This window comes from Flaviflagellibacter deserti (genome assembly GCF_042652085.1).
In the GTDB taxonomy this organism is placed as follows: Bacteria; Pseudomonadota; Alphaproteobacteria; order Rhizobiales; family Methylopilaceae; genus Flaviflagellibacter; species Flaviflagellibacter deserti.
This window is the reverse complement of record NZ_JBHSJF010000006.1, coordinates 844274-898300: the sequence shown is the minus strand read 5'-3', so window position 1 is coordinate 898300 and position 54027 is coordinate 844274. Positions and strand designations below refer to the sequence as shown.

General features: G+C 65.1%; 61 protein-coding genes and 1 tRNA gene (2 of these 62 only partly in view). 31 read left to right on the top strand and 31 right to left on the bottom strand.

Going from position 1 to position 54027, the window contains the following annotated elements; translation table 11 throughout:
* The 5 genes from ACFPFW_RS11395 to ACFPFW_RS11375 all read right to left on the bottom strand — a co-directional run.
* Positions 1–59 carry the 5' end (the start) of a fumarylacetoacetate hydrolase family protein gene (locus ACFPFW_RS11395; RefSeq protein WP_114957899.1) on the bottom strand. The gene continues 715 nt to the left of window position 1, outside the view, so 59 of the gene's 774 nt are visible here — the first part of the coding sequence; its start codon is at positions 57–59; its stop codon lies beyond the left edge, outside the window.
* Between the two features lie 27 nt (positions 60–86).
* Entirely contained in the window at positions 87–1505 is a 1419-nt protein-coding gene (gene pyk / locus ACFPFW_RS11390; RefSeq protein WP_114957900.1) for a pyruvate kinase, read from the bottom strand.
* A gap of 35 nt (positions 1506–1540) precedes the next feature.
* Positions 1541–2839, bottom strand: coding sequence for a glycerate kinase type-2 family protein (locus ACFPFW_RS11385; protein ID WP_114957901.1), 1299 nt, complete (start codon positions 2837–2839; stop codon positions 1541–1543).
* Positions 2840–2939: 100 nt separating this feature from the next.
* On the bottom strand, positions 2940–3401 hold the full coding sequence (gene queF, locus ACFPFW_RS11380) for a preQ(1) synthase (protein WP_114957902.1): 462 nt from the start codon (positions 3399–3401) through the stop codon (positions 2940–2942).
* 134 nt (positions 3402–3535) lie between these two features.
* Complete coding sequence (locus ACFPFW_RS11375; RefSeq protein ID WP_162799739.1) at positions 3536–3709, bottom strand: ribosome modulation factor; 174 nt, start codon at positions 3707–3709, stop codon at positions 3536–3538.
* Positions 3710–3964: 255 nt separating this feature from the next.
* On the opposite strand from ACFPFW_RS11375, the gene ACFPFW_RS11370 reads away from it, so the two are divergent.
* Positions 3965–5638, top strand: coding sequence for a methyl-accepting chemotaxis protein (locus ACFPFW_RS11370; RefSeq protein WP_162799740.1), 1674 nt, complete (start codon positions 3965–3967; stop codon positions 5636–5638).
* Between the two features lie 62 nt (positions 5639–5700).
* Here ACFPFW_RS11370 and ACFPFW_RS11365 read toward each other — a convergent pair whose 3' ends face one another.
* Entirely contained in the window at positions 5701–5904 is a 204-nt protein-coding gene (locus tag ACFPFW_RS11365; RefSeq protein WP_114957905.1) for a hypothetical protein, read from the bottom strand.
* 363 nt (positions 5905–6267) lie between these two features.
* Here ACFPFW_RS11365 and adh point away from each other — a divergent pair, with 363 nt between their 5' ends.
* The 4 genes from adh to ACFPFW_RS11345 all read left to right on the top strand — a co-directional run bounded on the left by adh (position 6268) and on the right by ACFPFW_RS11345 (position 9965).
* Positions 6268–7785, top strand: a complete 1518-nt coding sequence (gene adh, locus ACFPFW_RS11360) for an aldehyde dehydrogenase (RefSeq protein WP_114957906.1) — start codon at positions 6268–6270, stop codon at positions 7783–7785.
* Between the two features lie 60 nt (positions 7786–7845).
* Complete coding sequence (locus tag ACFPFW_RS11355; RefSeq protein ID WP_114957907.1) at positions 7846–8199, top strand: DUF779 domain-containing protein; 354 nt, start codon at positions 7846–7848, stop codon at positions 8197–8199.
* A 281-nt stretch (positions 8200–8480) separates the two neighbouring features.
* The gene (locus tag ACFPFW_RS11350; protein WP_114957908.1) at positions 8481–8858 is read left to right on the top strand and encodes a hypothetical protein; all 378 of its coding nucleotides are present in this window, start codon (positions 8481–8483) and stop codon (positions 8856–8858) included.
* 267 nt (positions 8859–9125) lie between these two features.
* Complete coding sequence (locus ACFPFW_RS11345) at positions 9126–9965, top strand: hypothetical protein (RefSeq protein ID WP_162799741.1); 840 nt, start codon at positions 9126–9128, stop codon at positions 9963–9965.
* A 165-nt stretch (positions 9966–10130) separates the two neighbouring features.
* Here ACFPFW_RS11345 and ACFPFW_RS11340 read toward each other — a convergent pair whose 3' ends face one another.
* The 3 genes from ACFPFW_RS11340 to gloB form a co-directional block, all read right to left on the bottom strand.
* Complete coding sequence (locus tag ACFPFW_RS11340; protein ID WP_379770758.1) at positions 10131–10652, bottom strand: DUF6481 family protein; 522 nt, start codon at positions 10650–10652, stop codon at positions 10131–10133.
* Positions 10653–10752: 100 nt separating this feature from the next.
* A tRNA-Gly gene (locus ACFPFW_RS11335) sits at positions 10753–10827 on the bottom strand.
* Positions 10828–10910: 83 nt separating this feature from the next.
* A complete protein-coding gene (gene gloB, locus ACFPFW_RS11330; protein ID WP_114957911.1) occupies positions 10911–11669 on the bottom strand; it encodes a hydroxyacylglutathione hydrolase in 759 nt (252 codons plus the stop codon).
* 182 nt (positions 11670–11851) lie between these two features.
* Between gloB and ACFPFW_RS11325 the strand changes: the two genes are divergently transcribed.
* Positions 11852–12118: a hypothetical protein gene (locus ACFPFW_RS11325; RefSeq protein ID WP_114957912.1), complete on the top strand. Its 267-nt coding sequence runs from the start codon at positions 11852–11854 to the stop codon at positions 12116–12118.
* 55 nt (positions 12119–12173) lie between these two features.
* On the opposite strand, the gene ACFPFW_RS11320 is transcribed toward ACFPFW_RS11325, so the two are convergent.
* The gene (locus tag ACFPFW_RS11320) at positions 12174–13235 is read right to left on the bottom strand and encodes a class I SAM-dependent methyltransferase (protein ID WP_114957913.1); all 1062 of its coding nucleotides are present in this window, start codon (positions 13233–13235) and stop codon (positions 12174–12176) included.
* A 341-nt stretch (positions 13236–13576) separates the two neighbouring features.
* Between ACFPFW_RS11320 and ACFPFW_RS11315 the strand changes: the two genes are divergently transcribed.
* Together ACFPFW_RS11315 and ACFPFW_RS11310 are read left to right on the top strand one after the other, a co-directional pair.
* Complete coding sequence (locus tag ACFPFW_RS11315) at positions 13577–13873, top strand: hypothetical protein (RefSeq protein ID WP_162799742.1); 297 nt, start codon at positions 13577–13579, stop codon at positions 13871–13873.
* A 9-nt stretch (positions 13874–13882) separates the two neighbouring features.
* Positions 13883–14641: a methyltransferase domain-containing protein gene (locus ACFPFW_RS11310; protein WP_114957915.1), complete on the top strand. Its 759-nt coding sequence runs from the start codon at positions 13883–13885 to the stop codon at positions 14639–14641.
* Positions 14642–14662: 21 nt separating this feature from the next.
* Here ACFPFW_RS11310 and metW read toward each other — a convergent pair whose 3' ends face one another.
* Together metW and metX are read right to left on the bottom strand one after the other, a co-directional pair.
* A complete protein-coding gene (metW, locus tag ACFPFW_RS11305) occupies positions 14663–15316 on the bottom strand; it encodes a methionine biosynthesis protein MetW (protein ID WP_114957916.1) in 654 nt (217 codons plus the stop codon).
* A 14-nt stretch (positions 15317–15330) separates the two neighbouring features.
* Positions 15331–16524, bottom strand: coding sequence for a homoserine O-acetyltransferase MetX (metX, locus tag ACFPFW_RS11300; RefSeq protein WP_114957917.1), 1194 nt, complete (start codon positions 16522–16524; stop codon positions 15331–15333).
* Positions 16525–16649: 125 nt separating this feature from the next.
* Here metX and ACFPFW_RS11295 point away from each other — a divergent pair, with 125 nt between their 5' ends.
* The 4 genes from ACFPFW_RS11295 (at position 16650) to ACFPFW_RS11280 (ending at position 20247) form a co-directional block, all read left to right on the top strand.
* Positions 16650–17435, top strand: a complete 786-nt coding sequence (locus ACFPFW_RS11295; protein ID WP_114957918.1) for a chorismate mutase — start codon at positions 16650–16652, stop codon at positions 17433–17435.
* The gene (hisC, locus tag ACFPFW_RS11290; protein WP_379770751.1) at positions 17432–18556 is read left to right on the top strand and encodes a histidinol-phosphate transaminase; all 1125 of its coding nucleotides are present in this window, start codon (positions 17432–17434) and stop codon (positions 18554–18556) included. Before ACFPFW_RS11295 ends, hisC begins: the two co-directional genes overlap by 4 nt.
* The gene (locus ACFPFW_RS11285; RefSeq protein ID WP_114957920.1) at positions 18549–19487 is read left to right on the top strand and encodes a prephenate/arogenate dehydrogenase family protein; all 939 of its coding nucleotides are present in this window, start codon (positions 18549–18551) and stop codon (positions 19485–19487) included. Before hisC ends, ACFPFW_RS11285 begins: the two co-directional genes overlap by 8 nt.
* A gap of 193 nt (positions 19488–19680) precedes the next feature.
* Entirely contained in the window at positions 19681–20247 is a 567-nt protein-coding gene (locus ACFPFW_RS11280; RefSeq protein WP_114957921.1) for a gamma-glutamylcyclotransferase, read from the top strand.
* Here ACFPFW_RS11280 and ACFPFW_RS11275 read toward each other — a convergent pair.
* The 4 genes from ACFPFW_RS11275 to ftsE are packed head-to-tail and all read right to left on the bottom strand — an operon-like array spanning position 20236 to position 23259.
* Positions 20236–21006 carry a lysophospholipid acyltransferase family protein gene (locus ACFPFW_RS11275; protein ID WP_114957922.1) on the bottom strand — a complete coding sequence of 257 codons (771 nt, stop codon included), beginning with the start codon at positions 21004–21006 and terminating at the stop codon, positions 20236–20238. The genes ACFPFW_RS11280 and ACFPFW_RS11275 overlap by 12 nt on opposite strands.
* Complete coding sequence (locus tag ACFPFW_RS11270; RefSeq protein ID WP_114957923.1) at positions 21003–21665, bottom strand: YdcF family protein; 663 nt, start codon at positions 21663–21665, stop codon at positions 21003–21005. The genes ACFPFW_RS11275 and ACFPFW_RS11270 overlap by 4 nt, the downstream gene beginning before the upstream one ends.
* Complete coding sequence (locus tag ACFPFW_RS11265; protein WP_114957924.1) at positions 21662–22600, bottom strand: cell division protein FtsX; 939 nt, start codon at positions 22598–22600, stop codon at positions 21662–21664. The genes ACFPFW_RS11270 and ACFPFW_RS11265 overlap by 4 nt, the downstream gene beginning before the upstream one ends.
* Positions 22600–23259: a cell division ATP-binding protein FtsE gene (gene ftsE / locus ACFPFW_RS11260; RefSeq protein ID WP_114957925.1), complete on the bottom strand. Its 660-nt coding sequence runs from the start codon at positions 23257–23259 to the stop codon at positions 22600–22602. The genes ACFPFW_RS11265 and ftsE overlap by 1 nt, the downstream gene beginning before the upstream one ends.
* A 155-nt stretch (positions 23260–23414) precedes the next feature.
* Here ftsE and ACFPFW_RS11255 point away from each other — a divergent pair, with 155 nt between their 5' ends.
* From ACFPFW_RS11255 to ACFPFW_RS11245, 3 genes are read left to right on the top strand one after another with little or no spacing between them, the layout of a single operon-like run.
* Positions 23415–24182, top strand: a complete 768-nt coding sequence (locus ACFPFW_RS11255; RefSeq protein ID WP_114957926.1) for a zinc-ribbon domain-containing protein — start codon at positions 23415–23417, stop codon at positions 24180–24182.
* Positions 24179–24733, top strand: coding sequence for a hypoxanthine phosphoribosyltransferase (gene hpt / locus ACFPFW_RS11250; protein WP_114957927.1), 555 nt, complete (start codon positions 24179–24181; stop codon positions 24731–24733). Before ACFPFW_RS11255 ends, hpt begins: the two co-directional genes overlap by 4 nt.
* A 2-nt stretch (positions 24734–24735) precedes the next feature.
* Complete coding sequence (locus tag ACFPFW_RS11245) at positions 24736–25113, top strand: response regulator (RefSeq protein WP_114957928.1); 378 nt, start codon at positions 24736–24738, stop codon at positions 25111–25113.
* A gap of 199 nt (positions 25114–25312) precedes the next feature.
* Here the strand turns inward: ACFPFW_RS11245 and ACFPFW_RS11240 are convergent, their stop codons facing one another.
* The 4 genes from ACFPFW_RS11240 to argH form a co-directional block, all read right to left on the bottom strand.
* A complete protein-coding gene (locus ACFPFW_RS11240; protein ID WP_379770743.1) occupies positions 25313–28018 on the bottom strand; it encodes a TIGR02302 family protein in 2706 nt (901 codons plus the stop codon).
* Between the two features lie 114 nt (positions 28019–28132).
* The gene (gene lysA, locus ACFPFW_RS11235; protein ID WP_114957929.1) at positions 28133–29401 is read right to left on the bottom strand and encodes a diaminopimelate decarboxylase; all 1269 of its coding nucleotides are present in this window, start codon (positions 29399–29401) and stop codon (positions 28133–28135) included.
* Between the two features lie 18 nt (positions 29402–29419).
* Entirely contained in the window at positions 29420–29815 is a 396-nt protein-coding gene (locus ACFPFW_RS11230; protein ID WP_114957930.1) for an LptM family lipoprotein, read from the bottom strand.
* 97 nt (positions 29816–29912) lie between these two features.
* The gene (argH, locus tag ACFPFW_RS11225; protein WP_114957931.1) at positions 29913–31310 is read right to left on the bottom strand and encodes an argininosuccinate lyase; all 1398 of its coding nucleotides are present in this window, start codon (positions 31308–31310) and stop codon (positions 29913–29915) included.
* On the opposite strand from argH, the gene tlpA reads away from it, so the two are divergent.
* A complete protein-coding gene (tlpA, locus tag ACFPFW_RS11220; RefSeq protein WP_379771470.1) occupies positions 31191–32000 on the top strand; it encodes a thiol:disulfide interchange protein TlpA in 810 nt (269 codons plus the stop codon). The genes argH and tlpA overlap by 120 nt on opposite strands.
* 2 nt (positions 32001–32002) lie before the next feature.
* Here tlpA and ACFPFW_RS11215 read toward each other — a convergent pair whose 3' ends face one another.
* From ACFPFW_RS11215 to ACFPFW_RS11205, 3 genes are read right to left on the bottom strand one after another with little or no spacing between them, the layout of a single operon-like run.
* Positions 32003–32275, bottom strand: a complete 273-nt coding sequence (locus ACFPFW_RS11215) for a hypothetical protein (RefSeq protein WP_114957933.1) — start codon at positions 32273–32275, stop codon at positions 32003–32005.
* 1 nt (position 32276) lies between these two features.
* The gene (locus ACFPFW_RS11210) at positions 32277–32471 is read right to left on the bottom strand and encodes a hypothetical protein (protein ID WP_162799743.1); all 195 of its coding nucleotides are present in this window, start codon (positions 32469–32471) and stop codon (positions 32277–32279) included.
* Positions 32472–32525: 54 nt separating this feature from the next.
* A complete protein-coding gene (locus ACFPFW_RS11205; protein WP_114957934.1) occupies positions 32526–32729 on the bottom strand; it encodes a hypothetical protein in 204 nt (67 codons plus the stop codon).
* Positions 32730–32881: 152 nt separating this feature from the next.
* On the opposite strand from ACFPFW_RS11205, the gene ACFPFW_RS11200 reads away from it, so the two are divergent.
* Positions 32882–33142 (top strand): BrnA antitoxin family protein, encoded by a 261-nt coding sequence (locus ACFPFW_RS11200; protein ID WP_114957935.1) that lies wholly within the window; start codon positions 32882–32884, stop codon positions 33140–33142.
* Here ACFPFW_RS11200 and ACFPFW_RS11195 read toward each other — a convergent pair whose 3' ends face one another.
* The 4 genes from ACFPFW_RS11195 to ACFPFW_RS11180 all read right to left on the bottom strand — a co-directional run bounded on the left by ACFPFW_RS11195 (position 33143) and on the right by ACFPFW_RS11180 (position 35694).
* Positions 33143–34024, bottom strand: coding sequence for a 3-hydroxybutyryl-CoA dehydrogenase (locus tag ACFPFW_RS11195; protein WP_114957936.1), 882 nt, complete (start codon positions 34022–34024; stop codon positions 33143–33145).
* A 131-nt stretch (positions 34025–34155) separates the two neighbouring features.
* Complete coding sequence (locus ACFPFW_RS11190) at positions 34156–34845, bottom strand: rhomboid family intramembrane serine protease (protein ID WP_379771467.1); 690 nt, start codon at positions 34843–34845, stop codon at positions 34156–34158.
* 137 nt (positions 34846–34982) lie between these two features.
* Positions 34983–35180, bottom strand: coding sequence for a twin transmembrane helix small protein (locus tag ACFPFW_RS11185; RefSeq protein WP_114957938.1), 198 nt, complete (start codon positions 35178–35180; stop codon positions 34983–34985).
* A gap of 16 nt (positions 35181–35196) precedes the next feature.
* Positions 35197–35694, bottom strand: coding sequence for a TspO/MBR family protein (locus tag ACFPFW_RS11180; RefSeq protein ID WP_379770735.1), 498 nt, complete (start codon positions 35692–35694; stop codon positions 35197–35199).
* Positions 35695–35868: 174 nt separating this feature from the next.
* Here ACFPFW_RS11180 and ACFPFW_RS11175 point away from each other — a divergent pair, with 174 nt between their 5' ends.
* Positions 35869–37899 (top strand): methyl-accepting chemotaxis protein, encoded by a 2031-nt coding sequence (locus ACFPFW_RS11175; protein WP_114957939.1) that lies wholly within the window; start codon positions 35869–35871, stop codon positions 37897–37899.
* Between the two features lie 127 nt (positions 37900–38026).
* A complete protein-coding gene (locus tag ACFPFW_RS11170) occupies positions 38027–39193 on the top strand; it encodes a YihY/virulence factor BrkB family protein (RefSeq protein ID WP_114957940.1) in 1167 nt (388 codons plus the stop codon).
* Here the strand turns inward: ACFPFW_RS11170 and ACFPFW_RS11165 are convergent, their stop codons facing one another.
* Entirely contained in the window at positions 39194–39475 is a 282-nt protein-coding gene (locus ACFPFW_RS11165) for a hypothetical protein (RefSeq protein ID WP_114957941.1), read from the bottom strand.
* 104 nt (positions 39476–39579) lie between these two features.
* Between ACFPFW_RS11165 and ACFPFW_RS11160 the strand changes: the two genes are divergently transcribed.
* Positions 39580–39849 (top strand): KTSC domain-containing protein, encoded by a 270-nt coding sequence (locus ACFPFW_RS11160; protein ID WP_114957942.1) that lies wholly within the window; start codon positions 39580–39582, stop codon positions 39847–39849.
* Here the strand turns inward: ACFPFW_RS11160 and ACFPFW_RS11155 are convergent.
* Positions 39779–40042 carry a BolA family protein gene (locus ACFPFW_RS11155; RefSeq protein ID WP_114957943.1) on the bottom strand — a complete coding sequence of 88 codons (264 nt, stop codon included), beginning with the start codon at positions 40040–40042 and terminating at the stop codon, positions 39779–39781. The two genes, ACFPFW_RS11160 and ACFPFW_RS11155, sit on opposite strands and share 71 nt — an antisense overlap.
* 142 nt (positions 40043–40184) lie before the next feature.
* Here ACFPFW_RS11155 and ACFPFW_RS11150 point away from each other — a divergent pair, with 142 nt between their 5' ends.
* The 4 genes from ACFPFW_RS11150 to ACFPFW_RS11135 are packed head-to-tail and all read left to right on the top strand — an operon-like array spanning position 40185 to position 44759.
* Positions 40185–40820 (top strand): J domain-containing protein, encoded by a 636-nt coding sequence (locus ACFPFW_RS11150; protein ID WP_114957944.1) that lies wholly within the window; start codon positions 40185–40187, stop codon positions 40818–40820.
* Between the two features lie 60 nt (positions 40821–40880).
* A complete protein-coding gene (cobS, locus tag ACFPFW_RS11145) occupies positions 40881–41870 on the top strand; it encodes a cobaltochelatase subunit CobS (protein WP_114957945.1) in 990 nt (329 codons plus the stop codon).
* 13 nt (positions 41871–41883) lie between these two features.
* Entirely contained in the window at positions 41884–43779 is a 1896-nt protein-coding gene (cobT, locus tag ACFPFW_RS11140) for a cobaltochelatase subunit CobT (RefSeq protein WP_114957946.1), read from the top strand.
* A 29-nt stretch (positions 43780–43808) separates the two neighbouring features.
* Positions 43809–44759 carry an esterase-like activity of phytase family protein gene (locus ACFPFW_RS11135; protein ID WP_379770727.1) on the top strand — a complete coding sequence of 317 codons (951 nt, stop codon included), beginning with the start codon at positions 43809–43811 and terminating at the stop codon, positions 44757–44759.
* Between the two features lie 157 nt (positions 44760–44916).
* Here the strand turns inward: ACFPFW_RS11135 and ACFPFW_RS11130 are convergent, their stop codons facing one another.
* Together ACFPFW_RS11130 and rpmB are read right to left on the bottom strand one after the other, a co-directional pair.
* Positions 44917–45525, bottom strand: a complete 609-nt coding sequence (locus tag ACFPFW_RS11130) for a queuosine precursor transporter (protein WP_114957948.1) — start codon at positions 45523–45525, stop codon at positions 44917–44919.
* Between the two features lie 10 nt (positions 45526–45535).
* A complete protein-coding gene (rpmB, locus tag ACFPFW_RS11125; protein ID WP_114957949.1) occupies positions 45536–45835 on the bottom strand; it encodes a 50S ribosomal protein L28 in 300 nt (99 codons plus the stop codon).
* A 274-nt stretch (positions 45836–46109) separates the two neighbouring features.
* Between rpmB and ACFPFW_RS11120 the strand changes: the two genes are divergently transcribed.
* The 7 genes from ACFPFW_RS11120 to ACFPFW_RS11090 form a co-directional block, all read left to right on the top strand.
* Positions 46110–46988: a DUF3108 domain-containing protein gene (locus tag ACFPFW_RS11120; protein WP_162799744.1), complete on the top strand. Its 879-nt coding sequence runs from the start codon at positions 46110–46112 to the stop codon at positions 46986–46988.
* Between the two features lie 295 nt (positions 46989–47283).
* A complete protein-coding gene (locus tag ACFPFW_RS11115; protein WP_114957951.1) occupies positions 47284–50445 on the top strand; it encodes a helicase-related protein in 3162 nt (1053 codons plus the stop codon).
* A gap of 10 nt (positions 50446–50455) precedes the next feature.
* On the top strand, positions 50456–50833 hold the full coding sequence (locus ACFPFW_RS11110; RefSeq protein WP_114957952.1) for an RNA-binding S4 domain-containing protein: 378 nt from the start codon (positions 50456–50458) through the stop codon (positions 50831–50833).
* A gap of 104 nt (positions 50834–50937) precedes the next feature.
* A complete protein-coding gene (gene fdxA / locus ACFPFW_RS11105; protein ID WP_114957953.1) occupies positions 50938–51273 on the top strand; it encodes a ferredoxin FdxA in 336 nt (111 codons plus the stop codon).
* Positions 51274–51784: 511 nt separating this feature from the next.
* Complete coding sequence (locus ACFPFW_RS11100) at positions 51785–52387, top strand: CarD family transcriptional regulator (RefSeq protein WP_114957954.1); 603 nt, start codon at positions 51785–51787, stop codon at positions 52385–52387.
* 72 nt (positions 52388–52459) lie between these two features.
* On the top strand, positions 52460–53266 hold the full coding sequence (locus tag ACFPFW_RS11095; protein ID WP_114957955.1) for an aminoglycoside phosphotransferase family protein: 807 nt from the start codon (positions 52460–52462) through the stop codon (positions 53264–53266).
* A 127-nt stretch (positions 53267–53393) separates the two neighbouring features.
* Positions 53394–54027: the 5' portion of an RNA polymerase factor sigma-32 gene (locus tag ACFPFW_RS11090; protein ID WP_114957956.1), read on the top strand. Its footprint extends 230 nt past the window's final position; 634 of the gene's 864 nt are visible here — the first part of the coding sequence; it begins with the start codon at positions 53394–53396; the stop codon falls past the right edge of the window.

Sequence of the window (54027 nt, the reverse complement as noted above, 5' to 3'; positions counted from 1 at the left end):
CCGTCGAGCGTTCCGAACGCGGTCTTCCCCTGATGGGTGAAGCGAACCCATTTCGCCATTGGCGTTTCCCCTAACTATTTATGCGGTCAGACGCCGCCGACCTGGAAGATGCGGAGCAGGTTGGTGGTGCCCGACTGCGCGAAGGGCATGCCGGCCGTCACCGCCATGATGTCGCCGTCCTTGGCGACGCCGTTCGACTTGGCGACCTCGGTCGCGAAGGCGACGATCTCCGACACCTTCTCGATGTCGCGGATGACGACGGGGGTGACGCCCCAGACGCAGGACATGCGGCGTGCCGTCTCGATGCTCGGCGTCAGCGAGAAGATCGGGACGAGCGGACGCTCGCGCGCGGCGCGCAACGTGGTCGAGCCCGAGGTCGTGTAGGTCGCCGCGGCGGTCAGCGGCAGCACGCTCGCGACGGTGCCGAGCGAGGCGCAGATCGCGTCGGCGATCGTCGCGCGCGAGCCCGGATGCGAGTTGAGGATCAGGCGCTTGTACTCCGGATCCTTTTCGACGTTGGCGACGATCTTGCTCATCATCGTCACGGCCTCGATCGGGAACTTGCCCGAGGCGCTTTCGGCCGAAAGCATGACGGCGTCCGCGCCCTCATAGACGGCGGTCGCGACGTCCGAGGCCTCGGCGCGCGTCGGTGTCGGCGAATGGATCATACTTTCCAGCATCTGCGTCGCGACGACGACCGGGCGGCCATACTGGCGCGACAGCTTGATCATGCGGCGCTGCACGGCCGGGATCTCTTCCGGCTGCATCTCGACACCGAGATCGCCGCGGGCGACCATGATGGCATCGGATGCCTCGACGATCTCTTCCAGGACGTCGACGGCGGCCGGCTTCTCGATCTTCGACATGATCAGCGCGCGGCCGCCGATCAGCTTGCGGGCATCGTGCAGGTCCTGCGCGGTCTGGACGAAGGAGAGCGCGACCCAGTCGGCACCCATACCGAGACCGAATTCGAGGTCGCGGCGGTCCTTCTCGGTGATGACGTCGAGCGGCAGGACGGCGCCGACGACGCTGACGCCCTTGCGCTCCGACAGCACGCCGCCGGTGATGACCTTGCCCACCGCGTAATCCTTGCCGTGCTCCTGCACCTCCATGCGGATCTTGCCGTCATCGAGGAGGAGCTGCACGCCCGGGCGGGCGGCTGCGAAGATTTCCGGGTGCGGGAGGTAGGCGCGGCTGACGTCGCCCGGCTTCGGATCGAGGTCGAAGCGGAACAGCGCGCCGTTCTGGAGCGTGACCGGGCCGTCGGCGAAGGTGCCGACGCGGAGCTTCGGGCCCTGCAGATCGAGAAGGATGCCGATCGGTTTGCCGGTTTCCTTTTCGAGCGCGCGGATGGCCTCGAAACGGGCGCGATGGTCGTCGTGCGTGCCGTGGCTCATATTGAGACGGAACATGTCGACGCCGGCCTCGAACAGGGCGCGGAGCTGTTCCGGGCTCGAGCTGGCCGGGCCGACGGTGGCAACAATCTTGGCTTTGCGATCACGCATGCGATCTCGCGGGGTCCCGACCCCGCCTCCCTTCTTCAGTCAGTGATAAGGATGGCGCGGAAGTCGTTGACGTTGGTCAGCGTGGGTCCCGTCGTCACAAGGCTGTCGAGCGCGGAAAAGAAGCCGTAGCCGTCATTGTCCGCGAGTTTGAGTTTGGCGCTGACACCCTTGTCGGCTGCGCGCGAGAGGGTGTCGTCGAGCGCGATCGCGCCCGCATTATCCTCGCTGCCATCGATGCCGTCGGTGTCGGCCGCGAGCGCGTGGACGCCCTTCAGGCCGTCGAGCGCGACGGTGAGCGCGAGGAGGAATTCGGCGTTGCGGCCGCCGCGACCCTTGCCGCGCACGGTGACCGTGGTCTCGCCGCCGGAGAGCAGCACGCAGGGCTTTTTTGCCGGCTGATCGTACTGGACGACCTGACGGGCAATACCGGCCATCACGCGCGCGACCTCCCGCGCCTCGCCCTCGATGGCGTCGCCGAGGATGATCGGCGTCAGGCCGGCCTGACGGGCGACCTCGGCCGCCGCTTCCAGCGACATCTGGGGCGTCGCGACCATTTTGAGGCTCGCGCGCGACAGCTTCGCGTCGCCGGGCTTGATGCTTTCGCCGACGCCACGTTCGAGATGTTCGATCGCCGCGCGGGGCTCCTCGATCTTGTATTTGCGGACGATCGCGAGCGCGTCGGCGAAAGTGGTACGGTCCGGGACGGTCGGGCCCGAAGCGATGACGGACGGGTCGTCGCCGGGGACGTCGGAGATCAGGAGCGAGACGACGGTCGCCGGCCAGGCGGCGGCCGCGAGGCGGCCGCCCTTGATCGCCGAGAGATGCTTCCTGACGCAGTTCATCTCGTCGATCGAGGCGCCGGAGGCGAGGAGCGCTTTGTTGAGCGCCTGCTTGTCGGCGAGCGTCAGGCCTTCGGCCGGAAGCGCCATCAGCGCCGAGCCGCCGCCGGAGATGAGCGCGATGACGAGGTCGTCCTCGTTGAGGCCCTGGACTTTTTCGAGGATCCGGCGCGCGGCGTCCTCGCCGGCGGCGTCAGGCACCGGATGCGAGGCCTCGACGATCTCGATCCTGTCGCAATGGACGGCGTGGCCGTAGCGGGTGACGACGAGGCCCTCGAGCGGGCCGGTCCAGTTGTCCTCGACGGCCTTGGCCATCGCTGCGGAGGCCTTGCCTGCTCCGATCACGATGGTGCGGCCCTTCGGGATCGGCGGCAGATGCTGCGGGACGATGACCGACGGCAATGCCGCCGCGACGGCCGCGTCGAACATCGCGCGCAGCTTCTCGCTCGGAGCGGAACTGGATGTAATCTGAGCTGGGACGTGGCCCGGTGCCATGGAGACCTTCCACCAGGGGAGCCGCCTTAGTGGCGGAAATGGAAATATTTTTCAACCGGCCTCATACCAAAGGCCGAGTATGTCGCGGAGGCTCCTTTTATCAGCCTCGGCCGCGATAGGAAGGGACCCCCTGATCGGGTACCCAGGTGCCTTCCGGGACCGCGCCGAACTGCCAGAAAACGTCGATCGGGATCCCGCCGCGCGGATACCAATAGCCGCCGATGCGCAGCCAGCGCGGCTTCAGCGTCTCGACGAGCTTCTTGCCGATGCCGACGGTGCAATCCTCGTGGAAGGCGCCGTGGTTGCGGAACGAGGTGAGATAGAGCTTGAGCGACTTCGATTCGACGAGCCAGGCGTCGGGCACGTAGTCGATCATCAGATGCGCGAAATCAGGCTGGCCGGTGACCGGGCAGAGCGAGGTGAATTCCGGCACGGTGAAGCGTGCGACGTAATCCGTGTCCGGATGCGGGTTTGGCACGCGCTCGAGCGTCGCGGCATCAGGAGACGCGGGCGTCTCGGTGGCGCGGCCGAGCTGGGTGAGGGTCGTGGTGTCTGTCGTCATGGCGGCGTTCTAGCGCCGCTCGGCCCGCGAGGCGAGAGCGGCGCGCTCACGCCTCGGATCACGCTTCACGCGATCGGGCCGGCCCGGACACGGATCGTGTGCGGCTGCCGCCGGATGCACCCTCCGGACGAGCGTCATGCGTCCGTGGGGATCTCGCCGTCCTCCTCGAAATCGTGGACGAACTGCCATCCCTCGAACCATTCCGCATGATCGCGGGTGCCCTGCTCGTAAGGATTGTCCTGAGCCTGCCGGCCTTCAGCCGCTGCCGCTCGCCCCTGTTGGAAGGCAGTGGTCGGTTTGGTGTTCATGATCGAACCTCCCGCAACCGATGAACGCGGAAGGCAGTCCGCCGGGTTCATCGTTTTCGAAGCGCGAGGCGAATTTTCGATATGCCAGCCGAATGTGATCTCAAGCCGTTCCGACCCTACCGCGCGGTTAGGGTCGTTTGCGACTTGCGGATCGTTCCCCTCCTGGTCGCAAAGTCGTCCCCCTACACGTAAAATTATCTATGAGTTAGGAATTTTTCTCCAGGATTCCGTAGGGAAATGCGCGGGGAGCATGCGATGGGCAAGGGGTCGATTGCGAGGCAGCTTTATCTGATCGGTGGGCTTGGCGGGATCGCGCTGTTCGGGATGATCGTCTACGGCGGTTATGAATCCCATCGGACCGCGATGGCCTACAAACAGGCCGAGCTTCAGCACATCGTCGAAAGTGCCATCGGCCTTGCCGACGGCTTCGCCAAGCGGGCGGAGGCCGGCGAAATGACGACCGAGGAAGCGCAGAAGGCAACACTCTCCGCGATTGCATCGATGCGCTATGCCGGCACCGAATATCTTTGGGTCAACGACATGCATCCTCGCATGGTGATGCATCCGATCAAGCCTGAACTAAACGGCAAGGACCTCACCGAGAACAAGGATCCGAACGGCAAAAGGCTGTTCGTCGCCTTCGTCGACGAGGTGAAGGCGCACGGCGCGGGAACGGTCGATTATCTTTGGCCCAAGCCCGGCGAAGCGGCTCCGGTGGCGAAGACGTCCTACGTGAAAGGCTATCCGCGCTGGGGCTGGGTCGTAGGGACCGGCGTCTATATAGATGTTCTCCAGGCTCAGGTGTGGCGGGAGATTTTCGGACAGGCCGCGGTCGGCGGACTTCTTGTCCTTTGTCTGTTCGGCGCGGCCACGCTGCTTATCCGCTCGGTCACGAAGCCGCTCGGGCGGATACGCGATGCGATGCTGCAAATGGCGCGCGGAGAAGACGCCGTCATCGGCGATACCGACCGGTCGGGCGAAATCGGGGAAATGGCGCGGGCGCTCGTCGTGTTCCGCGCCAATGCCGCCGAGAGAGTGACGCTCGGGGAGCAACAGGAGGCGAGCCGCAGCGCCGCGCTCTCGCGCCAAGCCGTGGTGGATGCGGCGATCGCGAGCTTTCGCCAGGACGTCCAGCGTCTCCTCGAGGCGATGACCGAGAACGGCGCGGCCATGCAGTCGGCCGCCCGAGATCTCGATCAGGTCGCGAGTGCCACTGTCGAGCAAGCGGGCGCCGCGGCCCAGGCATCCGACACGGCGACCGGGAATGTCCAGATCGCGGCGGCAGCCGCGGAGGAACTGGTCTCCTCCATTCAGGAGATCACGGGCCAGATCGGCCGGACGAGCAGGATTGTCGGCCAGGCCTCGGAAGAGGTGCGGCGCACGAATTCGACCGTCGCGAGCCTCAGCGAGGCGGCGGCGCGGATCGGCGATGTCGTCTCCCTCATCCAGGACATCGCCGCACAGACCAACCTTCTCGCGCTCAACGCCACGATCGAGGCAGCGCGCGCCGGGGAAGCCGGCAAGGGGTTCGCCGTCGTCGCGCAGGAGGTCAAGACGCTCGCCAACCAGACCGAGCGGGCGACCGGAGACATCTCGACTCAGATCGGCGCCATCCAGACCGCCTCGCGCGAGGCGGTGGACGCCATCCGGGAGATTTCCGCGACGATGGAAGAGGTCGACCGTTCGACCAATGCGATCGCCGCGGCGGTCGAGGAGCAGGGCGCGGCAACGTCGGAAATCAGCCGCAGTGTCGCGAACGCGGCCCTGGGCACCACCTCCGCGAACGCCCATATCGGTGACGTTTCGTCAGCGGCAGACCGGGTGTCGGGGTCGTCGACGAGCGTCGATCAGGCCGCGTCGGACATTTCCGCGCGCACGGCCGACCTCAGAAGTCTCGTCGATTCGTTCCTGACGAAGGTCGCGGCCTGATCCCCGGCGGGATCAGCTCGGGCGTTCGCTGATGGCGGTTGCGCCGGGATGGCTGCGAAGATTTATGACGCGGAGCTCTTTCCCGCCTCGGGTTCTTCGGCGTCGTCTTCCTCGTACTCGAACATCTCGTCGAGCGCGTCCTGGATGGTTTCCACGTCGTCGACGGAGGCGGTGAACGTGAACGTCGCGCCGTCGCCGGTCTCGAACGTCATTTCGATTTCGTCCTCGCCCTTGGCGTCGATCTGCAGGCTGGTGAATTTGGCCATGACGGTCTCGGTACTCTCGATGTTGGGATGTGGTGTCGAGCGACAGTGAGCCCACAACGTTGCATAGTTATGGCCGTTCCCGGCATCGCTGATGAAACGGCGGGTGCGAGTCGCGTCCGGGCGACCGCTCGACGCTGACTGCATCGCACAGAAGCCGCGCCATGCGCCAGGGCGGCTGGACACCGGCCGAAGCGCGCCCACATGATGGGTCAGCCGTGCGACGACGCATGACACAAAAACAATAGCGTATCGGCAGCATACAGGGCTTCGGTCCCGCCGGCGTGTCCTTTAACGACGCGCCCCCGCCACCGGACTCTCCTGCCGACAGGCTGCGTTTCGCGGCGTGTTTCGGGAGGAACAACAATGAACAAGGCCGAATTTTCTCGCAGCGCGAAATCGCCGTACTCCAAGCGTTACGGCAATTTCATCGGCGGCAAGTGGACCGATCCGCTGTCCGGCAAGTACTTCGACAATCCGTCGCCGGTGAACGGCCAGGTGCTGTGCGAGGTCGCGCGGTCCGACGCCCGGGACATCGAGGCGGCGCTCGATGCCGCGCATGCGGCCAAGGAGGCCTGGGGGCGCACCAGCGTCGCCGAGCGGGCGCTGATGCTCAACCGCATCGCCGACATCATGGAGGACAACCTCGAACTTCTGGCCAATGCGGAGACCTGGGACAACGGCAAGCCGATCCGCGAGACGAAGGCGGCCGACCTGCCGCTGGCGATCGACCATTTCCGCTATTTCGCGGGCGCGATCCGCGCGCAGGAGGGCGGCATATCGGAGATCGACCACGACACGGTCGCCTATCATTTCCATGAGCCGCTCGGCGTGGTGGGCCAGATCATTCCCTGGAACTTCCCGCTGCTGATGGCGGTGTGGAAGCTCGCTCCGGCGCTCGCGGCGGGCAATTGCGTGGTGCTGAAGCCGGCCGAGCAGACGCCGGCCTCGATCCTCCTCTTCGTCGACCTGATCGCCGACACCCTGCCGCCGGGCGTGCTGAACGTCGTCAACGGCTTCGGGCTGGAGGCCGGCAAGCCGCTGGCGTCCTCGCCGCGGGTCGCCAAGATCGCCTTCACCGGCGAGACGACGACCGGCCGGCTGATCATGCAGTACGCCAGCCAGAACCTGATCCCGGTGACGCTCGAACTCGGCGGCAAGTCGCCGAACATCTTCTTCAAGGACGTGATGGCCGACGACGACGATTTCTTCGACAAGGCGCTCGAAGGCTTCGCCATGTTCGCGCTCAACCAGGGCGAGGTCTGCACCTGCCCGAGCCGGGCACTGGTGCATGAATCGATCTACGACCGGTTCATGGAGCGCGCGATCACTCGCGTCGAGGCGATCGTCCAGGGCGATCCGCTCGACCCCGCCACGATGATCGGCGCGCAGGCCTCGACCGAGCAGCTCGAGAAGATCCTGTCCTATTTCGACATCGGCCGGAAGGAAGGCGCCGAGGTGCTGACGGGCGGTGAGCGCAACATGCTGCCGGGCGATCTCGCCGGCGGCTATTACGTCAAGCCGACAGTGTTCCGCGGCAGCAACCGGATGCGGGTCTTCCAGGAGGAGATCTTCGGACCGGTCGTTTCGGTGACGACGTTCAGGGACGACGACGAGGCGCTGGCGATCGCCAACGACACGCTTTACGGCCTCGGCGCCGGCATCTGGAGCCGCGACGCCAACCGCTGCTACCGGTTCGGCCGCGCCATCCAGGCCGGACGGGTGTGGACCAATTGCTATCACGCCTATCCGGCGCACGCGGCGTTCGGCGGCTACAAGCAGTCCGGCGTCGGGCGCGAGAACCACAAGATGATGCTGGACCATTACCAGCAGACCAAGAACATGCTGGTCAGCTACAGCCCCCAGAAGCTCGGCTTCTTCTGACAGACGGGCGGCGGCGCGATCGGCGCCGCCGCCGCTCCATTCAGCGACGGTGCGATAGAAATGGCGGACAAGGTAATCGCGACACCGGCGGCGCTCGGCCTGCTGGAGGAGATCGTGGCCGATCACGGCCCGGTGCTGTTCCACCAATCGGGCGGCTGCTGCGACGGATCGAGCCCGATGTGCTACCCGCAGGGCGACTTCATCATCGGCGATGCCGACGTGCTGCTCGGCCATATCGGCGGCATGCCGTTCTACATCGGCGGCCCCCAATACGAGATGTGGAAGCACACCGACCTGATCATCGACGTCGTGTCGGGCCGCGGTGGCATGTTCTCGCTGGATAACGGGCGGGAACGGCGGTTTCTGACGCGGTCGGAGGTGTGTGCGGTGCCGGGGGGCGATGCTGCGGAGTAAACGCCCTTTCTTCTGCTATGGCCTCGTGCGCCTTGAGCCGGTGCCGGTGAGCGGTCTGCTTGGTGGGCGGGCTGGAACTGAAACTGCACGGCGCTCGCCGCCTCACCATCGCCGCATGGCCGCCGTGGGAACCCTGCCGGCGTTCGGGCGCCGCGAGACGGTGCACATTTTCGGCGCGACATGACCACGGAATGACCATCCGACGCCCGACTTCCAACCGCGTTCGGCGTGTGAGGTGTCAGGATGGTCGCTGGTGACCATGCCCGAGGAAGGGAATCCCCATGCGCATGATCGCAATTCTGGCAGCGGGCGCCGCTCTCGCCTTCGCAACGGCGGCCAACGCGCAAGCGCCATCCGCGCAGCAGCCATCCGTGCAGCCTCCTACGGCCGCGCCGACATCTCCCCCCGCGGCGACCCCGACGATTCAAAGCATCGATATCGTCGATATGAATGAGTTGCCTGAATCCACACAGACGCAGGTCAACAAAGTGGTGGCACAGCGCGGCGACGGCGATCTTCAAAGGTTGCGCGCTTCGATCGACGCCTCCCCCAAAATCAAATCCGAGCTCGAAGCCAAGGGCCTGACCTCGGCCCACGTCATCGTAGCCAGCCTGGGGCCGGACGGTACGCTGACGCTGGTGACCAGGAAGGCCAGCTGATATTGGCAGTGGCGGACTTGTCCGCCACTTTCCACACCCGGCGACCAGCCACTGCCGTGAACCGAGCCTCATAGCGCCACAGGCACGACTCCGAGAAATGCCCCGGGCACAAAAAGGGGATGTCGTGGGTGCCAACAACGAAACGCAGTGACGCGATTACGATCGAAATCGATGCCACATGCGCTCGCGCGAATGGAACGATTGAGGTCAGAAACGACTCCGCAGGATGGGACGGCGTGAGCGCGCTCTTCCCTGTCGAGGCGTCGCGTGGCGACGAAGATCCAAGGCCAACGAGCAGGGCCGCCAGCCGGCTCTTGGCGCAAATTGAATGAAGGTATGCCCGTCGAGGTCGCTGGCCTGCGTTCTCGACTGAGAGAAGTTCAGTCCTTCATTCAGGAAGCGAAGGCCGCCGGCGAGGATCGGTTTGGTGTCCTTGCTCGACAAGAGGTGGAATCTTCTCGCTACCGAAAAAGCTTTGCCATTGCTGTTGATGGCTGGTGGGTGAGTAAGGGACTTTTGGGAGGCCAAAAGCGGCATCAGGTCCAGCTTGGTTATTTGCCGGAATGGATCGCCCACCAGTGTCAGCGTCCCCACGTCGCGCCGCCAGAGCCCGTGGTTTTTGTGGAGCTGGACACAGCGCTCAGCGACGAGGGCTTTGTGGACGTCGATGTCCTGGTTCGGGTGAACCAAGCGCTAGCAAGGCCAACCGAAACCAGTGCTGCGCGCATTGCCAAAACTGCCCGCCAACAATGCATGCCGGGCCTGAAGGTGCTCGCACGCGTGGCAATGGCCAAAGGTTATGACGATGAAGTGGCGTTGTTCGCCCGGATGGCGGACTATGTAAACACTCGTTCGTCGCGCCTGGGGCTTCATCCAGAACTGGACGTCGTTGGGCAGATCGTCGAGGCGGCGGTGGGACTGGCTCCGACCGACGAAGCCGTTCTCGCGGCGACGCGTTTGATCGCTGAAGACGACCAGGGCCTTGAAGAACTGTTTCGTTTCGCCCTGGACCTGTCCCGCGCCGGTGGCAAGGAAAGCGAGGCCGCAATAGCTGTCCTCAAGCGGGTCCTGGAGATGGCTCGCCAATGCCGGGCAAGGAGCAGTTGAAGTTCGGCCGTTAGCGGACCTGAAGAACAGGGGAACGCGCCCTGAAGGTGTGTGCGCCCCAGCGAACGGGCTCGCCCGAAAACGACAAAGCCGCGGTTTCCCGCGGCTTCTGTTCGGGCTGACTGGGTCGGTGGAAGGGTCGAACCCTCGGTAGCTCGTTGGCTTTCAGCCGCGCGCGACACGGCTTTTGCGGCTGGCGTACCGGGCGTCGCGGGCGGCCTTCTGCGCAGCCTCATCAACAACCACCTGCTTGATCCGCGCGGCCTTGGCAGCGTCGCGGGCGTTCTTCTCTTCGGCCAGCGCCTGTTCGGCAGCGACGCGCTCGGCCTCGATTGCCGCTTCGGCGGCGAGGCGTTCGGCTTCTTCCTGCTCACGCACGGCGGCGCGGCGATCCTCTTCGGCCTTGCGCACGGCTTCCTTCTCGGCAAGGCGGGCGGCGCGCGCCTCGGCAATGCGGGTGCGCTCGGCGCGGCGCTCGATCTCGGCCGCATCATCCTCGGCCGGACGGGTTTTGAACTTTTCGAGCAGCGCCTGTCTGGCGCTCGCTGCAGCGGATCGGCGGTCAGCGAATGTATCGTGCTTGGAAGCTGGCAAGTGTGGTGTCCAATTAAAGTGGGAAGATGAGAGGGAGTTACGGGCCGCCGACGGATCACAGCCGGGGCGGGTTTCCGTAGCGGGGAGCATCATGTAACCGCGCGGTAACCGGAGCCCTTCGCGAGCAATCCGCGACATGTAGGCCCAAACGAAAAAAGCCGTGGAGTCCCCACGGCTTCGATCGATGGGAAACTGGAGCGGGCGAAGGGATTCGAACCCTCGACCCCAACCTTGGCAAGGTTGTGCTCTACCCCTGAGCTACACCCGCACGCTTCAGTCCCGTCGCGGCGGGCGTGCCCGGCGCGAGGCGCGTTCTATGCCAAAGATCGCGGGGCATTGCAACGCGGTTTGTCAGAAATTGTTTTTGCGCTCGCGAACTTCCGCAAACACGGTTTCCGGCGAGGCTCCCGGTGTTCCGACGCCTGTCGCGACGGCCGGATCGTCGGCGCGCAGGAAGGGGCTGGTCGCCTTGTCGAGCCCGAGCTGGAACGGAATTGTCGGCTGGCCGGCATCCCGCGCGCGGGCAATGTCGGCGGCGCGCTCCTGCAGGGCCTTGTTGTGCGGGTCGACCGTGATCGCGAAGCGGGCGTTCGACAACGTGTATTCGTGGCCGCAATAGACCGAGGTGTCGTCCGGCAGAGCGCGGAGCTTCGAGAGCGAGTGCCACATCTGGGCGGGCGAGCCTTCGAACAGGCGGCCGCAGCCGAGCGCGAACAAGGTGTCGCCGGAGAACAGCAGCTTCTCCTTTGGGAAATGGAACGAGACGTGGCCGGAGGTGTGTCCCGGCGTCTCGTAGACGTCGGCGACCATCGGGCCGACCTCGACCTTGTCGCCCTCGCGTACCGTCCGGGTGAGGCCCGGGATCTTGTCCTGCTCGGCTTCGGGTCCGACGATGATCGGCGAATATTCGGCCGCGAGCTCCGGAATGCCGGCGATATGGTCGTCGTGCTTGTGGGTGATCAGGATGTGCGTCAGCCGCCAGCCATCGGCCTTGAGCTGCTCCCGGATCGGACCCGCCTCGGGTGCGTCGACGAGCATCACGGTATCTCCCTCGCGAACGATCACGGCGTAATTGTCGGCGAGGCAGGGGACGAGGCGGATATCGGGCATTGATTGTTTCCTTGCGCTTGCGCGGGAAACTGGGCTTGGCCGGGTTGAAGGTCAACTGGGCGGACGCGGAAAGAAATCATTCACCCTGCGAACGGGGCATTGAACCCGTTTCGAGGCGGCGCCGACCAATGGTCATCGAGGCCGCGGGAAATGGTTCCGGACGGTCTCTCCAAAGACCGAGGATGACCACGATGCTTCGCAAGATCATGATTTCCATGGCCGCAATCGCCGCTCTCGGCGCCGCTGCCGCCGCCCCGACCGCCGCTTCGGCCAAGGGCATCCACATCGGTATCGGCTTCGGCGGATACGGCTATGGCTACGGCCCGCATTACGGCGGCTATTACCCGGCCTACGATTACGGTCCGGATTTCTGCACCTTCAAGAAGGTGAAGGTGTGGAGCAACAAGTACGACCAGTTCGTCTGGAAGACGAAGAAGATCTGCTACTGATCCCGGTGGCACGATGACGAAAGGGCCGGCCCATGGGAGCCGGCCCTTTCTCGTTTCAGGCGCGTGCCTCAAACACCATGTTGAACGGCGTCTCCGTCGCGCGGCGGAAGTGCGAGAAGCCGGCGTCTAGAGCGACCTTCCTGAGGCGCGTCTCGCCCGCCTGGGCGCCCAGCGCCAATCCCACGTCCTGGGCTAGCGAGGCCGGGGTGCAGAGCATGGTCGAGGCGCCGTAATAGATCCGTCCGACCGGATTGAGGTTGTCCTTGAGCCTGTCGTGGGAGAACGGCTCGACGATCATCCAGGTGCCGCCGGACGCGAGCGTCTCGCGGACATGGCGGCCGGCGCCCACCGGGTCGCCCATGTCGTGCAGGCAATCGAACATCGCGACGAGATCGTAGTCCCTTGCCGGGAAATCGGACGCGGACGCCCGGTCGAAGGTGACGCGGTCCCCGACTCCCGCTTCTTCCGCGGCCGAGCGGGCTCGCTCGATCGAGGCTTCGTGATAGTCGAAGCCGTAAAAAAGGGACTTCGGATAGGCCTTTGCCATCAGGACCGTCGAGGCGCCGTGACCGCAGCCGACATCCGCGACGACGGCTCCTTCCTCGAGGCGCCTGGACATTCCATTCATGGCCGGAATCCAGGAGCTGACGAGGCTGGCATTGTAGCCGGTCCGGAAGAAGCGCTCCGTGCCGCGGAACAGGCACTGACTGTGTTCGTGCCAGCCAACGCCGTTGCCGCTCACGAAGGCGTCGGCGATTTTCGGCTCGTCCATCCACATCGCCTGGAGGATTTCGAACGCCCCGGCAAAGAAGGCGGGACTGTCCTCGTTGGCGAACACTGCCGCTTGTTCGGGAGACAGGCTGAACCTGTTCGTTTCGTCGTCATAGTCGACGTTGCCCGCCGCCGCCTGGGCGGACAGCCATTCGCGGACATAGCGTTCGCGCGTTCCGGTGCGTTGCGCCAGTTCTTCCGGCGAGACCGGGTCACCATCGGCCATCGCCTTGAACAGGCCCAGGCGGTCTCCGAGGACGACCAGGGGGCCCGTCGTACAGGCGCCGAGGTCGCCGACCATCCGGCCAACGAGTGCATCCAGTTTGTCGTGATCGGGCTCGCGCATGGCATCCTCCCCGGCCGTTCGGGTGCGTGTAGAGAACGCCGTCGTACGGCCGATCTTTGTGTGATGCGCTGATCGTGACACGGCCGTGTTTCGGGAGGATTTCGTCAGCCGGGCGGCACTCGGGCGGCACGTCGCCCTTCCGGACGATGCGATAGATGCTGGCCGGCGGGATATTGGCGAAAGCCGTCCTCAGATAAATCGGTTCCAGGCGGCTTGAACCTCGTCTCTGCTACCGATCGATAAGCACAGTACGAGATGCCGGCTGAAAGGTCGGCTTTTCCCTTGGAACAAAGGGGCGGCCGGACTATCTCCTGTAGCTGACGCATTACGGGATGGCTTCGATGATCCGGAAAATCTCCACTGCCTTCGGCTTGGCGTTTGTGATTGCTGCCACCGCGGCCCCCGGAATCGCCGATGCGAGCCATCGCCAGGGCAGGGAAGGCCGCGCCGCCCAGGCGATCTGGCCGAGCGAGCGGCCCTATTACGTCAACGATCCCTCGGTCGGTTGCTATCCTAAACTGGTCACGATCGACGGCCGGTATGGAAGCCGCCGGGTATGGGTAAAGAACATCCACTGCCTCGATCGCGAGCCCGACAACCTCATCTCGGATGTTATGAGGAACGAGGGACTCTACTAAGAGGCCCTATTGTCTCTCGACGTCGTCGATCTCCGCACCTTCTATCACGGCCGCCTCGGGCAGATGGCCCGGCGCGTCCTGCGCGCGAAACTGCGCGCGCGGTTCGCGGACGTCGCCGGCCTCCGGGTCCTTGGCTTCGGGTTCGCCGCGCCGTTTCTCGGGCCGTTCCGGGACGATGCCGAACGGGTGATGACCTTCATGCCGGCGGAGCAGGGGGTGATGCCCTGGGAGTCCGGCCGCGGCACGGCCTCGGCGCTGGTCGAGGAAGACATCTGGCCCTTGCCTGACGCGGCCATAGACCGGGTGATCCTCGTCCATGCACTGGAGAGCGCTGACGATCCTCGCGAAGTGCTCCGCGAATGCTCGCGGTGCCTGGCGCCGGGCGGCAAATTGCTCGCGGTCGTGGCCAACCGGCGTGGGCCGTGGGCGCGGATCGAATCCACGCCCTTCGGCCACGGACGCCCCTACAGCCGCGCACAGCTCTCGGCGCTGCTTCGCGAGTCGCAGTTCGCGCCGGTGACCTGGAGCGAGGCGCTGATGTTCCCGCCGATCGACAAGGGCATCGTGCTGCGCTCGGCGATTGCGCTGGAGCGGCTGGGCGGCCAGTTCTGGAGCCCGTTCTCGGGCGTCCACATCGTCGAGGCGGTGAAGTCGGTGTACACGCCAGTCCGCGCCAAAAGGAAGGCGGCTAAGGAGAGCCGCGTCAGGGTGCGCTCGCCGGTTCTGGTGCCGGGCGTGGGGATTCCGGTTCGGCGAGACGAGGCCTAGTTCCGACGGCGGAAGGGGTGCCTAGCCCCTGCTCAGCAGAAACACCGCCTGTGCGCCGAACAGGTTCCAGAACCACCATGGAAGGCGCAGGCCGACCGGTCGTCCCGAAACGTCGAGCGCGACGGCGCGTTCGATGTGAGCGCCGACCTCATCGCACAGATCGACGAAATCGCGGATCGTGCAGAGATGGATGTTCTGGGTGTCGTACCAGGTCTCGGGCAGCGTCTTCGTCACCGGCATGCGGCCGAGCGCGAGGAGCTGCATGCGCATCCGCCAGTGACCGAAATTCGGGACCGACACCACGGCGCGGCGGCCGATCCGCAGCAGGTTCTCCATTACCGCCCGGGGATGGCGCGTCGCCTGCAGCGTCTGCGACAGGATCACATAGTCGAAGGCATCGTCCGGATACTGGTCGAGATCCTTGTCGGCGTCGCCCTGGATGACCGAGAGGCCGTGGGCGACGGAATTGTTCACGCCGGACTGGCTGAGCTCGATCCCGCGACCGTCGACGTTCTTGCGGGAGACGAGCAGGCGCAGCAATTGGCCGTCGCCGCAGCCGACATCGAGGACGCGCGCGCCGCGCTGGATCATCTCTGCCATCAGGAGATGGTCGGGACGCGCGGTCTCTACCACAGGCGCGAACTCGGCGCGCATCGGAGCGCCCTCGCGGACCATTCTCGGAGAAACCATCAGCCCTCCGCCTCCGGAAGGCCACGCGCCTTGCCGGCACCAGCGAGGAAGCCGCGCGCGGTGGCGAAGAATTCCGGCTCGTCGAGCAGGAACGCGTCGTGCCCCTTATCGCTTTCGATCTCGACGAAGGAGACGTTCGCCGCGGCTGCGTTCAGCGCGTGGACGATGGCGCGGCTGTCGGAGGTCGGGAACAGCCAGTCGGAGGTGAAGCCCATCACGCAGAATCGGGTCTTGGTACCCTTGAAGGCGTTGGCGAGGACGCCGCCGTGGTCGGCCGCGAGATCGTAATAGTCCATCGCCCGGGTGACGTAGAGATAGGAGTTCGCGTCGAAGCGCTCGACGAAGCTCGATCCCTGATGGCGGAGATAGCTCTCGACCTGGAAGTCGGCGTCGAAGGTGAAGGTCGGGCGCTCGCGGTCCTGCAATTCGCGGCCGAACTTCCGCTGCAGCGCGGCTTCCGAGAGATAGGTGATGTGCGCCGCCATGCGCGCGACCGCGAGGCCCTTGCGGGGCACCGCGTTGTGCTCGAGATAGCGGCCGCCATGCCATTCCGGGTCGGCCATGACCGCCTGGCGGCCGACCTCGTGGAAGGCGATGTTCTGCGCCGAATGCTTGGCGGCGGTGGCGATCGGCATAGCCGCGAAGACCTTGTCCGGATAGCTCGCTGCCCATTCCAGCACCTGCATGCCGCCCATCGAGCCGCCGATGACGGCGAACAGCTGGTCAATGCCGAGGTGGTCGATCAGGGCGGCCTGGGCGCGGACGATGTCGGGGATCGTCACCAGCGGGAAATCCACGCCCCAGGGGCGGCCGGTCGCCGAATTCATCGACGACGGGCCGGTCGTGCCCATGCAGCCGCCGAGGACGTTCGAGCAGATGACGAAATAACGGGTCGTGTCGATCGGCAGGCCCGGGCCGACCATGGTCTCCCACCAGCCGGGCTTGCCGGTCACCGGGTGCTCGTTGGCGACATGCTGGTCGCCCGTCAGCGCGTGGGTGACAAGGACCGCATTCGACTTGTCGGCGTTGAGCGTGCCGTAGGTCTTGTAAGCGACCTGATAGGGCGAGAGGCTGATGCCGCAATCGAGCTTCAGCGGACTTTCCGGGCCGAAGCGTGCGACATGGCTCTGTGGCAGGTCCGCTTCCCGGCGGGCTGCTTCCTTGATCGACTCGACGACTTTCGGCCTGGCCATAGCGCCGGGCATCCTTCCTAGGTGCGGGCGACAGATAAGGTGTCACGCCGGTCTGAAGTCAACGTTTCTTTGACTTCCGGCATCAGCGGCGTATTGAGTGCGCCCCTGCTCACAAGCCAGACGCCATGAACGACACGCCCAAGACCCTCGACGACTTGCGCCACGAGATCGACCGGATCGACGATGCGATGCATCGCCTCCTGATCGAACGGGGCGGCATCATCGATGCGCTGGTCCGGGTGAAGCGCACCGGCGAGACCGGCTCGGCGTTCCGGCCCGGCCGCGAGGCCGACATGATGCGCCGCCTCGTCGCCCGCCACAGCGGAAGGCTGCCGTTCTCGGCGGTCGAGAACATCTGGCGGACGATCATTTCCGGCTTCACCCATGTGCAGGCGCCGTATGCGGTGCATGTCGACATGTCGTCGGACCCGGCCGGCATGCGCGATCTCGCGCGCTTCCAGATGGGCTTCGACGTGCCGCTCATCGCCTATGACAGCGCCGACGCAGTGGTTTCCGCCGTCTCCGCTTCGCAGGGCGATCTCGGTCTGATCGGGCTCGGCGTCACGCGCTCGCCGTGGTGGCTGAACATCGGTCCCGGCAAGCCGCAGGTGATGGCACGCCTGCCGTTCCTGATTTATCCGGACCGCCCGGCCGCGACGCCTGCGGTGGTGATCGCGAAGCCGCTCGGCGATGCCGCCGTCGATGAGATCGCGGTGGTCGCCGCCGATTTCGCCGCCGCGCCACCGGCCGGCATGTTCGACGTGATCACCGAGACCGTCGGCGGCGATCGATGGCGAGGTCTCGTCGCCATCCCCTCAGCACGAGTACCCGAGGGAGCGGTCCGCGTCGGCAGCTATGCCCAGCCGATCGACCTCGCCGACACCGCGGCCCCTGCCGCCGCGGCAGGATGACAGAAATGCTCAGCCAGCCTATCCGCCCGGTGCCGCGCCCGGGCATTCTCGACATCGAGCCTTACGTCCCCGGCAAGTCCACCGGCGCGCCGGGCGTCAACCGCATCTTCAAGCTCTCCTCGAACGAGACGCCATTCGGGCCGAGTCCGCGCGCGATTGAGGCCTATACGGCGACGGGCGCCAAGCTCTCGCTCTATCCGGAAGGCACGTCGAAAGTACTTCGCGAGGCGATCGGCAAGGCGAACGACCTCGATCCGGCGCGTCTGGTCTGCGGCGCGGGCTCCGACGAACTGCTGAACCTGCTCGCCCATGCCTATGTCGGTCCGGGGGACGAGGGTCTGTTCACCGAGCACGGCTTCCTCGTCTACAAGATCGCGATCATGGGCCGGGGCGGGACGCCCGTCGTGGTTCCCGAAACCGGCTACACCGCCGATGTCGACGCAATCCTCGCCAACATCACCGAGCGGACGAAGATCGTCTTCATCGCCAATCCGAACAACCCGACCGGCACCTATCTGCCGGCGGAAGAGGTGCGGCGCCTGCATGCCGGGCTGCGCCCCGATATCCTGCTCGTCCTCGACGCCGCCTATGCGGAATATGTCCGCAAGCCGGACTACACCGACGGCCGCGAACTGGTGGACGAGTTCGAGAACGTCGTTGTTACCCACACCTTCTCGAAGATCTTCGGCCTCGCCAATCTGCGTATCGGCTGGATGTATGGGCCGGAGGCCGTGGTCGACGTGCTGAACCGCATCCGCGGGCCGTTCAACGTATCGGGCGCTGCGGTCGCGGCCGGCGTCGCCGCCCTCGATGACACGGCGCATATCGAGATGTCGGTCGAGCACAATACGAAATGGCTCGAATGGCTCGACCTCGAATTGTCCAAGCTCGGCCTCCACGCGACGCCGAGCGTGGCGAATTTCGTGCTGATCCATTTCCCCGAGGAGCCGGGCAAGACGGCGGCCGACGCCGACGAGTTCCTGTCGACGCGCGGCCTGATCCTGCGCCGCGTTGCCGCCTACGGCCTGCCGAACGCGCTCCGGATGACGGTCGGCAGCGAGGAGGCGAACCGTTTCGTGGTGGCAGCCCTGGCCGAATTCATGGGAGCGCCGCGTGGCTGAACCTCTTTTCGGCCGGCTGGCGCTGATCGGTATCGGCCTGATCGGCTCATCCATCGCGCATGCGGCACGGCAGAACGGGCTCGTGAAGGAGATCGTCGTCCAGACGCGCTCGCAGAAGACGCTCGACCGCGCGCGTGAGCTGGGCCTCGGAAATGCCTACACGCTTGACCCGGCCGAGGCGGCCGACGGCGCCGACCTCGTCATCGCCTGCGTGCCGGTCGGTGCGTCGGAGCAGGTGGCGAAGGCGATCGGTCCGGTGCTGAAGCCCGGCGCAATCGTGTCTGATGTCGGCTCGGTTAAGACGTCGGTCGTGAAGCAGATGGGGAACTATCTGCCGGCCGACGTGCACTTCGTCCCGGCGCATCCGATCGCAGGCACCGAGCATTCCGGCCCGGATGCCGGCTTTGCCGAGCTGTTCCAGAGCCGCTGGTGCATCCTGACGCCGCCGGAGGGCACCGACCCGAAGGCCGTCGAGAAGCTCGCCGCCTTCTGGCGTGGCATCGGCGCCAATGTCGAGGTGATGTCGGCGGAGCACCACGACCTCGTGCTCGCCATCACCAGCCATATTCCGCATCTGATCGCCTATAACATCGTCGGCACCGCCGCCGACATGGAGGAGAGCGTCCGCGCCGAGGTGATCAAGTTCTCGGCCTCCGGCTTCCGCGACTTCACCCGCATCGCCGCGTCCGACCCAACGATGTGGCGCGACATCTTCCTGCACAACAAGGATGCGGTGCTGGAAATGCTGGGCCGCTTCACCGAGGACCTGACGGCGCTCCAGCGCGCGATCCGGCGCGGCGACGGCAATACATTGTTCGACCTATTCACGAGGACACGCGCGATCCGTCGCGGCATCGTCGAGATGGGGCAGGATACGTCCGAGGCCGATTTCGGCCGCCGCCACGGGACGGGGACGCCGGCCGGGGAGTGAGGGATTGCCCGCCGTCATGCTCCCGCTCGACCGGAGCATCCACATCATCGCCATGGATCCTCCGGTCAAGCCGGAGGATGACGATTCGGGCTATGAAAAGCCGTGACTGGCATGTGGTTTGCCTTGATCCCGCCGTCAGCCAAGGCTTAGCTCGAAGAAGGCGGAGATTCGCGAAGCTCCGCGCCCGCAGGTAATGGACGCTTCTACAGATCTTTGGATTTTCGGGTACGGCTCGCTGATGTGGCAGCCGGGATTTGCCTTCGATGAGGCAAAGCCGGCTCGGCTCGTCGGGGCGCACCGGTCGCTCTGCATCTTTTCCAATCATTGGCGCGGCACGAAAGAGCAGCCGGGTCTGGTGCTCGGGCTCGACGCCGGCGGTTCATGCCGTGGCGTCGCCTTCCGGGTGGCCGCCGAGCGGGCGCACGAGACGCGCGCCTATCTGCACGAGCGTGAGCTCAGGAATTACGTCTATCGCGAGGTGATGCGGCCCGTCCGGTTCGAGGACGGCAGCCGTGAAGTCGCGCTGGCCTATGTCGCGGACCGCCGCCACCACCAATACGCGGGGCGCCTGACGCGGGAAGAGAGGCTTGCGCTCGTCTCGCAGAGCCGGGGCGAGGGCGGGCCGAACCGCGACTACGTCATCAACACGGTGACGCATCTTCGCCATATCGGTGTCTGCGATCCGGAGCTCGAATGGATGGCCGAGCGACTGGGCAGTGAGCCCTGCTCGATGGCAGCTGGCGGTCGGCTACTGGGCTGACTTCGTCTTCGGCGGCGCGATCTCATTTTCCGGGATGCCTTCGCCGCGCGTGCGGGCTTCCGCGATCAGGCGCGCGGTTGCCGTCTCGATCCGATCCTGCAGCAGGGTCCGGAAAGTGTCACGGTCGAGGCCCGGCGGGATCGGTTCGAGGAATTCGAGCGTGGCAGTGCCGGGATAGCGCTTGAGCGAGCGGCGGGGCCAATAGAGGCCGGAATTGACCGCCATCGGAACGCAGAGCGCGTCGAGTTCCGAATAGAGATGGATGACGCCGAACTTGTATTCCGGCGGCGCGCCGGGCGGCCGGCGGGTGCCTTCGGGATAGATTATGATCTTGCGGCCCTCGGCGATCGCTTGCCTGGCCTTGATCGTGATCTCGCGCAGCGCGGCCGACTTCGCGCCTCGGTTCACCGGGATCATGCCGGTCCGCGAAGTGTACCAGCCGAACAGCGGCACCCAGTTCAGCTCGCGCTTCAGGATGAACGCGAACTGGCCAAGATAGGGAACGGCGGAGAACGTCTCCAGCGCCGACTGGTGCTTCGCGGCGATGATGCAGCCGCCGTCTGGCAGATGCTCGAGGCCGCGCACCTCCAGCTTGATTCCGGCGACGTGGTGCATCAGCCAGATCGTGATGTTGGCCCAGGCGCGGGCAACCCAGAACGCGCTTTCGCGAGTGACCAGGAACGGCAGGCCGAGCACCGCCATGATCAGGAACAGCGAATAGGCCAGGATGTTGAAGGCGATTGCGCGGAGGACGGTCATGACTTCTTCGGTTCGTCGTCGGCGATCCGCGGGGCGACGCGAACCTGGATGAGGGCGGCGAGGTATTTGACATATTCCGTGGCGAGCAGGCGGAAATTCGCCGGCTCCCCCCACCATGTCTCGCTGCCGGCATTGCCGGTGATGACCGGATACGGCAGGAGGATCGCTTCCGGAATGACGCGCTGGAGTTCCAGCAGCGAGCGCCGCATATGCCAGCCCGACGTCACCACGATGACGGTCTGGAAGCCGTGGCGCCGGATCCACTCGCGGGTCTCGACGGCGTTGCCGGCGGTGTTCAATGCCCGGCGGCCGAGATCGACGCAGCAGTCGAGCCAGCGTTTGGCGCGGGGATAGATGCGCACGATCTCCGCGCCGGTGGTTTGCGGATCGACGCCGGAGATCAGAAGCCGGCGGGCGCGGCCCTCGGCGAGCAGCTCGGTTGCCTCGGCGATGCGTTCGGCTCCGCCGGTCAGGACGACGATGCCGTCTCCCGAAACATTGGCCGCGGGTTCATCCCGAGGGATTGTCGCGACGAACGCGATGAAGCCGCCCACGAGCGCGAGCGCGCCGATGCTGCCGACGATGACGGCGATCTGCACAAGGCGCTTCAGCAAGGACGGCGGCCGGGGTTTCGTTCCCGTGCCTTCTTCACCGGTCAATCGAGCCGCCTCAGATGTGCCATCACAGTGAGCCGCGAGGTCGCGGCGGTCAGGACGCCGATGAACAGCGCCAGAACGACGATGCCGATATAGCCGCTCAGGCTCATGCTGTAACGGCCAAAGAGCAGACTTCCTGCCGCATCTCCTGACCCCCCAAGGAGGTCGGCAGCCAGGAAGAACAGGATGGCGAGACCGCCGCCGATCATCGCTCCGCGTAGCCCCAAACCGAGAAAGCGGCGGGCGAAGGCTCGGGCGACATAGCCGTCGCGCGCACCGCAGAAATGCAGCACCTCGACAACGTCCTTGTTGCCGGAGACCGCGCCACGCGTGGCGAACAGCACGGAGAGCGCGGTGGCGAGAATGACGAGCGCGAGGATCGAGATGCCGAAGCCGGCGAGCGTGTTGCCGGTCAACCGCAGGCGGTCGAGCCAGGCGGTGTGATCGTCGAGGCTCGCGCCGGGTATTTCGGCCGAGAGGCGGTTTCGCAGGCCCGCGAGGTCGGGTTGCCGGTCCTCGGCCGTACGCACAACGATCAGGCGCGGTGTCGGGAGGTCGCGGATATTCACGCCCGAGCCGAGCCACGGTTCCAGCAAGGCCGCCATCTGCGCGTCGCTATAGGCCTGGGCGCTGGTCACGCCCGGCGTCGCCCGAGCGAGCGCCAGAGCCTGCAAGACGGCCGCGTTCATGTCGCGGCCGTCGGCGGGCCGGATCTGGATCGTCACTTCGCGCAGGACCTGCGACTGCCAGCCGCGCGCCGCATCGCGGACGATATCGACCGCGCCGACCGTGAGCGAGGCGAGAAAGCTCATGATGGCGATGATCACGATCAGCGCGCTGCCCGCGAGAGAAGCGCCCGGCACCAGAGGCGGCGAGCGCCGGCCTTCGCCCGGCGAAAGCGGCGAAAGACTGGAGAGGCGGGAGGAGAGCGGACTCATCAATCGTAAATATGAAGGCGGCTGTCGCTGAGGACGAGTCGGCGTGCATCGTACAGGTCCATCAGGGCAATGTCGTGCGTAGCGATTAGCACGGACGTGCCCGATTTGTGCAGTTCGACGAACAGCCGGAGCAGACGGCGGGCGAGGTGAGGGTCGACGTTGCCGGTCGGCTCGTCCGCGAGCAGGAATTCGGGACGGCTGATCACGGCGCGGGCGATCGCGGCGCGCTGCTTCTCGCCGCCCGACAGCACCTGCGGATAGGCGTTCACCCTGTCACCGAGCCCGACCCAGCGGAGCAGTTCGACGACTTCGGCGCGGTAGATGCTCTCCTCCCGGCCCAGCACGCGGAGAGGCAAGGCGACGTTCTCGAACGTGGTCAGATGGTCGAGCAGTCGAAAATCCTGGAACACGATGCCGATGCGGCGGCGGATGTCCGGCAGGTCGCGGCGGGTCAGGGTTGCGGTGTCCCGGCCAAAGATCGAGATCAGCCCTCGCGTCGGCTTGAGCGACAGGAAAAGCAGCCGCAGAAGAGACGTCTTCCCGGCGCCAGACGGGCCGGTCAGAAACTGGAACGAGTTCGCATCGATCTGGAAGGAGAGATCGCTCAGGACCTCGGGACCAGGCCCATAGCGCAAACCGACGTTTTCGAACCGGACCACTTTTTCCGACCTCTCGGAAGGGACTTCACCTGCTTCCGTAAGCAGATATCCGTCAGCTTAACCGATTGTTAACCGCGCGCGCGCGGGATGGCGGGCGGCATCAACCGATTTGCCGCCTGCGGGCATGTTCATGCGCTAAGACGAGTCGCGACGCCATGCTTATCACCTGTCCCGATTGCGTAAGCCAGTACGAGGTCGAGCCTGAATCGCTCGGCCCGGACGGTCGCATGGTGCGCTGTGCGGAATGCGGCGCGAAATGGCGCGTGATGCCGGAGACCGATCTTGCCGCAGAGGAGGAGATCGAACCGGAGATGGTCGAGCCGGTCGCGGCGTTCGACTGGGATGATGCCGAATATGAGGAGGACGAGGACGACGAGGAGGACGTGCCGGAACCCGTCGCCGCCGCGCCCGCACCGCCATCGCCGAAGAAGCCGAGGCGCCTGCTTCCTCCCATCCGAATCGAAAAACCCCGGACGACCACGGCGGCAACGATCGCGGGCGTGGTTCTGGTGATCGCCCTCTTTGCGGGGCGCGACAAGGTTGCGTCCGTATTCCCCGATCTCGCTTCGCTTTACGCTGTGGCCGGTATTCCGGTGAATTTGCGGGGCCTCGATTTCCACGACGTCGAGACGTCCGAGACGATCGAGAATGGCGTTCCGGTTCTCGCGGTCACCGGCTCCATCGAGAATGTCTCGAAGCAAACGGTCGAGGTGCCGCGCGTGCGGCTTGCGGTGCGGGCCACGAGTGGCCGCGAAATTTATGTCTGGACGGCGATGCCCTCGAAGCCTCAACTGGCGGCTGGTGATGTGCTGCCCTTCGCCGCGCAGCTGGCTTCGCCGCCGGCCGGGGGCAGGGACGTCTCCGTCCGCTTCCTTAATCCGCGTGACGCGCAGTTCAATGTGTCCGCCCGGGTGAATCAATGAGTTTGACTGTCCGGCCGCTGTTCGAAGCCGAGGTTCTCGCCAAGCGTATCCACGAACTCGCGAGAGAGATCGCACTGGCGGACCACAAGGACCTCCTGGTCATCGCGGTCCTGCGCGGCAGCTTCGTCTTCGCCGCCGACCTGATCCGGGCGATGCACGATGCCGAGCTCGCGCCGCAGATCGAGTTCCTGCAGCTCTCGAGCTACAAGACGGGCACCACGTCGACGGGCTCGGTGGACGTCGTGCGTGACATCGACAGCGATGTGACCGGCCGCGACGTCATCCTCGTCGACGACATTCTCGAATCGGGACGGACGCTCGCTTATGCGAAAAACCTGCTGATACAGAGGGGAGCGCGCGAGGTTATGACCTGTGTGCTGCTCGACAAGCCGGGCAAGCGTACCGTGGATATTAACGCCGATTACGTCGGGTTCGAATGTCCGGACTATTTCGTGGTTGGTTATGGAATGGATGTTGCTCATTCATATAGACAATTGCCGTTCGTCGGCGTCGTCGAGGAAGACGGCGTGACAATCACCGGAGGACCGTAAGAATGGCCCGTATCCTCGTTGTCGACGATGAAGACTCGATCCGGAGCTTCGTCCATCGCGCGCTGGAGCTCGACGGCCATCAGGTCACGACGGCCTCAGACGGCGCCGAAGCGCTCGACAAGCTGATCGCCGAACCGGACGGCTATGAATTGCTGCTCTCCGACATCCGCATGCCGCTGATGGACGGCATCGCGCTGGCGCTTTCGGCCGCGCGCGATTGCCCGGACATGACGATCCTGCTGATGACCGGCTTCGCCGATCAGCGCGAGCGCGCGTCGGACCTCGAAGCACTGATCCATGACGTGGTGACGAAGCCGTTCAGCCTGGCCGATATCCGCGGCGCGGTGGACGGCGCGCTGGAGTCCCGGAAAGCGGCCTAGGCGGGATCGGCCGGGTGTGTCTCGGGGTCGCGAAGCGGAGTCCGTGACCCACACTCCGAGCGCTAACGGATGTTGTCCTCCGGCTTAACCGGAGGAGCCATATCGGTCCTGCCGTATTTCCGGGCTCGGCTTCGCCGCCCCGGAAAAACGCACCGCCCGAATGTTTCTGTTGAGATGGAGCTTTGGCAAATCTTTGCCATCAATCCCTCAGCAGACGCTCCAGATAATCCAGCTCGTCCTGCGGGCGCGTCGGCTCGCTGACGCGGCGGCGGAGCTCTTCCTGTACGCGACGGGCGCGCTGGGCGTCGATCTCGCCGGGTACGCGGACTGTCGAGCCGGGATCGTAGCGGCGGGAGCGGGTCGGACGGCCGAGCGGATCGGTGTCGTCCTGCGTGGCCTGCTGGCCCTGGCGGCGGCCGCCATTCGGCTGGCCTTGATTGCCGGCCTGGCCCTGCTGGCCCTGTTGCTGCTGCATCTGTTCGGCCATGCTCTGGGCGCCCTGACGGAGCGCGTCGAGCGCGCGGCCCTGCGAGCCGAAGGCGCGGCCGGCATCGCCCTCGCCGAGCTGGCCCTCGGCGGAGCCCATCTCCTTGCCGGCATCGCCGAGCGAGTCATTGCCTTCAAGGCCCTGGGCCTGCATGTCCTTCAGGAGCTGTTCGAGCCGCTGGCGGAGCGCGCCCTGGCGCTCACCGAGGCCGCCCATGCCCTGATCGCCTTGGCCGCCCTCGCGTCCGCCGGCCTGCTGGCCCGGATCGCTGCCGGGTTCGCCCTGCTGGCCTTCGCCCTGTTGGCCCATCTGGCCCTGACCCTGTTGCTGGCCGCGTTGTCCCTGCTGCCCCTGCTGCCCCTGTTGTCCTTGCTGGCCGCGCTGGCCCGGCTGCCGCTGGCGGAAGGTCTCGTCGCGGAGCTGGCTCTGCTCGCGGATCATCTTGCCGAGTTCGTCGAGCGCCTTGGCGGCGGCCTCCGAACCCTCGTCCATCTGCCCCGGCGCCTGCTGGCTGCGCTGGAGGTTGTTCATCAGCTCCGAAAGTTCGGACAGGAGATCCTTCGCGGCCTGCTTGTTGCCGCCGCGGGCGAGGTCCTCCATCCGGTCTAGCATCTTCGCCAAATCCTGCGGCGTCAGCAGCTTGGCCCCTGGGGGCAGTTGCCCCGTCTGGCGATTGGGGTTCTGCTGCATCTGCCGCGCCATCTCCTGCAGATATTTGTCGAGCGCGGCACGGAGATCATCCATCAGCTTCTTGATCTCTTCGTCCGGCGCATTGCGGTCGAGCGCGTCGCGCAGCGCCTTCTCGGCGGCCTTGAGATCGTTCTGCATGCCCGGCAGATCGCCGTCTTCGAGCTGTGTCGCGATCTCCCAGAGATAGTCGACCACGCCGCGCAGATCGTCGTCGGATTTCGCGCCGGCGAGCCGCCAATAGGCCGAGCGCAGGCCGAGATAGACGCCATTCGAGGGCGTGAAGCGCTCCGGATAGAGCGCCAGCGCGTCGAGCATGCTGAGGACGCCGGTCTTCTGCTCGGCGTCGAGCGCCAGACGGCGGCGTTGTTCGATCAGCGCGCGCGCCACAGGATGGGTGAAGGGTCGGGCCGGCAGCACCGTTTCGAGCGTCTCGCTCCGTGCGTTCTGGCCGGGCTCGTCCTTGGCGACGAGCGTCATGCGCACCCGCGCACCGGCCCAGGGATGATCGATGACGTCGATCGCGGTCGCGGAATCCCCGCCTCGGCCCTGCGGCAAAGCGAGCTTCACCTCAGGAGCGCCATAGAGCGGTCGCGGCGGCTTGACCTCCTTGCCGGGGAGCGCGCGGGGCGGTGCGAGCGCGATTTCGGCATTGGCGGCGACGATCCCGTAATCGTCCGAGGCGGAGTATTCGACGTTCAGCGCGCCGTTCTCGTTCTGCCGCGGTTCGGTGCGGAAGGCGATGGACGGCGGATTGTCCGGGATGACCGTAAAGCGCCAGACCAAGGGCTCGCCGGTCGGACGGGTCACGGTGACATCGGCGTCGTTGTCGAGCGCATAACGCTGCTCCGCGATCCCTTCGCCGGGATTGGCGGGCGCGCCGGGCGGGGCTTTCGCCATTCCGGGCACCTTGTCGTCAGGGTTCAGAACGCGCGCATTCGGCGCGGAAACCTCAGTGCGGCCGCCGCCGGTACGAACGACCAGGACACTGCCGGCCGGAACGCTGTGAATGCGATCCGCCTCCGGCATCACGGCCCGTTCGGCGTCTTCCTGCTTGGCAGCGGTGAGGAAGATCGGCGCGCGGCCGGTATAGGCCGGCGGCGTCACCCAGGCGTCGAGGCGAGGAGGGGCGGATCCGATCGCCGGCGTGTGCCAGTCGAAGGCGGACAGCAGGCGCGGTCCGCGCTCGGTGCCGGCGGCGATGAATGCGACCAGAGCGGCGAGGATCGCGAGGAAACGAAGTGCGCGGGGATCGCGCTGGGCGAGGCCAGGAGCGGCGAAGCCGGCGCGAAGATCGCGAGCCGCCTCCAACGCGCGGGCGCGGTGAACGGCCCAGAGCGCGCGGGTGACCGGATCGTCCGGCTGGTTTGCCAGAGGGTCGCCGAGCGCGGTGGCGGGGCGATGGTTATGGCCGCTGGCGCGATCGATACGGGCGAGGGCAGACGCGCGGTTCGGCGAGGACAACCGAGTGAGAGGGAAAAGAGCGTAGAACAGCACCGCGCCGAACAGGACGACACCGGCGATGCGGCCATAAGGCGATATGAGGTCCCAAAAGCCAAACCAGGAGATCGCGGCGAAGCCGAGAAGGACGGTGCCGGCGGCGGCCAGTGGGGGCCACAATCCTTCCCAGAGGAGTGCGGCACGGGCGCGCTGCATCAGGGCATCGAGCGCCCTCGGGCTTTCGCCGAAGGGAGGCGGTGATTTCGGGGCGGAGTTGCCGTCGCCCGTCACGTGGCTGAACTCTCCATATGTAGAAGAGTAGCACGGACTTGGGCGAAGACGAGGCGTCAGCCTGTCCTAGGGCAGACTAAAGTGTAACCAAGTGTGCAGAACGGGTATGCGCGTCTAGCGCAACCAGGTCGGGATGCGGTCGAGGCCGATCAGGTCTTCCAGCGGCGGACGCGGGCGGATCACCGCCATTTCGGGGCCGCGGACCAGCACTTCCGGCACGAGCGCCCGCGTGTTGTAGGTCGAGGACTGGGTGGCGCCATAGGCGCCCGCTGTCATGACCGCGACGAGGTCGCCCCGCTTCAGCGGCGGCATGGACCGGTCGAGGGCGAGATAGTCTCCCGTTTCGCAGACCGGTCCGACCACGTCGGCTCTGATGCGGGCGACGGCCGGCTCCGGCTCGGCAACCGGCCAGATGTCATGATGGGCGTCGTAAAGCGTCGGACGGATCAGGTCGTTCATCGCCGCGTCGACGATGACGAAGCTCTTCGCCGAGCCCTCCTTCACATAGATGACGCGGGTCAGCAGGATGCCGGCATTGCCGGCGATCAGGCGTCCCGGTTCCAGCACGATCTTCGCGCCGAGCGAGGAGAGATGCTTCTTCACCACGTCCGCATAGTCGTCGGGCAGCGGTGGCGGCTGGTTGTCGAGCTTGTAGGGGATACCGAGCCCGCCGCCGACATCGATGTGGTCGATGATGTGGCCGTCGGCGCGCAGCGTGCCGACGAGATCGGCCATCAGCGCGAACGCGGCGTCGAACGGTTCGACCTCGGTGATCTGGCTGCCGATATGCATGTCGACGCCGGTGACCGCGATCCCAGGTAGCTTGGCCGCTTCCGCGTAGACCGCGCGGGCATGCTGGAACGGAATGCCGAACTTGTTCTCGGCCTTGCCGGTCGAAATCTTCGCGTGGGTCTTGGCGTCGACATCCGGATTGACGCGAAGCGAGATCCGGGCGGTCGCTGCACGCTCGCTGGCGATGGCGGAGATGCGGGCGAGTTCCGGTTCGGACTCGACGTTGAAGCAGAGAATGCCCGCGTCGAGCGCGGCCGCGATCTCCTCGTCGATCTTGCCGACGCCGGAGAAGGTGATGCGTTCGCCCGGGACGCCGGCGGCGAGCGCGCGCTTCAGCTCGCCGCCGGAGACGACGTCCATTCCCGCGCCGAGCCGCCCGAGAGTGGCGAGAACGGCCTGGTTGGAGTTCGCCTTGACCGCGTAACAGACGAGCGACGGCATGCCAGCGAAGGCTTCTGCGAAGACGCGGTAGTGCCGCTCCAAAGTCGCGGTCGAATAGACGTAGACGGGAGTTCCGACCTCTTCCGCAATGGCGGCGAGGCTCACATCCTCGGCATGGAGGATGCCGTCACGATAGGCGAAGTGATGCACGGGCTGGAGCCCTCGGGCTCATTGAACGAGTGGATCGAGCGGGAACGAATTGTTCGACGATTTCATCGGCCTGGTGCGCCCCGGCGCCGGCGGCACCATGGTCGCCGACGGCTTGGCTTGGTAGGCCCAGCCCTTCACATAGCCACCCGAGGTCGGAGCCGATTTGTCGAGCACCGGACCGGTGCCGAGCGCCATCGCCTCGACTTCATCACTGTCGTTGTTATTCCTTTCGGCGACATCGCTGTTCGTCGATATCGTCGGAGTGGGAACCGTGAGGGCTGACTTCTGGACGGGCGGCGGCGGAGCGAGCTGGGCATTCGGCGGCGCCTCGAGCGCGCCGCGACGGCCGCAACCGGCGACGACGAGCAGGATCGCCGTGAAAACCACGCCGGTCACGATCGTGCGGCGGTTCATGGCCGAATTCCCGGAAAATGAATCATACGCGGATACGTCCCCATCCTGTTCGCAACATCGTGGATGAAGGCTTTCGGCGCAAGGGCGGGATGGCCGCTCAACGGCTGGACGCTTCGTCGGCGAGGCGCTTTTGCCACGCTTCGGCCTCGCGCGCGACGTTCGCGGGTGCCGTTCCGCCGAAGCTGGTGCGGCTCTCGACCGAGCGTTCGACGCCGAGGACGTTGAAGATCGCATCGGTGATGCGCGGCTCGATCTCCTGAAGGTCCGACAGCGTCAGTTCCTCCAGCGCCTTGCCGAGCGACGAGGCTTTGCCGACGATGCGGCCGGTGACGTGGTGGGCTTCGCGGAAGGGGAGCTTCAATTCCCGCACCAGCCAATCGGCGAGGTCGGTGGCGGTGGCATAGGCCGCTCCCGCGGCCTTCTTCATCGCCACGGCGTCCGGCTCGAGGTCCTCGATCATGCCGGTCATCGCGATCGTGCAGAGGCGCAAGGTGTCGAGCGCGTCGAACGAGCCTTCCTTGTCCTCCTGCATGTCCTTGGAATAGGCGAGCGGCAGCCCCTTCATGACGGTAAGGAGGCCGATCAGGGCGCCGATGACGCGACCCGTCTTGCCGCGCACAAGCTCGGCGGCGTCCGGGTTGCGCTTCTGCGGCATGATCGAGGAGCCGGTGGTGAACCGGTCGGACAGGCGGACGAAGCCGAATTGCGGCGTCGTCCACAGCACGATCTCCTCGGCCAGACGCGACAGATGGGTCGCAGCGATCGCAGCGGCCGACAGAGTCTCCAGCACGAAATCGCGGGAAGATACGGCGTCCAGCGAATTCCGCATCGGGCCGGAAAAGCCGAGCGCCGCAGCGGTGGCATGGCGATCGATCGGAAAACCGGTGCCGGCAAGGGCCGCCGCGCCGAGCGGGCTCTCGTTCAGGCGGGCGCGCGCATCGGCGAACCGCCCACGATCGCGCGAGACCATCTCGACATAAGCGAGAAGATGATGGCCGAACGTGACCGGCTGGGCGCTCTGCAGATGAGTGAAGCCCGGCATGATCGTACCGGCATGCGCCAGCGCCTTTTTCGCGAGTGCGGTCTGGAGACCGGCGAGAACCTTGTCGGTCGAGTCGATCGTGTCGCGTACCCAAAGCCGGAAATCGGTGGCGACCTGGTCGTTGCGGGAACGCGCGGTGTGCAGGCGGCCGGCCGAGGGGCCGATCAACTCGGCGAGGCGTGACTCGATGTTGAGGTGGATGTCCTCGAGGGCCCGCGAGAACTTGAAGTCGCCGGCCTCGATCTCGACCAGGATGTCGCTCAGGCCCTTGGCGATGGCGCGGGCGTCAGCTTCCGGCAGGATGCCCTGCCTGGCGAGCATCGCGACATGCGCTTGCGAGCCACGTATATCCTGAGCATAGAAGCGCTGGTCGAAATCGATCGACGCGTTGATCGCTTCGAGTGCGGCATCGGGCCCCTCTGCAAAGCGCCCGCCCCACATCTTATTGCTCATCTACAAGCCCCTTTGAGGCATGATACGGACCAGCCCATGACCGATGAGACAAAGCGCTCCGGATCGACGGTGCGGCTTCTCGCACTGGCCGCCGTGCTTGGCATCGCCGCCGGCGTGGCGGCGATATACGTGAGAAGCGCGGCGGATAGCAATCAAGGAGCGCTCGCCTGTGCGGGCGATCAGAAGGCGATCGAGCGGATGAAACCGCTTGCTCGCGGGGAGGTCGCGGGCGTCCTGGTACCGGACCGGCCGCGCGCTTTGCCTGAGCTGACCTTCGTGAATGCCCAGGAGCAGCCGCTGAATCTCGCCGATTTCACCGGGAAAACTGTGCTCCTGAACATCTGGGCGACCTGGTGCGTGCCTTGTCGGGAGGAGATGCCGAATCTCGATCGTGTGCAGTCGGAACTGGGCAGCGACAAGTTTGAGGTCGTTGCCGTCTCGATCGATCTCGACGGCTTTAAGAAATCGGTCCCGTTTCTGGAAGAATTGAAGCTCGCCAACATCAATCGCTATGCCGAGCCGACCGGAAAGCTGTTCCAGGCGCTGAAAATGGCCGGGCGCGCGGTCGGATTGCCGACGACATTGATCATCGACGGATCGGGTTGCGAGATCGGCTATTTGCCGGGGCCGGCGGTATGGGATTCCGAGGACGGAAAGGCGCTGATAAAGGCCGCCGTCGGAGAGTCTTGAGCTTAAGCGAGGGTGTCGAGGCCGGAGAGCGCTGAGCTGTACCTCTCCTGCAATTGTGTTTGCACGCGTTCGTTGGCGATCTGCATGGTGAGCTGAACCATGCCTGCCGTCGAATCGAGGCTGCCGCCGATCAGATTGTTGGCGGCCGTGCTCTGGTTCGCGACCATGTTGTCGTAGGTCGCCCGGTTGGCCGCGCGCATCGTGGCGCCGGGATCGCGCTGCCAGCTCGGCGTATAGAGATAATAACCTTTGGCGTTGACCTGGAAGGCGCCCATCTCAGGCGTCCCGGTCGATCATGCCGCCGACACCGTCGGGGAGCAGGGCCTTGATGTCCTCGGCCGCGGAGGCGAGCAGGTTGACGATCGACTGATCCATCTCGTTCGCCTGCTTCAGGGCGATCATCGAGGCCTGCTGCGCGCGGCTGCCGGCCTGCATCGACGTCATGGTCAAAGCGAGAGATGCGGTGTCCAAGATCTACTCCTCGCACCCACCCTGACAAACCAGGGTAAACGCGCCGTTAAGAATTCAGGCGCTGCGGTCGAGCCTCTTGCCTGGTCCGGCCAGCCGGTAGCCGGCGAGCCCCTGGGCGTGTTCGGTCGCGTTTTCGAGGACATCGGTGAGGGTGAGTTCATCCGGGTCCGACTGCACGACAGGTGTCTGCTCGGACATGGCCCGGCGGTAGCCTTCGAGAATGGCCGCCGCCGAGGCATTGGCGCTGACCGGGTCCATGGCGCATCTCCGTTCCGGACGAAAATGCACCAAACGGGGCGCGCGATCCCGAAAAGCGGGCTTTTTGGCTAACGAATCGCTGCTGACAAAATTCGAGTTTTCGAGTATAGAGATCGTGTGGGTATGTACGTACCGGCGGTGCGGGGGATCTCATGAAGAAGAAGGGCAAGAAGAAGAACGATGCCGGCGCGGCCGTCGTCGATGCCGCGAGCCCCTCTTCGGCCGCTGATAGCGCCGAAGCCAAGGCGCTCTACAAGCCGGTGAAGCAATCGGTGACGATCCGGCTGGATTCCGACGTGGTGGCCTGGTTCAAGAGCCGCGAGGATCGCTACCAGACGGCGATCAACAAGGTGCTGCGCAAGCACATGCTGAAGCGGCTGAGCGACAAGAAGAAGTCCGCGCCTGCTGAATAATCAGCGGGTCGGAACCGGCTTTTCGCCTCGATAATCGTAGAAGCCGCGCTGGGTCTTGCGTCCCAGCCAGCCGGCCTCGACGTATTTCACGAGCAGCGGGCAGGGGCGGTATTTCGAATCCGCCAGGCCGTCGTGCAGCACCTGCATGATCGACAGGCAGGTATCGAGGCCGATGAAGTCAGCAAGCTGCAGCGGTCCCATCGGGTGGTTGGCGCCGAGCCGCATGGCGTTGTCGATCGCCTCGACCGTCCCGACGCCTTCGTAAAGCGTGTAGATCGCCTCGTTGATCATCGGCATCAGGATGCGGTTGACGATGAAGGCCGGGAAGTCCTCCGCAACCGTCGTCGTCTTGCCCAGCCGCTGGACGAAGTCCCGCGCCACCTCGAAGGTCGGCTCGCCGGTGGCGATGCCGCGCACGAGTTCGACCAATTGCATCGCCGGCACCGGGTTCATGAAATGGATGCCGATGAACTGTTCCGGACGGTCCGTCGCCGAAGCAAGGCGGGTGATCGAGATCGAGGATGAGTTCGAGGCGATGATCGCATCCGGCCGGAGACTTTTGCTGACTTCGGACAGCAGCGCCGCCTTCAGTTCCTCATCCTCCGTCGCGGTCTCGATGACGAGATCGCTCGGCGCAAGATCGCTGAGACCGACCGCCGGGCGAAGACGGGCGAGGGCCTCGGCGCTTTGCTCCTGGGTGATGTGCTGCTTCGCCACCTGCTTGGCGAGGTGGTAGCCGACCGTGGCTATACCGGCCTTGATCTTTTCTTCCGAGATGTCGTGCAGCAGCACGTCCATGCCGGCCAGCGCGCAGACCTGGGCAATGCCGGAGCCCATCTGTCCCGCGCCGATGATGCCGACCGTGCGAATTGGCTGAACCATGATCTGTTACCGGCGGTGCAGGAACGGTTCGGGTGCAAGGCGCATGGGAAGCGGCCGGACCAGAAGAGCGGCGACGGTAATGGTCAAGCTGCGGCCGGTCAACGTGTCCGCGAGCGCAAATCCGCTGGAACTCAGATCGTTTTCGGCGGCCGCCCGAACCACGGTACGTCGTCGCGCTTGAACAGGGGGATCAGCATCGCGCCGGCAAGAAATCCGCCAGTATGGGCCCACCACGCGATTGCGTCGTCCCAGCCGAAGAGGCCGCTTCCGAGCTGAACCACGAACCAGGCGATGATGATCCAGAACGCGGTGACTCGAAGCGGGATGCGGCCGAACAACAGGATCCACATCTTCACCCTGGGATGAAGCAGGAGATAGGCCGCGATTACGCCCGATATCGCGCCCGAGGCACCGATCAGGGGAGCCTCGGAGGTCGGCACCGCCAATGCGTGCGCCGCGGAGCCGGCAATGCCGCAGAGAACGTAGAACAAGGCAAATCGCCAATGCCCCATCGAATCCTCGATGTTGTCGGCGAAGACGAGGATGAAGAGCAGGTTGCCGACCAGGTGGAACGGGTCGCCGTGCAGGAAGAGCGACGTGAAAATCGTCAATTCCGGCGGCACTCCCGCATGTACGGGCGCGGCGGCATGGCCGAAGACGACGGCAGGGATCAGCCCCCAGCCATAGGTCGCTGCCAGATTGTCGTCGAGGACCAGACCGGACTGGAAGATCGTGTAGACGCCGAGATTGATCGCGATCAGGGCCCAGGAAACGAACGGATAGCGGATGAGAATCCTTGGATTTTCGTCGCTCAGCGGCACGAAGACCAAGATCGTCTCTCCGAAGGTTCAGCCGCGCTCAGGGATAGCCAAGCCGCACGCCTGCATTGGTGATCCCGCGATCTTGGCCGCACAGGTCAAGGTTGGAAAGATGCTAGATCGCCGCCGCGATATCGACTTCAGCCACGTCCGCCGGCGACCCAGAGGAACAGCATGATGACGCCGATGGCAACGAACTGGAGCAGGACGCGCCAGCGCATCAGGCTCTGCGAGCGGTCGGGGTCGCCGCCCTTCATCATGTTGACGAGGCCCATGACCAGCACGACGGCGACCGCGGCGATCGCGACGGGGATCAGATAGAAAATCGCGGAATCCATTGGGTCACCCAGGATGTCAGGCGTTCAATCGCCAGATCGTCACGTTGAGAGCGGTCGCGAACATCACCCAGCCGAGATAGGGAACGAGCAGCCACGCGGCGAGGCGATCCCTGCGCGCGAAGGCGACAATAGTCCAGATGATCGCCGCGATCAGCGCAATGATGACGCAGACGCCGGCGAACGGATTCTGGTGGGCGAAGAAGGCGTAGGACCAGGCGACATTGAGAACGAGTTGGACGCCGAAGGGCAGGAGCGCCCGGTTGCTGGCGATCCATCCGCCCGAGGCGCGCACGACGAGCCATAGCGAAACGGCCATCAGGCAAAAGAGGGTCGTCCAGGCGACCGGGAACACCCAGTTCGGCGGGTTGAAGTCCGGCTTTGCGAGACCGGCATACCACCCGAGGTTGGGCGTAGTCAGGGTCGAGCCGAGACGAAGTGCGGTTGCACAGATCAGGAGAGACAGGAGAAGGGCGAGGCCCGAGCGTATGCGGCCGATATTGAAGCTGCGGTCCATGTCCATCATCGTCTGCCGATCACGCATCTGTGTACGGGATTTAGCTCAATCCCAAGAGCATCAACGGGTTCCGGCGTTAGCCGCAACATTCTGTTAAGCGGTAATGCGTATTTGTACCAATCAACCGAAGGTGGCAAATCACCTCAATGGGGGCAAAGGCTGGGGAGTATAGTAATGCGTATTTTCTCCGCGTTTCAGCGAGTGAATGTGTTCAAGCGCGTGCGCGTTCCGGCCGCACTGACATCGGTGCGCCTGCGTGTCTCGCTGCTGAGCATCGCTCCCTTGATCGCCCTCCTCATTGTCGCCGGCACGTTCCGGTTCGGCCAGCATGAGGTGGCGACGGCGGTCCAGCGTGCCGACAAATATTCCGATATTTCCAGCGAGGTTGAGCGTTTCCGCGGTCAGCTGGCGACGATGGCGTCGGCCGTGGCGCAATATCGCCTGAAGCCGACCGACACGATCAAGGGATCGTTCGACCAGGCCAGGAAAGAGGCGACGCGGGCGATCGAGGCGATCCGTGCCAATGTCGACGACGAGAATTTTCTGGTGACTGTCGGTCTGCTCTCCGACGGCCTGAACCAGACCGCCGACGCGTTCGCGGATATCGTGAAGGCGCAGGCGGTGCTCGGCACCAAGCAGGCTCCCGGTGTTGATCAGAAGCTGCAGGCCGCGGGCGACGATCTCGAGGTCTTCATGGAGGATAAGCTGAATGCGCTGGGCGAGGACAGCTATGCGATCGCCAAGACCGTCCAGGAAATCCGCAAGCTCGAAAAGGGCTACATCATCTCCGGCACGTCCTCGCTGTTCGACCAGTTCAACAAGAGCCTCACGACGCTGGGCGACCAGCTGAAGGACAATCCGCTTCTGGATGACGGAACGAAGAATAAGGCCGCCGAGGCGATCTCGACCTATCAGCAGCTGTTCAAGGATTGGCGCACCGCCCGCAACAAGCAGGGGACGGCAGCCAATGTGACGAGCGACACGCTCGAGAACGTCTCGCTGAACACGAGCGCGCTGCTGGCCTTTGCCCGCGACGGCAAGACCCAGACGGCCGGGGTTCGGCATCAGGCCGAGCAGTGGACCAACATGGTCGCGGTCGGCATCATCGTGATCGCCATTCTGGTCTGCTCGACGCTCGGCTTCTTCATCGGCCGCAGCATCACCAAGCCGATGTCGGATCTCACTTCCGACATGCGCCGGTTGGCGGATGGCGACACCAATATCGAGGTGAAAGGCGCCGAGGGCCGCAATGAGTTGTCGCAGATGGCTCGCGCGGTGCTCGTGTTCCGCGACAACGCGATCGAACGCGAACGGCTTACCGGCGAACAGGCCGCTGCTGCGACCCAGCGCGAGGCCCGCGCCCGCGCGGTCGAATCGCTCGTGCACGAGTTCGAGGCGCTGGCCAATTCCGCGATCAACGGCGTCCGCTCGGCCGCCGGCAATCTCGAGGAGACGGCGTCGAACCTGATCGAGGCCTCGACCCGCGTCACCGAAGAGGCCCGGGCGGCCGGCAATGCCGCCAACAGCGCCTCCGAGAACGTCACCGCGGCGGCCACCGGAGCGGAAGAGCTCGCTCTGTCGATCCAGGAAATCGAGCAGCAGGCGCTCAAGTCGACCGAGGTTTCGTCTCGCGCGGTCACGGAAGCCAATCGCACGTCCGATACCATGGGTGGTCTCGCGACGGCGGCAACCCGCATCGGCGAGGTCGTCAGCCTCATCGAGGCGATTGCATCCCAGACCAATCTTCTCGCCCTCAATGCCACCATCGAGGCGGCCCGGGCGGGCGAAGCGGGCAAGGGCTTCGCGGTCGTCGCGCAGGAGGTGAAGACGCTCGCCTCGCAGACAGCGAGCGCAACGCAGGAAATCGCCCGCCAGATCGGCGCGATCCAGGAGGCCTCGGCCGATGCCGGCGTCGCCATCGAGCGCGTCAGCGGCATCATCTCCGAGACCTCGTCTATCGCGGCCGCCGTCGCCGGTGCAGTCGAGGAACAGACGGCCTCGGTGCAGTCGATCGCCGGCAACGTCGCCCGGGCGTCGAACGAAGCGCAGTCCGGCTCCTTGGCCATGGCCTCGGTCGAGGAAGCGGCGGCATCCGCCCGCATGGTCGCCGACGATGTCGCCAATCTCGCGACCGACCTGTCGAAGGAGGCGCAGCGGCTCGAAGAAGCCGTGAACGGCTTCCTCCGCGAGGTTCAGGCGGCCTGACGAACCGGCATTGCCGGACTATCGACAAAGGATCGGGGCGCGTTGCGGTTGAACCGTGACAGCGCCCCGATCCTTTGTTTATGGCTAGTCTTCAGGATGCAGGAACGCCGCTTTGGCTCGGAGCCGTATGAAATCTGCCTGGGCCATCGTCTATGACGTCTATCTGCGCTTCACCGCGCATGACGCCTGGGCGATCGCGAGCCATGTGGCGATGTCGGTGCTACTCGCTCTGTTTCCGTTCCTGATCGTCGTGACCGCGCTCGCTTCGCTGATCGGCACGCCGCAGGTCGCGTCCGAGGTGATCGGGCTGGCGTTCGAGGGATGGCCGGAGTCTCTGGCAGCGCCGCTGGCCGGTGAAATCACTCGTGTGTTGACCGGACGCCGCCTCGACCTTCTGACGGTCGGTGTCGTCCTTCTGCTGTGGACTGCGTCCTCGGCGGTCGAGGCGATGCGGGTCGCGCTCGTCCGGGCCTATGGCGTTCCGGACCTCAGGACCTGGTATTTCAATCGTCTGCAGAGCACCGGCTTCATGCTGCTCGGCGCGGCCGGCATGCTCGTGCTTGCGGTGGCCGTCGTCCTGTGGTCGCCCATCTGGGAGTTTGCGGTCCGATATTTTCCGGAGATCCGGGCAGCGACCTGGTCGGACGAGTTCTTCCGCTATAGCGCGACCGGCCTGTTCCTCGCGGGCGGGCTGATCCTCGCCCATCTGTGGCTGCCGCCGCAGCGCGTGCCGATCCTGTTCATCCTGCCGGGCACCGCGCTGACCATCGTTCTCTGGCTCGTCGGCGCGTCCGTATTCGGATACTGGCTGGCGCGGTTCAGCAATTACGCCTCCACCTATGCCGGCCTCGGCGGCATCATGGCGGTGATCTTCTTCCTCTACATGAATTCGGTCGCCTTCATTCTCGGCGGCGAGTTGAACGCGGTTCTGGCATCCAGGAAGCGGGCAAGGGATACGCGGCTGGCCCAGCAGGGACCGTCGCCGGAACCCGGCCCGGACGCGCACGTTGGTCCCCGAAAGGAGATCATCGTGACCGACCACCGCACGCACGACACCCCGCCCCGCAAAAACGCCACCGAGGCCCGTCAGGGCGCCAGAGGGACCCCGGTTCTGTGGGTTCTGATCTGTGGTCTGGCGCTCGCGGTCGTGGCGCTGTTCTTCTTCCTGTCGACGGATGTTCAGAATCCGCCGCCGGTGCCGGTAGAGCAGCAGCCGGTTGGGCCGAGCTCCGATGCGACGCCGAACAATGCGGAGCCGTCGCGGCTCGACGCGCCGCCCGGCCCGGCCAAGTGATCAGCGGCGATTGCGGTCTTCGGGCGGCAGGACTTCGTATTCCGCGTCGATGATCGTCTCGCTTGCGGACCGCGGCGCGCGGGCACTCTTTCGGGCACGCCAGCGATAGACGGCGTCCAGCACCAGGAGCGCGGGGAACACGACAAGGAAGACGCCGGTCGCCACGATCGCCAAAGTCACGACGATCGCGGCCGCGATCGCGCCGATCACGGCGATTTGCCATGCCGGCATGCGGGATGCGCGGAGGCGGAACAGGCCGAAGGGTTGGTTTGCGTTCATCATCTAAACCTAGACGCCTTATATCGGCCTTCGCCGCTCCAAATCCAAGCGCCACGAAACCGCAGGACTCCGGCGGCGTTTCCAATTGAAAGATTCGGAGGCGAGAAGTGCCCTCGACCGCGATCAAACAGATTGCCTATCTGCCGGACGACCGCGAACTCGACGTGACATTCGTCGGAAGCAATCGGACCTACACCTATTTTGGCGTCGAGCCCGAAGTGCACGAGGATTTTGTCCACGCGATGTCGAAGGGACAGTTTTTCAATGCACGTATCAGGGATCGCTACGAATATCGGCTCAAGACGGCTAGCTCGCCGAAGCCTCGATCGCCAGAGCGTGGACCCGCTCGCGGAGTTCCTCGGCCAACACGGCATTGACGGCGCGATGGGTCTCGACCCGGCTCTTGCCGGCGAATTGCGGCGAGCCGATGCGGACACGGAAATGGGTTTCCCCACCCTCGCGCCAGCCGCCATGGCCCGCATGCTGGTGGCTCTCGTCGATGACCTCCAGCCGGGTCGGTTCGAAGGCGGCGCGAAGTTTCGATTCAATGCGGTTTCTAAACGTGCTCATAGCGCCTACATAATGGCTCCGGCTCGTCGAACGAAGCGTTCTGCGCGCCGTCGTGATCGATCCGTCAACCCTTCTATCGCATCCTGAGACCAGTGGCCGCGTTCGCTTGTCGCGCCCGCCGGAGCCGCCCATAATCGACGCTATGAAACTTGATTCACCCTGGTTCGATCGCATCCGCGCCGCGCGCAAGCCGACGGCTGCCGAAGCACAGGCGAAGCCCGGAATGTGCGAACACCCCGGCTGCGCCGACAAGGGCGATTTTCGCGCGCCGAAGGGGCGTGACCGCGAGGGTCAGTACTGGCGATTCTGCTTCCAGCATGTCCGCGAGTACAACCAGTCATTCAATTATTTCCGCGACATGCCGGACGACGCGGTTGCGGCCTGGCAGAAGGATTCGCTGACCGGCCATCGCCCGACATGGACGATGGGCGTCAACCGTGCAGCCGGCGGCAAGGTCCCGCCGCGGCCGCATTCATCTCATCCGCGCTTCGGCAATTGGGATTTCGCGGACCCCTTCAACGTATTCGGAGGCGATGCCGAGGCGCGCCGGCCCGAACCCGAGGCACCGCGTCGCCGCGCCCTCAAGAAGGTCGAGCGGAATTCGCTGATCGAACTCGGCCTGGAAGAGAGTGCGTCGGGGGAAGAGATCAAGGCCCGTTTCAAGACCTTGGTGAAACGGCTGCATCCCGATGCAAATGGCGGTGACCGTGCGACCGAGGATAAATTGCGCGCTGTCATCCAAGCCTATAATTACCTAAAACAGGCTGGTCTCTGCTGACTGGCATGTCGCCCATGGCGGGCGGCCCACGGCCGTGCGGGTCGTGGTTCAGGAGGTTTCATGGCGACTGTAGCTGAAGGCGTCCGGGGTATACCGGACATGAAGGTGTCCGTACGTCAGACGTTCGGTATCGACTCTGACCTGGAAGTGCCTGCTTATTCCGAGACCGACGACCACGTTCCGGATCTCGATCCCGATTATCTGTTCGACAAGAACACGACGCTTGCGATCCTCGCCGGCTTCGCGCGGAACCGCCGCGTGATGGTCACGGGCTATCACGGCACCGGCAAGTCGACGCATATCGAGCAGGTCGCGGCGCGCCTCAACTGGCCGTGCGTGCGCATCAATCTCGACAGCCACGTCTCGCGTATCGACCTCGTCGGCAAGGACGCGATCGTCCTGAAGGACGGCGCGCAGGTCACCGAGTTCAAGGACGGCATGCTGCCCTGGGCGCTGCAGAACAATGTCGCGCTCGTCTTCGACGAATATGATGCCGGCCGCCCGGACGTGATGTTCGTGATCCAGCGCGTGCTCGAAGTATCCGGCCGCCTGACGCTGCTCGACCAGAAGCGCGTCATCCGTCCTCACCCGGCCTTTCGCCTGTTCGCGACGGCGAACACGGTCGGTCTCGGCGACACGTCGGGCCTCTATCACGGCACCCAGCAGATCAACCAGGGTCAGATGGACCGCTGGTCGATCGTGACGACGCTGAACTATCTGCCGCACGACAACGAGGTCGATATCGTCCTCGCCAAGTCGCCGCACTACAAGGGCAGGCCCGAAGGCCGCGAGATCGTCTCGAAGATGGTCCGTCTCGCCGACCTGACCCGCAACGCGTTCATCAACGGTGACCTGTCGACCGTGATGAGCCCGCGTTCGGTGATCACCTGGTCCGAAAACGCCGACATCTTCAGCGATATCGGCTTCGCGTTCCGCCTGACCTTCCTCAACAAGTGCGATGAGCTGGAGCGGCCGCTGGTCGCCGAGTTCTATCAGCGCTGCTTCGGCCAGGAACTGGCCGAATCCGCGGTGAATGTCGCACTGAGCTGAGCCAGGTCGAGTCATGGCCGCCTCGAATTCAGGACCGACCAAGCCACGCGAACCGCCGAGCGAGCCCCTGAAGCGCTCGGTGGCCGCGACCTTGCGCGCGATCGCGGGCAAGTCGGATCTCGAAATCAGCTTCTCGCAGGAGCGAGCCTCGCTCACCGGCAATACCGCACGTTTGCCGGAACCGCCGCGCCGCCTGACCGCGAAGGATGCCGCTGTCCTGCGCGGCAATGCCGACGCTCTGGCGCTGAAACTCGCCTGCCACGACCCGAAGCTGCACAACAGGCTCGTGCCGCGGGGAACCGAGGCGCGGGCGATCTTCGACGCCGTCGAGCAGGCGCGCTGCGAGGCGATCGGCTCGCGCCGGATGTCGGGTGTTGCGAACAACATCACGGCGATGCTCGACGAACGCTTCACGCGCGCGAGCTATGATGACCTGTCCGCCCGCGAGGACGCTCCGATCGAGGAGGCGCTCTCGCTGATGGTCCGCCAGCGGCTGACCGGTATCGAGCCGCCGGCGTCCGGCCAGAAGGTCGTCGACCTCTGGAAGGGCTGGATCGAGGAAAAGGCCGGCAAGAATCTCGAAGACCTCGATCTGGTCCTGAACGACCAGATCGCATTCGCGCGTTCCATGCGCGAACTCCTGACCGCGCTCGAAATGGGCGACGAATTCGCCTCCGATCTCGACGAGATGACGGATGAGGAGGGCGACGCGGACACCGACAAGGATCCCGGCCAGGAAGAGGGCGGCGAGCGCGGCGAGGAGAGCGCCGAGGGTGCCCAGTCGGCGGAGGCCGAGGCGACCGACGACGAGCCCGATTTCGGCGAGATGGAGCAGGCCGACGCGCCGCCTTCCGAAACGCCGGACGAGGCGGAGGAGGGCGACGCCGAGGACATTAACGAGCCGCCGCGGCGCCAGCTGTCGAACACTCAAGGTGTGGCCGTCGACTACCGCGCCTTCACCAACCGCTTCGACGAGACCATGCACGCCGAGGAGCTCTGCGACGCCGACGAGCTGGCGCGCCTCCGCTCGTATCTCGACAAGCAGCTCGCCAACCTCCAGGGCGTCGTCGGGCGTTTGGCGAACCGGCTGCAGCGCCGCCTGCTCGCGCAGCAGAACCGCGCCTGGGACTTCGACCTCGAAGAGGGCACGCTCGATCCGGCGCGTCTGTCCCGCGTCGTCACCGATCCGATGCAGCCACTCTCCTTCATGAGCGAGCGCGACACCGATTTCCGCGACACCGTCGTCACGCTCCTGCTCGACAATTCGGGCTCGATGCGCGGACGCCCGATCACTGTCGCGGCGACCTGCGCCGACATTCTAGCGCGAACGCTGGAGCGGTGCGGCGTGAAGGTCGAGATCCTTGGCTTCACGACCCGCGCCTGGAAGGGCGGGCAGTCGCGCGAAGCGTGGCTGCAGGCCGGCAAGCCGCCTTATCCAGGCCGCCTGAACGATCTCCGCCATATCATCTACAAGTCCGCCGACGCGCCCTGGCGCCGGGCCCGGAAGAATCTCGGCCTGATGATGCGCGAGGGTCTCCTGAAGGAGAACATCGACGGCGAGGCGCTGGACTGGGCGCACAAGCGCCTGCTGGCCCGGCCGGAACAGCGCCGCATCCTGATGATGATCTCGGACGGCGCGCCCGTCGACGATTCCACTTTGTCGGTCAACAACGGCAATTATCTCGAGAAGCATTTGCGGGCCGTCATCGAGGACATCGAGACGCGCTCGCCGGTCGAGTTGATTGCCATCGGCATCGGTCACGACGTGACGCGCTACTACCGGCGCGCCGTGACGATCGTCGATGCCGAGGAACTCGGCGGTGTGATGACCGAGAAGCTCGCCGAACTCTTCGACGAGAAGGCGACGCCGAGAAGTCCGGCTCCGCGCCGCGCAACCGTCCGGGCCTGATGTGGACTCTGGCGTCGATCATTCTGGCCATGGCATCGACGCCCGCTTTGGCCGAGCCGATCACGATCACGGCAAAGCCCATTGCCTCCTTCGAACGCGCAAATCCGGAACGGACTGAGTTTGGCGCCCTGACGTTTCGCGGCGGGTTGGAACTCAGGGGCAGCGACCGAAGCTTCGGTGGTTATTCCGGGCTCCGCGTCGAGGCCGACGGCAGCCGGTTCCGCGCGCTTTCGGACCGTGCGACCTGGCTGGAAGGCCGCATCGTCTATGACGGCACCCGGCCGATCGGGATCGAGGATGCCTCGATCGCCGAGGTGCTGGATGCGAAGGGCGCCTCGCTTGTCGGGACGTCGCGAGGCGACACCGAGGCGCTGGAGGTTCGTGGCAGCACGGCCTGGGTGACGACGGAGGGTGTGCCGCAGCTTCTGCGGTTCGATTTCGGGGCGAATAACGCCAATCCGAGGGGCTTTTTGACGATCCGCCTGCCGAAAGGGATGACGGCGATGCCGTCGAATGCGGGCCTTGAGGCCCTGGCGATCGTGCCCGACGGCCAGCCGCGTGCTGGGAGTTTCCTGATGCTCGGCGAGGATCCGAGCGGAAAGGACGGCAATCATCCGGCCTGGCTCATTCCCGGCAAAGGGGGCTTCGCGGAGACCCTCAGCCTTCGTGAGCACGACGGCTTCGCCGTGACCGACGCGACCTTCCTGCCGGGCGGTGATCTCGTCGTCCTGCAGCGGAAGTACAGGGCGCCTTTGCTGTCGATCCGCATTCGCCGCATCGCCGCTAAGGACGTCGCCCCGGGCGCGGTGCTGGACGGGCCGCTTCTGTTCGAGGCGAACCTTTCTCAGGAGATCGATAATCTGGAAGCGATCTCGGCGACCAAGGCAGCGGATGGCACGACGGTGCTGACGCTTCTATCGGACGACAATTTCAATCCGTTTCAACGGACGATCCTGCTGCAGTTCGGATTGAAGGAGTGACATGGACTGCCATCCCGGATGAGGGCGAGCTACAGGGCTAGGCTTCTGTTACCGTCATCCTCCGGCTTGACCGGAGCATCCATCGTCGTGGCGAAGGCTGCATGGGTCCTCCGGTCAAGCCGGAGGACGACGGCGTGGTGAACGGAAGTGCGAAAATTCAGCGGCTAGCCGTAACCACTTCAGCCGGCCGGATGCGACCCATCAGTGCGCCGTAAGGCACCAGCAACAGCAGCGCCATCGCTACCTTTACCAGGAAATCGAAAAAGGCGAGGCCGACCCAGAGCGGGACGGTGACGCCGAAGGTCGGATAGGTGACGGGGCCGGACATCATGGGGTCGCCGGCGAAGGCGAGCGAGAAGAACACGACCGTGTCGAGCGCCGAGCCGAGCAGGCTGCCAGCCAGCGGCGCACGCCACCAGGTCATCCGGCGGAGGCGGTTGAAGACGGTGATGTCGAGAAGCTGGCCGAACAGGAACGCCGTGCCCGACGCCAGCGCGATGCGCGGCGAAGCCAGGGCGATCGACAGCACGACGGCGATCGCGAAGCCGCAATAGATGACCCGGCGCGTAAGCGTCGGGCCGAAGCGGCGGTTGGTCAGGTCATTGACGAGGAAGGCGAGCGGATAGGTCAGCGCGCCGTAGGTCAGGTAGTCGCCGAGGCCGAACGCCGTGACGGGATACTGGACCGCAACGTTGGAGAGCGCCACGACGGCCGCCATGGCGGCGACCGGAAGGGCAAGCTGTCGGACGGTTCCGTTCGCGGGCATCGGTGCTGCCTTATGCAGCCGCCGTGGCCTCGCCGGCGGCCTTGACGATCTTGCGGCGCAGTTCCTTGGCCTTCTGCGACAGGTCGTTCTCCGAAGCCTTCAGCAGGAAGGCATCGAGACCGCCGCGGTGCTCGACCGAGCGGAGGGCATGGGCCGTGACGCGCAGGCGCACGGACTGGCCGAGGGCGTCGGACAGCAGGGTGACCCTGACGAGGTTCGGCAGGAACCGGGTCTTCGTCTTACGATTCGAATGGCTGACAAGATTGCCAACGAGGACGGCTTTTCCAGTCAGTTCGCAGCGCCGCGACATCGCAGTGCTCCATATACAAGAATTACGGGGCGAGCAGGCCGGACCCGAAAAGCAAAAGCAGAACAGGCCGCGAGAGCCGGGGCGCTCGAAGGTCGCGCTGTATAGTCGCCAACCCCCTTTTGCGTCAAGCGAAGCCCCGCAGAAACTGAGTCTCCGTTGCAACGGCCGCCCGGAATTGCTCGCCCACTCTCGACGGAACGGGCCGTCTGGAGCATTGTCAATGCTTGAATCGGGCCGGAAGAGCCACGATTTGCGACGCCGAAGGATTACCGCTGTGCCGTCATTGCTCTCAGGTTTGCCGATCGCGCGGCCCGCCCGCATGGCGGTGGTCGCCGTTGCGGCGTGCGTCACGGCGATGCCGGCTCTCGCGGGTGAGACCGAGTTCACGGCCGCCTATACCGCACGTCTCGCGGTGCTCCCCATCAACTTCGCTAGCGGAACCCTGAAGGCGACGGTGCCGGATAAGGGGCGCTACGTGGTCGATTTCGGCGCCGACGGCATGGGCTTCGCGATGAGCGGCAAGGCCATCGGCACGGTCTATCCGGACGGCGTCTGGCCGCTGAGCGCCGCGATCGACACGGCCGACAGCTCCGAAGTTCGCAAGATCCGGATCGCTCTGTCGCGCGGCCGCGTGCGGCGCGATACCGTGACGCCGCCGCTGCCCTATCGTCCGGACCGGGTCCCGGTGACGCAGGAGCATAAGAAGGGCGTGATCGATCCGATCAGCGCGCTTCTGATGCCGGTCGCAAAGAAGTCGGACACGCTGGAGCCGAGCGTCTGCGACCGCACTTTGCCGATCTTCGAGGGTACGGAACGGTTCGACATCAAGATGTCCTATCTCCGCATCGAGAACGTGAAGACGATCAAGGGTTATGAAGGTCCGGTCGTCGTCTGCCGCGCGACGTACAAGGCGATCGCCGGCCACCGGGCGAACGGCAAGCCAAACTATATGGAGCAGAACAAGACCATCGAAGCCTGGCTCGCGCCGATCCAGGGTACCCAGATGGTCGCTCCCTGGAAGATCTCGCTCGTCACCGGCATGGGCACGATGCTGATCGAGGCGAGCGAATTCACCGCGACTCAGAATCCGACCAAACACGCTGATGCCGGCGAGGCCGTCGCCGCTCCGTCCGATAACGGGACGCCGCGTTAACCATCCCTGTGTGACTTATCCACACAGGCGGTTTCGGAGGCGCCCAGATGTTGTCCTTATCGCGCATGCTGATCAACATATGGGGCATCCAAACCGGGAACATCGTCGCGTCTCCGATTCGGCCGGTCTTTGTTCCCTATTAGGCCGAGTGTTAACGTGCGGGCCGAGTAGAACAGACCGTGACTCAGGCGCGAGTCACCGATTCGGGCTGGATTCGTTCCGCCAACGTTCCCAGATTCAGCCCATTAAGGAAAACAGCGGGCCTGCTCGCTAACCGAAGGCCTTCCGCCACCCAATGGACAGATTGAAGACCTTATCGCCGGCCGAACGCGGCCGGGGCGTCACTGCCGTTCTGGGGCCGACCAATACCGGCAAGACCCATCTCGCCATCGAACGCATGGTGGCGCAGGGCTCGGGGTTGATCGGCCTGCCGCTGCGGCTGCTCGCGCGCGAGGTCTATCAGCGTATCGTCGACAAGGTCGGTGTCGACAAGGTCGCGCTCATCACCGGCGAGGAGAAGATAAAGCCGTCCAGTCCCCGCTATTGGGTCTCGACCATCGAGGCCATGCCGCAGGATCTGGAGGTCGACTTCGTCGCTATCGACGAAATCCAGATCGCGTCGGATCTCGATCGCGGGCATGTCTTCACCGACCGGCTGCTGAACCGCCGCGGCCGTCATGAGACCATGCTGCTTGGCGCCGCCACCATGCGAGGGCTGATCGAGAAGCTTTTGCCTGGTGCGAGCATTCTCGGCCGTCCCCGCCTGTCGCAGCTGACCTTCGCCGGCGAGAAGAAGATCACCCGCCTGCCTCGCCGCTCGGCGATCGTCGCCTTCTCGGCGGAAGAGGTCTACGCCATCGCCGAACTGATCCGCCGCCAGCGCGGCGGCGCGGCGGTCGTGCTCGGTTCGCTCAGCCCGCGCACTCGCAACGCCCAGGTCGAGCTCTACCAGAGCGGCGACGTCGAATATCTGGTCGCCACCGACGCGATCGGCATGGGCCTCAATCTCGACGTCGATCACATCGCCTTCGCCGGCGATCGTAAGTTCGACGGCTTCCAGTTCCGCCGCCTGAACCCCGCGGAATTCGGCCAGATCGCCGGCCGCGCGGGACGTCATCTGTCGAACGGTACGTTCGGAACGACGGGTCGTTGCGAACCGTTCGAGACCGAACTCGTGGAAAGGCTCGAGACCCATAATTTCGATCCCGTGCGTTTGCTTCAGTGGCGAAGCCGTGATCTCGATTTCTCCTCGCCCGCCGCCTTACTGGCCAGTCTCGCGGTGGCGCCGACCGAACCCGGCCTGACGCGGGCTCCGACGGGCGAGGACATCGAGGCGCTGGAGCACGCGGTTCGAGACCACGAGACCCGGGATTTCGCCAAGGGCGCCAAGGCGGTCGAGCTGCTCTGGGATGTCTGCCAGGTGCCGGACTATCGGAAAGTTGCTCCGGCCGCGCATGGCGAACTTGTCACGACCCTCTATGGATTTCTGATGCGGGAGGGTAAAATCCCAGCCGACTGGTTCGCCCGGCAGGTCGATCAGGGGGACCGGACCGATGGCGATATCGACACATTATCGGCGCGGATCGCGCATATCCGTACCTGGACATTTGTCGCCAATCGACCGGACTGGCTTGCAGACCCGGCACATTGGCAGGCATTAACACGCGCGGTTGAAGACAAATTGTCGGACGCTCTACACGAGCGGCTGACGCAACGCTTCGTCGATCGCCGTTCGAGCGTGTTGATGCGGCGGCTGAGGGACAAGGACATGCTGGAAGCGCAGGTGACGGAAAGCGGGGACGTGCTGGTCGAAGGACAGCATGTCGGACATCTTTCCGCGTTCCGGTTCACGGCGGATCAAAGCGCCGAGGGTGAAGACGGCCGCGCGCTGCGCGCCGCGGCCCAGAAAGCGCTCGGCGGCGAGTATGCGAGGCGGGCCGACCGGCTGGCCTCCGCTCCCGACAGCGAACTCGTTCTCTCTTCGGACGGCACCCTGCGCTGGCTCGGTGAGCCCGTCGGAAAGTTGGCGTCGGGCGACAAGACGCTCGCTCCGCGCGCCCGGCTTCTCGCCGACGACGTGCTGTCGGCGCCGGACCGCGAGAAGGCGGAAGCGCGGCTCCAGCTCTGGCTGACGACCAACATCCAGAAGCTGCTGGGACCGCTGCTCGCGCTTGAATCGGCCGAGAACCTGACAGGCATCGGGCGCGGCCTGGCGTTCCAGATCGTCGAGGCGCTCGGCGTCCTCGATCGTGCCAAGGTTTCCGACGAAGTGAAGGGGCTCGATCAGGACGCCCGGGCGAGCCTGCGCGCCCTCGGGGTGCGGTTTGGCGCCTATCACCTCTATCTTCCGGCGCTGCTGAAGCCGGCTCCGCGCGCTTTGGCGGCGCAGCTCTGGTCGCTGCATCACAGCCGCGACAATGCCGCCGCTGCCGAGGTTGCAGGCCTGGCGTCGAGCGGACGCACGAGTTTCAAGACCGATCCGAACGGACCCAAGGACCTGTTCCGGGCTCTCGGTTACCGCCTCTGCAACGACCGGGCGATCCGCGTCGATATCCTCGAGCGTCTCGCGGACCTCATTCGTCCCGCCATCGCCTATCGGCCCGGCATCACGCCCGGCGATGCTCCGGCGGGAGCGGCCGAGGGGAACGGCTTCACGGTGACGGTCGCGATGACCTCGCTTGCGGGCTGCGCTGGCGAGGATTTCGCGGCGATCCTGCGTTCGCTGGGTTACCGGGTCGAACGCCGTCCGGCACCGACGGTTACTGCGGCACCGGTTGCGACCGAGGCTGCGCCGAGTGCTGATGCTGCCGAAGCAGTCTCCGATGCTCCGGCGCCTGATCAGGTCGATGCTGAAGCAAGCAGCGAGATTTTGGCTGATGCCGCCGTCTCCGAGCCGGCTCCGGCCGAGTCCGAGGCTCCGGTGGCGGCGGTCGAGCCTGAGGCGCCCGTGGCTACCGAGACGGTCGACCCGGGGCTGGAAGCCAGCAGCGAGGTTCTGGCCGACGCGATCCTGGGCATTCCGGATATCGACGTCGCTTCGTCCGACGCTGCCGCTACGGCTGCCGCCGAGCCGGTCATGATCGAGATCTGGCGCCCGGGCCGGTTCGAGGGCAATCGCCGTCCGGCTCCGAACAACCGCGATCGCCGTCCCGGCCAGGGCGCGCCGGGTGAGGGCGGCGAAGGCCGTCCCGAGCGTTCCGGCAAGCCGCGCCACCAGCGCGGTGGCGACAAGCGTGAAGGCCAGAACCGCGGCGACCGTCGCGAAGGCCAGAACGGGGAGGGCCGCGAGCGCCATGGCAAGCCGCCGCGCCGCGACGATCGCCAGGGCGGCCGCCCCGATCAGCAACAGCAGCAGCGTCGTCCGGAACGCCGCGAGCGGCCGATCGATCCGAGCTCGCCATTCGCGGCTCTGGCCGATCTCAAGGCCAAGCTCGAAAGCGACAAGACCCGGACCTGAGTTCGGCAATTTGAGCACGGACCGTCAGCGCATCGACAAATGGCTCTGGCACGCCCGGGTCGTGAAGACCCGGACGCTCGCCCAGGAACTGGCGGTTTCGGGTCACGTTCGACTGAACGGCATCAGAATTGATGCGGCAAGCCGACCGGTGAAGGTCGGCGACACATTGACCATTGCCCTGGAGAACCGCGTCCGGGTGCTTGAGGTGAAAGGGTTCGCCGAGCGGCGCGGCAGCGCGACCGTCGCAAGCGCTCTCTTCGACGATCACAGTCCGCCACCGCCGGAACGGCCCGGGCCCGTGGCGGTTGGTCCTCAGCGTGACCCCGGTACGGGTCGGCCGACCAAGCGCGACAGACGAATGTTAGATCGATTCGAAAAAGAGGATTGATCTTGAGGCTGGTCTGTATTTACCAGCACACAGCCTCGAAGCTTGCGTGCAAAGCATGCGTCGACTAGGCAGACACGCAAAGACCAAGGATGGACGTGTAGACGATGCCCTATGTGGTGACCGAGAACTGCATCAAGTGCAAATACATGGATTGCGTCGAGGTCTGTCCCGTCGACTGCTTCTATGAGGGCGAGAACATGCTCGTCATCCATCCTGACGAGTGCATCGACTGCGGCGTCTGCGAGCCGGAATGCCCGGCCGAGGCCATCAAGCCCGATACCGAAACAGGCCTCGAATCCTGGCTCGAACTGAACGCCAACTTCGCCAAGAGCTGGCCGAACGTCACCACGAAACGCGACGCGCTGCCGGACGCCAAGGAATGGGACGGCAAGCCGGGCAAGCTCGAACTGCTGTCGCCCGAGCCCGGCGAAGGCGACTAGCCGGTTATCCGCGACGCGTTTTACTGGTTCTCGTTCCCGGACATCATATCCAGAGCCGCGGTATTGCTCAGGGGCGGGCGTCGGAAGGACCGGCCATAGACTTAATGTCTAGGCCTTCACTTTGATGGTCGCCAACCCCATATCTTCTTCGCGGACGATCAAGTTCAGCGTCCCGGGCCCGGTTAAGCCTAAACGGCACGAACCCTTCGAATGTCAGCTGATGTATTCGCGATACAGGCAACGCGGATTTGCGGAAAAGACATTTTTATGATAGGGTCTCTGGATGCTTGAGGTGCCCGTCACGGGCCGGCTCCGTTTCCTAGACGGGGCATTTTTTTCGACCAAAGCTTGAGGTTCGCAGCTGTGGCCGACTGCTCATTGCGTTGAGCGGTAATCATCAGTTCGTCTCTGGACGGATATGCGAACGGAAATTTGCCGGTGCGACCGCGGGGGGCGGACCGGCCAAGACGAGCGGCCTCGGAGCCGCAAGTGACACGGAGCGCGCGCCATTATGACCACTGCCGCCAAGAAGCCCACGCCGACCAGCAACCGCCACGGCTTCAAGACCAACGAGCACATCGTGTATCCGGCGCATGGCGTCGGCCAGATCGTTGCGATCGAGGAGCAGGAAGTTGCCGGCTTCAAGCTGGAACTGTTTGTCATCACCTTCGCCAAGGACAAGATGACCCTGCGCGTTCCGGTTTCGAAAATCGCGAGCGTCGGCATGCGCAAGCTGGCCGACGAACAGGTTATGGCCAAGGCGCTCGAGACCCTGAAGGGTCGCGCCCGCGTCAAGCGCACGATGTGGTCGCGCCGCGCCCAGGAATACGAAGCCAAGATCAATTCGGGCGATCTGATCGCGATCGCCGAAGTGGTCCGGGACCTGCACCGCGCCGATACCCAGCCGGAGCAGTCCTACAGCGAGCGCCAGCTTTATGAAGCCGCGCTCGACCGTATGGCGCGCGAACTTGCGGCCGTCGAGAAGCTGACGGATTCCGAATCGGTCAAAAAGATCGAGGAAATGCTCGCGAAGGGCCCGAAACGCGCTGTCCGCGGCGAGGAAGCCGAGACGGACGCCGACGAGACCGACGGCGACGAGGCGGAAGCCGCCTGATTTCCTTCAGGTTCTGGATTTACGAAGGCCCGGCGAAAGCCGGGCCTTTTGTTTTTGGCGACAGGAAAGCTGATGTTCGACGAGTATCTCGGTCGTTGGAAGCTCACGCCCGACGGCCCGCCGATCGAGACGCACAGCAGCCAGCTACTTCCGGTCCGCTATCGCGGTGAACCCGCGATGCTGAAGGTCTCGCACGCCGTCGAAGAAAAGCTCGGCCATCTCCTCATGAACTGGTGGGACGGTCGCGGCGCCGCTCGTGTCTTCGCTCATGACGATGATGCGATCCTTCTGGAGCGCGCGGAAGGGAAGCGGCGTCTCACCGAATATGCGCGGGACGGCCGTGATGACGAGGCGACCAGGATACTCTGCGACGCGATCGCCGAACTGCATACGCCACGTGGCAAACCGCTTCCGGACCTCGTCCCGCTCACTGAATGGTTTCGCAGCCTCTGGCCGGCGGCCGAAGTACATGGCGGCCTCCTTGCGCTTTCGGCCCGCACAGCGCGAGACCTTCTCTCCAATCAGAAGGAGATCGGCGTCCTGCATGGGGACGTGCACCACGACAACGTCCTCGATTTCGGCGCGCGCGGCTGGCTTGCGATCGATCCCAAGCGCATCCTGGGCGACCGGGCGTTCGACTACGCAAACCTGTTCTGCAATCCGGAGGACGCGCCCTCGGTGCCGAAGGAGAAGGACCGGTTCCTGCGGCGTGTCGAGATCGTATCGGACATGGCCGGCATCGAGCGCACGCGCCTGCTTCGGTGGATACTTGCCTGGACCGGACTTTCGGCGGCCTGGTGGTTCGAGGACGACATGCCCGCCGAGATCGACATGGCGGTCGGACAGATGGCCGCGAGCGAACTCGGCTACGACGCCTAGGGCGGGCTTGTCCGCCTGAATGCATCCCTACGTATAGGGCATCCATACCCACGCGTTAGGGCGCCCCCGCAACCTTTCAAGTCCTCGGACGTTTCTTGATTCGCTTACTGCGTTCCAGGAGGTTTCGATGGCTGCTGCCGATGGACTGCGCCACCAGTTCATGAAGACTGCGATGAGCGCACCCTTCCTCGAACGCGAGGAGGAGCACAAGCTCGCTCAGCGCTGGAAGAATGAACGTGACGAGGCGGCGCTGCATCGTCTCGCGGCGGCGCATATGCGCCTCGTCATCTCCATCGCGGCGCGGTTCCGTCATTACGGCCTGCCGATGGCCGATCTGATCCAGGAAGGCCATGTCGGCCTTTTGGAAGCGGCGGCACGGTTCGATCCGGAACGCGAAGTGCGCTTCTCGACCTATGCGACCTGGTGGATCCGGGCTGCGATCCAGGATCACATCCTGCGCAACTGGTCGATCGTGCGCGGCGGTACGAGCTCCACCCAAAAGGCCCTGTTCTTCAGCTTGCGGCGACTTCGGTGGAGGCTTGGCCAGACCAACGACACGCTGACCACGGCGGAGCTTTATCGGCAGATCGGACGGGCGATCGGCGTGTCCGAAGCCGATGTCGCGCTGATGGATTCGCGGCTTTCCGGCCCCGACCTCTCGCTGAATGCGCCGCTTACCGAGAACGATGGCGAGAACGCCGCGCAACGGGTCGACTTCCTGATCGATGGCGCGCCGCTGCCGGACGAGGCGGTCGGCGACC

Coding starts and splice junctions, on each gene's coding strand:
- ACFPFW_RS11135 (WP_379770727.1), top strand. CDS start 43,809: ATGGCATCGACGCCCGCTTTGGCCGAGCCGATCACGATCACGGCAAAG.
- rpmB (WP_114957949.1), bottom strand. CDS start 45,835: ATGTCGCGGCGCTGCGAACTGACTGGAAAAGCCGTCCTCGTTGGCAAT.
- ACFPFW_RS11175 (WP_114957939.1), top strand. CDS start 35,869: ATGCGTATTTTCTCCGCGTTTCAGCGAGTGAATGTGTTCAAGCGCGTG.
- hpt (WP_114957927.1), top strand. CDS start 24,179: ATGAGTTTGACTGTCCGGCCGCTGTTCGAAGCCGAGGTTCTCGCCAAG.
- ACFPFW_RS11275 (WP_114957922.1), bottom strand. CDS start 21,006: ATGACCGTCCTCCGCGCAATCGCCTTCAACATCCTGGCCTATTCGCTG.
- ACFPFW_RS11255 (WP_114957926.1), top strand. CDS start 23,415: ATGCTTATCACCTGTCCCGATTGCGTAAGCCAGTACGAGGTCGAGCCT.
- ACFPFW_RS11115 (WP_114957951.1), top strand. CDS start 47,284: ATGGACAGATTGAAGACCTTATCGCCGGCCGAACGCGGCCGGGGCGTC.
- ACFPFW_RS11130 (WP_114957948.1), bottom strand. CDS start 45,525: ATGCCCGCGAACGGAACCGTCCGACAGCTTGCCCTTCCGGTCGCCGCC.
- ACFPFW_RS11375 (WP_162799739.1), bottom strand. CDS start 3,709: ATGAACACCAAACCGACCACTGCCTTCCAACAGGGGCGAGCGGCAGCG.
- gloB (WP_114957911.1), bottom strand. CDS start 11,669: ATGCCCGATATCCGCCTCGTCCCCTGCCTCGCCGACAATTACGCCGTG.
- ACFPFW_RS11385 (WP_114957901.1), bottom strand. CDS start 2,839: ATGGCACCGGGCCACGTCCCAGCTCAGATTACATCCAGTTCCGCTCCG.
- ACFPFW_RS11245 (WP_114957928.1), top strand. CDS start 24,736: ATGGCCCGTATCCTCGTTGTCGACGATGAAGACTCGATCCGGAGCTTC.
- ACFPFW_RS11155 (WP_114957943.1), bottom strand. CDS start 40,042: ATGAGCACGTTTAGAAACCGCATTGAATCGAAACTTCGCGCCGCCTTC.
- ACFPFW_RS11350 (WP_114957908.1), top strand. CDS start 8,481: ATGCGCATGATCGCAATTCTGGCAGCGGGCGCCGCTCTCGCCTTCGCA.
- ACFPFW_RS11195 (WP_114957936.1), bottom strand. CDS start 34,024: ATGGTTCAGCCAATTCGCACGGTCGGCATCATCGGCGCGGGACAGATG.
- hisC (WP_379770751.1), top strand. CDS start 17,432: ATGACAGAAATGCTCAGCCAGCCTATCCGCCCGGTGCCGCGCCCGGGC.
- ACFPFW_RS11095 (WP_114957955.1), top strand. CDS start 52,460: ATGTTCGACGAGTATCTCGGTCGTTGGAAGCTCACGCCCGACGGCCCG.
- ACFPFW_RS11215 (WP_114957933.1), bottom strand. CDS start 32,275: ATGGGCGCCTTCCAGGTCAACGCCAAAGGTTATTATCTCTATACGCCG.
- ACFPFW_RS11280 (WP_114957921.1), top strand. CDS start 19,681: ATGGACGCTTCTACAGATCTTTGGATTTTCGGGTACGGCTCGCTGATG.
- cobS (WP_114957945.1), top strand. CDS start 40,881: ATGGCGACTGTAGCTGAAGGCGTCCGGGGTATACCGGACATGAAGGTG.
- cobT (WP_114957946.1), top strand. CDS start 41,884: ATGGCCGCCTCGAATTCAGGACCGACCAAGCCACGCGAACCGCCGAGC.
- ACFPFW_RS11100 (WP_114957954.1), top strand. CDS start 51,785: ATGACCACTGCCGCCAAGAAGCCCACGCCGACCAGCAACCGCCACGGC.
- ACFPFW_RS11170 (WP_114957940.1), top strand. CDS start 38,027: ATGAAATCTGCCTGGGCCATCGTCTATGACGTCTATCTGCGCTTCACC.
- ACFPFW_RS11205 (WP_114957934.1), bottom strand. CDS start 32,729: ATGGACCCGGTCAGCGCCAATGCCTCGGCGGCGGCCATTCTCGAAGGC.
- ACFPFW_RS11325 (WP_114957912.1), top strand. CDS start 11,852: ATGACCACGATGCTTCGCAAGATCATGATTTCCATGGCCGCAATCGCC.
- ACFPFW_RS11180 (WP_379770735.1), bottom strand. CDS start 35,694: ATGGACCGCAGCTTCAATATCGGCCGCATACGCTCGGGCCTCGCCCTT.
- ACFPFW_RS11370 (WP_162799740.1), top strand. CDS start 3,965: ATGGGCAAGGGGTCGATTGCGAGGCAGCTTTATCTGATCGGTGGGCTT.
- ACFPFW_RS11295 (WP_114957918.1), top strand. CDS start 16,650: ATGAACGACACGCCCAAGACCCTCGACGACTTGCGCCACGAGATCGAC.
- ACFPFW_RS11365 (WP_114957905.1), bottom strand. CDS start 5,904: ATGGCCAAATTCACCAGCCTGCAGATCGACGCCAAGGGCGAGGACGAA.
- ACFPFW_RS11265 (WP_114957924.1), bottom strand. CDS start 22,600: ATGAGTCCGCTCTCCTCCCGCCTCTCCAGTCTTTCGCCGCTTTCGCCG.
- metX (WP_114957917.1), bottom strand. CDS start 16,524: ATGGCCAGGCCGAAAGTCGTCGAGTCGATCAAGGAAGCAGCCCGCCGG.
- ACFPFW_RS11315 (WP_162799742.1), top strand. CDS start 13,577: ATGATCCGGAAAATCTCCACTGCCTTCGGCTTGGCGTTTGTGATTGCT.
- ACFPFW_RS11165 (WP_114957941.1), bottom strand. CDS start 39,475: ATGATGAACGCAAACCAACCCTTCGGCCTGTTCCGCCTCCGCGCATCC.
- ACFPFW_RS11320 (WP_114957913.1), bottom strand. CDS start 13,235: ATGCGCGAGCCCGATCACGACAAACTGGATGCACTCGTTGGCCGGATG.
- adh (WP_114957906.1), top strand. CDS start 6,268: ATGAACAAGGCCGAATTTTCTCGCAGCGCGAAATCGCCGTACTCCAAG.
- ACFPFW_RS11340 (WP_379770758.1), bottom strand. CDS start 10,652: ATGATGCTCCCCGCTACGGAAACCCGCCCCGGCTGTGATCCGTCGGCG.
- ACFPFW_RS11230 (WP_114957930.1), bottom strand. CDS start 29,815: ATGAACCGCCGCACGATCGTGACCGGCGTGGTTTTCACGGCGATCCTG.
- fdxA (WP_114957953.1), top strand. CDS start 50,938: ATGCCCTATGTGGTGACCGAGAACTGCATCAAGTGCAAATACATGGAT.
- pyk (WP_114957900.1), bottom strand. CDS start 1,505: ATGCGTGATCGCAAAGCCAAGATTGTTGCCACCGTCGGCCCGGCCAGC.
- queF (WP_114957902.1), bottom strand. CDS start 3,401: ATGACGACAGACACCACGACCCTCACCCAGCTCGGCCGCGCCACCGAG.
- metW (WP_114957916.1), bottom strand. CDS start 15,316: ATGGTCCGCGAGGGCGCTCCGATGCGCGCCGAGTTCGCGCCTGTGGTA.
- ACFPFW_RS11150 (WP_114957944.1), top strand. CDS start 40,185: ATGAAACTTGATTCACCCTGGTTCGATCGCATCCGCGCCGCGCGCAAG.
- argH (WP_114957931.1), bottom strand. CDS start 31,310: ATGAGCAATAAGATGTGGGGCGGGCGCTTTGCAGAGGGGCCCGATGCC.
- ACFPFW_RS11355 (WP_114957907.1), top strand. CDS start 7,846: ATGGCGGACAAGGTAATCGCGACACCGGCGGCGCTCGGCCTGCTGGAG.
- ACFPFW_RS11200 (WP_114957935.1), top strand. CDS start 32,882: ATGAAGAAGAAGGGCAAGAAGAAGAACGATGCCGGCGCGGCCGTCGTC.
- ACFPFW_RS11185 (WP_114957938.1), bottom strand. CDS start 35,180: ATGGATTCCGCGATTTTCTATCTGATCCCCGTCGCGATCGCCGCGGTC.